General features: G+C 54.2%; 50 protein-coding genes (1 of these 50 only partly in view). 16 read left to right on the top strand and 34 right to left on the bottom strand.

What is annotated here, in order from left to right:
• Positions 1 to 420 carry the 3' portion of an NADPH-dependent FMN reductase gene (locus tag N6G83_RS47015; protein WP_024483320.1) on the top strand. The gene continues 147 nt to the left of window position 1, outside the view, so the window shows 420 of its 567 coding nt (coding positions 148–567); the start codon falls outside the window, past its left edge; it ends in the stop codon at positions 418 to 420.
• Positions 421 to 512: 92 nt separating this feature from the next.
• Positions 513 to 1,565, top strand: a complete 1,053-nt coding sequence (locus N6G83_RS47020; RefSeq protein ID WP_211134723.1) for a hypothetical protein — start codon at positions 513 to 515, stop codon at positions 1,563 to 1,565.
• Between the two features lie 80 nt (positions 1,566 to 1,645).
• Here the strand turns inward: N6G83_RS47020 and N6G83_RS47025 are convergent, their stop codons facing one another.
• Positions 1,646 to 2,983: an NCS2 family permease gene (locus N6G83_RS47025; RefSeq protein ID WP_211134722.1), complete on the bottom strand. Its 1,338-nt coding sequence runs from the start codon at positions 2,981 to 2,983 to the stop codon at positions 1,646 to 1,648.
• Between the two features lie 212 nt (positions 2,984 to 3,195).
• On the opposite strand from N6G83_RS47025, the gene yieH reads away from it, so the two are divergent.
• Positions 3,196 to 3,861, top strand: a complete 666-nt coding sequence (yieH, locus tag N6G83_RS47030; protein ID WP_024527362.1) for a 6-phosphogluconate phosphatase — start codon at positions 3,196 to 3,198, stop codon at positions 3,859 to 3,861.
• On the opposite strand, the gene N6G83_RS47035 is transcribed toward yieH, so the two are convergent.
• Positions 3,851 to 4,738: a LysR substrate-binding domain-containing protein gene (locus tag N6G83_RS47035; RefSeq protein ID WP_162304300.1), complete on the bottom strand. Its 888-nt coding sequence runs from the start codon at positions 4,736 to 4,738 to the stop codon at positions 3,851 to 3,853. The two genes, yieH and N6G83_RS47035, sit on opposite strands and share 11 nt — an antisense overlap.
• Positions 4,739 to 4,982: 244 nt before the next feature.
• Between N6G83_RS47035 and N6G83_RS47040 the strand changes: the two genes are divergently transcribed.
• From N6G83_RS47040 to N6G83_RS47055, 4 genes are read left to right on the top strand one after another with little or no spacing between them, the layout of a single operon-like run.
• Positions 4,983 to 6,344, top strand: coding sequence for an MFS transporter (locus N6G83_RS47040; protein ID WP_074030819.1), 1,362 nt, complete (start codon positions 4,983 to 4,985; stop codon positions 6,342 to 6,344).
• 29 nt (positions 6,345 to 6,373) lie between these two features.
• On the top strand, positions 6,374 to 6,877 hold the full coding sequence (gene fae / locus N6G83_RS47045) for a formaldehyde-activating enzyme (RefSeq protein ID WP_081375806.1): 504 nt from the start codon (positions 6,374 to 6,376) through the stop codon (positions 6,875 to 6,877).
• Between the two features lie 10 nt (positions 6,878 to 6,887).
• The gene (locus N6G83_RS47050; RefSeq protein WP_024527366.1) at positions 6,888 to 7,934 is read left to right on the top strand and encodes an aldo/keto reductase; all 1,047 of its coding nucleotides are present in this window, start codon (positions 6,888 to 6,890) and stop codon (positions 7,932 to 7,934) included.
• Positions 7,931 to 9,376, top strand: a complete 1,446-nt coding sequence (locus tag N6G83_RS47055; protein WP_199062986.1) for an NAD-dependent succinate-semialdehyde dehydrogenase — start codon at positions 7,931 to 7,933, stop codon at positions 9,374 to 9,376. Before N6G83_RS47050 ends, N6G83_RS47055 begins: the two co-directional genes overlap by 4 nt.
• 92 nt (positions 9,377 to 9,468) lie before the next feature.
• Here N6G83_RS47055 and N6G83_RS47060 read toward each other — a convergent pair whose 3' ends face one another.
• From N6G83_RS47060 to glmU, 13 genes are all read right to left on the bottom strand, one after another.
• A complete protein-coding gene (locus tag N6G83_RS47060) occupies positions 9,469 to 10,029 on the bottom strand; it encodes a YagU family protein (protein WP_024527368.1) in 561 nt (186 codons plus the stop codon).
• A 204-nt stretch (positions 10,030 to 10,233) separates the two neighbouring features.
• A complete protein-coding gene (locus N6G83_RS47065) occupies positions 10,234 to 10,974 on the bottom strand; it encodes an amino acid ABC transporter permease (protein ID WP_024527369.1) in 741 nt (246 codons plus the stop codon).
• Between the two features lies 1 nt (position 10,975).
• A complete protein-coding gene (locus N6G83_RS47070) occupies positions 10,976 to 11,701 on the bottom strand; it encodes an amino acid ABC transporter permease (protein WP_074030813.1) in 726 nt (241 codons plus the stop codon).
• 69 nt (positions 11,702 to 11,770) lie between these two features.
• Positions 11,771 to 12,610 carry an ABC transporter substrate-binding protein gene (locus N6G83_RS47075; protein WP_211134721.1) on the bottom strand — a complete coding sequence of 280 codons (840 nt, stop codon included), beginning with the start codon at positions 12,608 to 12,610 and terminating at the stop codon, positions 11,771 to 11,773.
• A 167-nt stretch (positions 12,611 to 12,777) separates the two neighbouring features.
• A complete protein-coding gene (phoU, locus tag N6G83_RS47080; protein WP_024484696.1) occupies positions 12,778 to 13,509 on the bottom strand; it encodes a phosphate signaling complex protein PhoU in 732 nt (243 codons plus the stop codon).
• 12 nt (positions 13,510 to 13,521) lie between these two features.
• Positions 13,522 to 14,292, bottom strand: a complete 771-nt coding sequence (gene pstB, locus N6G83_RS47085) for a phosphate ABC transporter ATP-binding protein PstB (RefSeq protein ID WP_370454353.1) — start codon at positions 14,290 to 14,292, stop codon at positions 13,522 to 13,524.
• A 53-nt stretch (positions 14,293 to 14,345) separates the two neighbouring features.
• Positions 14,346 to 15,236: a phosphate ABC transporter permease PstA gene (gene pstA / locus N6G83_RS47090; protein ID WP_024527372.1), complete on the bottom strand. Its 891-nt coding sequence runs from the start codon at positions 15,234 to 15,236 to the stop codon at positions 14,346 to 14,348.
• 1 nt (position 15,237) lies between these two features.
• Positions 15,238 to 16,194 carry a phosphate ABC transporter permease PstC gene (pstC, locus tag N6G83_RS47095; RefSeq protein ID WP_024527373.1) on the bottom strand — a complete coding sequence of 319 codons (957 nt, stop codon included), beginning with the start codon at positions 16,192 to 16,194 and terminating at the stop codon, positions 15,238 to 15,240.
• Between the two features lie 90 nt (positions 16,195 to 16,284).
• Positions 16,285 to 17,325 carry a phosphate ABC transporter substrate-binding protein PstS gene (gene pstS, locus N6G83_RS47100; protein WP_024527374.1) on the bottom strand — a complete coding sequence of 347 codons (1,041 nt, stop codon included), beginning with the start codon at positions 17,323 to 17,325 and terminating at the stop codon, positions 16,285 to 16,287.
• Positions 17,326 to 17,652: 327 nt separating this feature from the next.
• Complete coding sequence (locus N6G83_RS47105) at positions 17,653 to 18,732, bottom strand: GNAT family N-acetyltransferase (protein WP_211134661.1); 1,080 nt, start codon at positions 18,730 to 18,732, stop codon at positions 17,653 to 17,655.
• Position 18,733: 1 nt separating this feature from the next.
• Complete coding sequence (locus tag N6G83_RS47110) at positions 18,734 to 19,849, bottom strand: hypothetical protein (RefSeq protein ID WP_211134662.1); 1,116 nt, start codon at positions 19,847 to 19,849, stop codon at positions 18,734 to 18,736.
• A gap of 122 nt (positions 19,850 to 19,971) precedes the next feature.
• A complete protein-coding gene (glmS, locus tag N6G83_RS47115; RefSeq protein WP_024527377.1) occupies positions 19,972 to 21,801 on the bottom strand; it encodes a glutamine--fructose-6-phosphate transaminase (isomerizing) in 1,830 nt (609 codons plus the stop codon).
• A gap of 349 nt (positions 21,802 to 22,150) precedes the next feature.
• Entirely contained in the window at positions 22,151 to 23,521 is a 1,371-nt protein-coding gene (gene glmU / locus N6G83_RS47120) for a bifunctional UDP-N-acetylglucosamine diphosphorylase/glucosamine-1-phosphate N-acetyltransferase GlmU (protein ID WP_211134663.1), read from the bottom strand.
• A gap of 47 nt (positions 23,522 to 23,568) precedes the next feature.
• Between glmU and N6G83_RS47125 the strand changes: the two genes are divergently transcribed.
• Positions 23,569 to 23,835 carry a hypothetical protein gene (locus N6G83_RS47125; RefSeq protein ID WP_152529888.1) on the top strand — a complete coding sequence of 89 codons (267 nt, stop codon included), beginning with the start codon at positions 23,569 to 23,571 and terminating at the stop codon, positions 23,833 to 23,835.
• Here the strand turns inward: N6G83_RS47125 and N6G83_RS47130 are convergent.
• The 14 genes from N6G83_RS47130 to asnC form a co-directional block, all read right to left on the bottom strand.
• Positions 23,816 to 24,235, bottom strand: a complete 420-nt coding sequence (locus N6G83_RS47130; protein ID WP_004933814.1) for a F0F1 ATP synthase subunit epsilon — start codon at positions 24,233 to 24,235, stop codon at positions 23,816 to 23,818. The two genes, N6G83_RS47125 and N6G83_RS47130, sit on opposite strands and share 20 nt — an antisense overlap.
• Positions 24,236 to 24,255: 20 nt before the next feature.
• Positions 24,256 to 25,638, bottom strand: a complete 1,383-nt coding sequence (gene atpD / locus N6G83_RS47135) for a F0F1 ATP synthase subunit beta (protein WP_024484688.1) — start codon at positions 25,636 to 25,638, stop codon at positions 24,256 to 24,258.
• 32 nt (positions 25,639 to 25,670) lie between these two features.
• On the bottom strand, positions 25,671 to 26,534 hold the full coding sequence (gene atpG, locus N6G83_RS47140) for a F0F1 ATP synthase subunit gamma (RefSeq protein WP_021181426.1): 864 nt from the start codon (positions 26,532 to 26,534) through the stop codon (positions 25,671 to 25,673).
• A gap of 57 nt (positions 26,535 to 26,591) precedes the next feature.
• Entirely contained in the window at positions 26,592 to 28,133 is a 1,542-nt protein-coding gene (gene atpA, locus N6G83_RS47145) for a F0F1 ATP synthase subunit alpha (RefSeq protein ID WP_024527379.1), read from the bottom strand.
• Positions 28,134 to 28,145: 12 nt separating this feature from the next.
• Entirely contained in the window at positions 28,146 to 28,679 is a 534-nt protein-coding gene (atpH, locus tag N6G83_RS47150; RefSeq protein WP_024527380.1) for a F0F1 ATP synthase subunit delta, read from the bottom strand.
• 14 nt (positions 28,680 to 28,693) lie between these two features.
• Positions 28,694 to 29,164, bottom strand: coding sequence for a F0F1 ATP synthase subunit B (gene atpF, locus N6G83_RS47155; RefSeq protein ID WP_021181429.1), 471 nt, complete (start codon positions 29,162 to 29,164; stop codon positions 28,694 to 28,696).
• Positions 29,165 to 29,222: 58 nt separating this feature from the next.
• The gene (gene atpE, locus N6G83_RS47160) at positions 29,223 to 29,462 is read right to left on the bottom strand and encodes a F0F1 ATP synthase subunit C (protein WP_004393045.1); all 240 of its coding nucleotides are present in this window, start codon (positions 29,460 to 29,462) and stop codon (positions 29,223 to 29,225) included.
• A gap of 49 nt (positions 29,463 to 29,511) precedes the next feature.
• Positions 29,512 to 30,291 carry a F0F1 ATP synthase subunit A gene (gene atpB, locus N6G83_RS47165; protein ID WP_037434395.1) on the bottom strand — a complete coding sequence of 260 codons (780 nt, stop codon included), beginning with the start codon at positions 30,289 to 30,291 and terminating at the stop codon, positions 29,512 to 29,514.
• Positions 30,292 to 30,313: 22 nt separating this feature from the next.
• A complete protein-coding gene (atpI, locus tag N6G83_RS47170) occupies positions 30,314 to 30,697 on the bottom strand; it encodes a F0F1 ATP synthase subunit I (protein WP_024484684.1) in 384 nt (127 codons plus the stop codon).
• A gap of 636 nt (positions 30,698 to 31,333) precedes the next feature.
• Positions 31,334 to 31,954: a 16S rRNA (guanine(527)-N(7))-methyltransferase RsmG gene (gene rsmG, locus N6G83_RS47175; RefSeq protein ID WP_260524212.1), complete on the bottom strand. Its 621-nt coding sequence runs from the start codon at positions 31,952 to 31,954 to the stop codon at positions 31,334 to 31,336.
• A gap of 140 nt (positions 31,955 to 32,094) precedes the next feature.
• Positions 32,095 to 33,984 carry a tRNA uridine-5-carboxymethylaminomethyl(34) synthesis enzyme MnmG gene (gene mnmG, locus N6G83_RS47180; RefSeq protein ID WP_021181433.1) on the bottom strand — a complete coding sequence of 630 codons (1,890 nt, stop codon included), beginning with the start codon at positions 33,982 to 33,984 and terminating at the stop codon, positions 32,095 to 32,097.
• 381 nt (positions 33,985 to 34,365) lie between these two features.
• Positions 34,366 to 34,806, bottom strand: a complete 441-nt coding sequence (gene mioC / locus N6G83_RS47185) for an FMN-binding protein MioC (protein WP_024484681.1) — start codon at positions 34,804 to 34,806, stop codon at positions 34,366 to 34,368.
• A 254-nt stretch (positions 34,807 to 35,060) separates the two neighbouring features.
• Positions 35,061 to 36,182, bottom strand: a complete 1,122-nt coding sequence (locus tag N6G83_RS47190) for a DUF1266 domain-containing protein (protein WP_211134665.1) — start codon at positions 36,180 to 36,182, stop codon at positions 35,061 to 35,063.
• A 52-nt stretch (positions 36,183 to 36,234) separates the two neighbouring features.
• The gene (asnC, locus tag N6G83_RS47195) at positions 36,235 to 36,696 is read right to left on the bottom strand and encodes a transcriptional regulator AsnC (protein WP_021181440.1); all 462 of its coding nucleotides are present in this window, start codon (positions 36,694 to 36,696) and stop codon (positions 36,235 to 36,237) included.
• A gap of 155 nt (positions 36,697 to 36,851) precedes the next feature.
• Between asnC and asnA the strand changes: the two genes are divergently transcribed.
• A complete protein-coding gene (gene asnA, locus N6G83_RS47200; RefSeq protein WP_211134666.1) occupies positions 36,852 to 37,844 on the top strand; it encodes an aspartate--ammonia ligase in 993 nt (330 codons plus the stop codon).
• A gap of 3 nt (positions 37,845 to 37,847) precedes the next feature.
• On the opposite strand, the gene viaA is transcribed toward asnA, so the two are convergent.
• Positions 37,848 to 39,311: an ATPase RavA stimulator ViaA gene (gene viaA / locus N6G83_RS47205; protein WP_211134667.1), complete on the bottom strand. Its 1,464-nt coding sequence runs from the start codon at positions 39,309 to 39,311 to the stop codon at positions 37,848 to 37,850.
• 2 nt (positions 39,312 to 39,313) lie between these two features.
• Positions 39,314 to 40,822 (bottom strand): ATPase RavA, encoded by a 1,509-nt coding sequence (gene ravA, locus N6G83_RS47210; RefSeq protein ID WP_074030804.1) that lies wholly within the window; start codon positions 40,820 to 40,822, stop codon positions 39,314 to 39,316.
• A gap of 309 nt (positions 40,823 to 41,131) precedes the next feature.
• Here ravA and kup point away from each other — a divergent pair, with 309 nt between their 5' ends.
• The 7 genes from kup to rbsR all read left to right on the top strand — a co-directional run bounded on the left by kup (position 41,132) and on the right by rbsR (position 48,981).
• Positions 41,132 to 43,000: a low affinity potassium transporter Kup gene (gene kup / locus N6G83_RS47215; protein WP_024527387.1), complete on the top strand. Its 1,869-nt coding sequence runs from the start codon at positions 41,132 to 41,134 to the stop codon at positions 42,998 to 43,000.
• A gap of 167 nt (positions 43,001 to 43,167) precedes the next feature.
• A complete protein-coding gene (gene rbsD / locus N6G83_RS47220) occupies positions 43,168 to 43,587 on the top strand; it encodes a D-ribose pyranase (protein ID WP_074030802.1) in 420 nt (139 codons plus the stop codon).
• 7 nt (positions 43,588 to 43,594) lie between these two features.
• Positions 43,595 to 45,100, top strand: a complete 1,506-nt coding sequence (rbsA, locus tag N6G83_RS47225) for a ribose ABC transporter ATP-binding protein RbsA (protein WP_211134668.1) — start codon at positions 43,595 to 43,597, stop codon at positions 45,098 to 45,100.
• A 4-nt stretch (positions 45,101 to 45,104) separates the two neighbouring features.
• Positions 45,105 to 46,073, top strand: coding sequence for a ribose ABC transporter permease (rbsC, locus tag N6G83_RS47230; RefSeq protein ID WP_024484670.1), 969 nt, complete (start codon positions 45,105 to 45,107; stop codon positions 46,071 to 46,073).
• Between the two features lie 25 nt (positions 46,074 to 46,098).
• Positions 46,099 to 46,986 (top strand): ribose ABC transporter substrate-binding protein RbsB, encoded by an 888-nt coding sequence (gene rbsB / locus N6G83_RS47235; RefSeq protein WP_211134669.1) that lies wholly within the window; start codon positions 46,099 to 46,101, stop codon positions 46,984 to 46,986.
• 62 nt (positions 46,987 to 47,048) lie between these two features.
• Entirely contained in the window at positions 47,049 to 47,975 is a 927-nt protein-coding gene (rbsK, locus tag N6G83_RS47240) for a ribokinase (RefSeq protein WP_024527391.1), read from the top strand.
• 4 nt (positions 47,976 to 47,979) lie between these two features.
• Positions 47,980 to 48,981 (top strand): ribose operon transcriptional repressor RbsR, encoded by a 1,002-nt coding sequence (gene rbsR, locus N6G83_RS47245; RefSeq protein WP_024527392.1) that lies wholly within the window; start codon positions 47,980 to 47,982, stop codon positions 48,979 to 48,981.
• On the opposite strand, the gene mdtD is transcribed toward rbsR, so the two are convergent.
• The 3 genes from mdtD to N6G83_RS47260 all read right to left on the bottom strand — a co-directional run.
• Positions 48,978 to 50,396 (bottom strand): multidrug transporter subunit MdtD, encoded by a 1,419-nt coding sequence (mdtD, locus tag N6G83_RS47250; protein ID WP_211134670.1) that lies wholly within the window; start codon positions 50,394 to 50,396, stop codon positions 48,978 to 48,980. The two genes, rbsR and mdtD, sit on opposite strands and share 4 nt — an antisense overlap.
• A gap of 37 nt (positions 50,397 to 50,433) precedes the next feature.
• Positions 50,434 to 51,123, bottom strand: a complete 690-nt coding sequence (locus N6G83_RS47255; RefSeq protein WP_211134671.1) for a FadR/GntR family transcriptional regulator — start codon at positions 51,121 to 51,123, stop codon at positions 50,434 to 50,436.
• A 59-nt stretch (positions 51,124 to 51,182) separates the two neighbouring features.
• Positions 51,183 to 51,431: hypothetical protein (locus N6G83_RS47260; protein WP_235163242.1), on the bottom strand; the 249-nt coding region annotated here is incomplete at its 5' end.

The following is a 51,431-nucleotide window of genomic DNA, read 5'->3' on the forward strand; positions in this document are numbered from 1 at the left end:
TACGATGCAGACCACCAGCAAGAAGAGGGTTTCCCGGCCACGGTAGAAGCCATTGCCGAACAAATCCGCCAGGCTGACGGCGTGATCATCGTAACGCCAGAATATAACTACTCTGTGCCAGGTGGCCTGAAAAACGCCATCGACTGGCTGTCCCGTTTGCCTAACCAACCGTTGGCCGGCAAACCGGTGGCGATCCAGACCAGCTCAATGGGGCCGATTGGCGGCGCACGTTGCCAATATCACCTACGCCAGATCCTGGTGTTCCTGGATGCCATGGTAATCAACAAACCTGAGTTTATGGGGGGAGTGATACAGAATAAGGTTGATGAGCAGGCGGGTGAACTGGTTGACCAAGGCACACGGGATTTCCTGACCGGCCAGTTGTCCGCATTCAGCGACTATATCCGCCGCGTAAAATAAGCTGCCAGGCGGCGCCCGGAGATAACACTATCGAAGGCGCCGTTTTTAATCGTTTTCTCATTAATATTATTGAAAAACAAAGTTATAAAATCATGCCTTTTTTTATTTTAGCCATCTTTTTGGCTTTTGCCACCAGTCCATTGTTTGCTGCACCCATGCTCTATCCTGAGGGAGAAGAGCCGCTAGAACTGCCTATCCATAGCCCGCTGAGTAAACCGTTGCCCCGCTCAGCCTACAATCAGGAGGATAAAAAAGCCGGCGCCACGTCGTTATATCTGACGCTGATGCGTGAAGATGGCCGTAATATCTGGGCCCCCTTTCAACTGGCTGCCTCCTCGGCCGAACAGGGCCAGACCGAGCTAGCCGAACGTTATCTGCAACTTAGCGCCAAGCGAGGATTGTGGTATTACTACAATCTGCTGGAAGACGACTCGTTCAGCAGCATTCAGCAAAGTGACACCTACCGTTCAATTCTGGCGACCACCAAAGCGCGCTATCAACAACACGCCGCAAAATTTGAAGGTAAACCTCACTATGCCGTGCCGAATGGCGAGCCACCGGCAGGAGGCTGGCCAACCATCGTCTACCTCCACCCCTACGGGAAAGCCGCCACCATCATCCCAGAAGATCGGTTGCTGTTTGCCGAGGCAGGGGTGGCCTATATTGAGATAAACGGCACGCAGATGCTGGCGGAAGGGAGCTTTCGCTGGTCTAACTACAGTTCTACCAGCACCCAGAGCGCCATTCAACGCACCCTGGAAAGCCTGGGCCCCAAGCTGAAGCTCAATCTCCAACAGGTTTACCTGACCGCCCGTGGTCAGGGGGCGCTACATGCGGCTAACCTAATGGCCAATTACCCGCAGTTTTATTCCGGAGCGCTGCTGATTGCCCCGAAGGGCCGCCTTCTCCCGGCGAAGCATTCACTGGCAGAAAACAAACGCATCATGATTGCCTATTACGATCGGCAGAATTTCAACGATCGAGCGCTGGCTCTTAATTTTGCTGACTTGTTCAGAGACAAAAATCAGGTCGAGATCGCCAATTTTGCCGAGGGGGAAGATAATATCGGTGGCTGGCAGACGCGGTATAACCGGCCTTTACGCTGGGTAATGGGTAGAGAAGAGGATGCCTCACCGGGCGCTTGAGAGTTACAGGGGCAGAATGCCCCTCAATGTTGCTGAATTTATCAGGGCCTAACGCATGTTAGGCCCCTATGTCGCGGGTATTAATGCCCGTCAACAAACGCAATTTTCAGCACGAACAACAGCGCCACCACGATCACGCAGGGGCTGATTTCACGCCAGCGGCCGGTGCCCAGCTTCATGATGCAGTAAGAGATAAAGCCCAGGGCAATCCCTTCGGTGATCGAGAAGCTGAAAGGCATCATGGCGGCGGTCACAAAGGCCGGAACCGCTTCGGTCATATCTTCCCACTTCACCCGCGCCAGGCTGGAGGTCATCAGCACCCCCACATAAATCAGCGCGCCCGCAGCAGCATAGGTTGGCACCATTTCCGCCAGCGGTGACAGGAAAATCACCAGCAGGAAGAGAATGCCTACTACCACGGCGGTCAGGCCAGTGCGCCCACCAACGGCCACCCCAGAGGAGCTTTCAATATAGGCGGTGACCGAAGACGTACCCGCAAAAGCACCCGCTACCGAGGTGATACTGTCCACGTACAGCGCCTGCTTCATACGCGGGAACTTGCCGTTTTCATCCGTCAGGCCAGCCTTGTCAGTCACTCCGATCAGCGTACCCGAGGAGTCAAACAGGTTGACCAGCATAAAGGAGAAAATCACACCTGCCAGGCCAATATTCAGCGCCCCGGCGATATCCACCTGGCCGACCACGGAGGTGACGTCCGGCGGTAGGGAAAATACGCCGCCATACTTCACGTCGCCCAATGCCCAGCCGATCAGCGTGGTTACCACGATAGAAACCAGTACCGCAGCATGGATATTACGCGAAGCCAGCACCGCGATAATAAAGAAGCCCAAGGCTCCCAGCAGCACGCTGTGGGAGGTCAGATTGCCTACGGCTACCAGCGTATCCGGGTTGGCGACCACGATACCGGCGTTTTTCAGCCCCATCATGGCGATAAACAGGCCGATACCGCTGGTGATGCCCACGCGCAGGCTCAGCGGGATATTGGCAATCATCCAGTAGCGAATACGGAAAATGGTCAGCAACAGGAAACCGATTGCGCCCCAGAAAATAGCGCCCATGCCGACCTGCCATGAAATCCCCATCGCGCCGACCACCACAAACGCGAAGAACGCGTTGAGGCCCATCGCTGGAGCCAGCGCCACCGGCAGGTTAGCCAGCAAGCCCATCAGGATACTGCCCAATGCGGCAACCAGGCAGGTGGTGACAAACACCGCCTGGGTATCCATGCCCGCCGCACCCAGGATCTGCGGGTTAACGAACACGATATACACCATGGTTAAAAAGGTGGTGAGGCCGGCAATCGTTTCCGTACGTACCGTGGTGCCATGCTGCTTGAGTTTAAACACGCGCTCAAGCAAGCCCTGATTGGCATCAAGGCTGAGGTCTTGTTTGCTCATTATAGAATTCCGAAGAGGGATTAGGACTGTCGCTGGCTATCCTATAACAAAAAGTCCGGGTTTTGACCTCGCTCACAGGTTTTTTTCGCCATCTTTACGGCTATAACGGCCAACAAGTTGTATTTATTGAGATTGATTGCCAAAGGGGGACAACCCGCTGCGATCCGGTTAAAGTAACAGCAGTCATGACTTAACCGAGGGCGCTTACCCCAATGAATCAGGTTGAATGTGTTTTATTTGATTGCGATGGCACACTGGTAGATAGCGAAGTGCTGTGCAGCAAGGCCTATGTGCATATGTTTGCCCACTACGGCATCGAGCTGGCACTGGAAGAGGTATTTAAAAAGTACAAAGGGATCAAACTCTACGAGATTATTGAGCGGGTTAACGCTGAGCAAGGGGTAAATTTACCCACCAGCGATCTGGAGCCGATTTTTCGCCAGGAAGTGGCCCGTCTGTTTGATGCCGAGCTCCAGCCGATTGCCGGTGCGCGTGAGCTGCTGGCACAAATGAATGCCCCGATGTGCACCGTTTCTAACGGCCCGGTGAGCAAAATGCAGCATTCCCTGGGGTTAACCGACATGCTGTCCTATTTTGATGACCGGTTGTTCAGCGGTTACGATATTCAACGCTGGAAACCCGATCCGGCCATCGTTTTCCATGCCGCCGAACAGATGCAGGTGCCCGTAGAGCGCTGTATTTTGGTGGATGATTCCGTTGCCGGTGCCCAGGCGGGGATCGCGGCTGGCATTCCGGTGTTCTACTTCTGCGCCGATCCTCATAATCAACCGATCGATCACCCGTTGGTGACGACGTTTGACGATCTGGCACAACTGCCTACGCTGTGGCAACAGCGGGGTTGGCAACTTACCCGTTAACCGCGTCTACCCGGCCAATCTCGGCCCGCAACCAATCATGAAAATACTGTACGCGGGGTAATTCCCGCTTACCTGGCGGGATCTCCAACCAGTAGCCGTTGGTACTTTTCAGCTCCAGCGGCGAGAGTAGTATCAACAATCCACTGTTCAATTCATTGCGGATCATCATCTTATCCAGCACCGCATAGCCCGCGCCGGTAATACAAGCGTTGATCACCTGATCCTGGGTGCTGAACTCCAATCCGCCAAGTTCTTGCACCTCACTGCGCCCTGCCGCTGCCAACCAGCGTTGCCAGGTGTCCATCCGGCTATCACCATCAAGAATATGCAGCTGCGGCTGGGTATTGAGCGGAGGAAACACGCCATTGATCATCAACAATGGGCTGCCCACCAGCACCAGTTGCTCATGACACAGCCATTCGCCATCAACACCTTCCGAAGCCTGGCCAAAACGAACCGCACAGTCAAAATCACAGTATTTCTGCCGGGTTTCGCTGATCAGGGCAATCTGCAACTGGCTATTACGCTGGCGCAGCGTGACCAGACGCGGGGCAAGCCAACGGGTGGCGAAGGTCGGTGCAATCTGCAAGCGCAGGTGCTGCAAGGGATTATGCAGTTGCACGTGGCGCACGCCCTCCTCCAGAATATCCAACGATTGCCGCACCACCGGCAGCAGCAGCATGGCATCTTGCGTCAATGCCAGACCGCTGTGGCTGCGCACAAACAGCAGCTTGCCAAGAAACTCCTCCAACTGCTTCATCTGACGGCTAGCCGCGCTCTGAGTGATAAACAGAGCGTCGGCGGCCTTGCTGAAACTCAGCGTCCGGCAGGTTTCCTCGAAGACTCGTAACATACTGAGAGATGGAAGTTTTCTCACCGTCCATTTACCTCGGCATCAAACACTCGCAATGTTAATAACATGTTGTCAATTTGCTGCATTACCTCAGGGTGCGCAGCGTTTATTTGCCTAAAACCAGAGGCAGATCACATGCATTTTCTGCTGAGGGGTATGACTAAAACGCACTCGCCTAGCGCCTCGCTCGCTGCCACATTGTTAACGTCATAAAAACAAAAAACCAACAACATCCCTACAAGCACCGCTCCAACAGGAGGACAGGTAGATGCAGCATTTAACACAACAACAGATCCGCATGGATGACGTCCCGTTAAATCGGTTCCATATCAAAATCGCCGGGCTGACCTTCGGCGCTCACTTCACCGACGGCTATGTGCTGGGCGTGATCGGCTTCGCACTGGCCCAGATCAAACCGCAAATGGGCCTTACTCCATTCTGGGAGGGCATGCTCGGCAGCTCGGCGCTGATCGGGCTGTTTATGGGTAGCCTGGTTCTAGGGTGGATCTCCGACTACATCGGCCGCCAGAAAATCTTCAGTTTCAGCTTTGTGATTATTACCCTCGCCTCGGCACTGCAATTCTTCGCCACCACGCCAGAACAGCTGTTCCTGCTACGGGTAATGGTAGGGATCGGGCTTGGGGGAGATTTCTCGGTAGGGCACACCATGCTGGCCGAGTTTTCTCCCCGTAAACACCGGGGTGTGTTACTCGGTTCATTCAGCGTGATCTGGACTTTCGGCTACGTGGCTGCCGGTTTCGCAGGCCACTTCCTGACGGCATTAGGGCCGGATGCCTGGCGCTGGCTGCTGTCTTCTTCAGCCATCCCCGCTTTGGCCATTCTGTTGATGCGCATCGGCACGCCGGAATCCCCACGCTGGTTGATGGGTAAGGGGCGGCGCGAACAGGCCATGGCGATCGTGCATAAATACTTCGGCCCGAATGTCTTGCTGATCGATGAGGCCCCGGTGATGTCCAAACAGCGTTTTCTGTCGCTCTTTGGCCCTAAATACCGCCGCCGCACCGCCTTTAACAGCCTGTTCTTCGTCTGTCTGGTGATCCCCTATTTCGCCATCTATACCTTCCTGCCCTCCATTCTCCAGGTGATGGGGTTGGATAACAGCTTCTCTACCGACCTGTTGCTGAACGGCCTGCTGATCGTCGGGGCGTTGTTGGGGATTGTGCTGACGGTGGTTTGCTCACGCCGTGGCTTCCTGATTGGCTCTTTTATCTTCCTCGCCGCCTGTCTGGTGATGCTGAGCATTATTCCTGCCAGCCAAACGGCCTGGCTGATCGCCTGCTTTGCCGCCTTTACGCTAGTGATGTCCGCGGTAAGCAACCTGGTGGGCGTTTTCCCCGCCGAAAGCTTCCCTACAGAAGTACGTTCAATGGGTGTCGGCTTCGCCACCTCGATGAGTCGTCTGGGTTCGGCTATCGGTACTGGCCTGCTGCCCCTGGCCATCGTGCATTACGGCATGCCAACCACTACCGCCATCCTGGCGTTGATATTGATTATTGGCGCCATCGTTTCCATCGCCTGGGCACCAGAAACCAAAGGCCTGACGCTGGTTGATGCTGCGCAAGGCCCGGTATCACAGGCAGACAACGCTTTCGCCGTTCCGGCTAAATAACACCACCTTGATGAGAACAGGAGATTTTTGTGGAAATGTATATCGGTGAAGGGTTTGAAGGTAACGGCGTCAATGCCTCGCATATCAATATCATGATCGGCCCTCGTAATGGCGTAGTCGGCCAGGCATTCGCCTCAAGCCTGGCCTCCCCCAGCCAAGGGCATTGTCCTTTTATGGTGGTGATCAAACCCAATGTGCCTGCCAAGCCGATGACGCTGTACGTCAATAAAGCGGAGATCGGCGGTGAGTTGCATGGCAATGCCACCTGGGGAGCCTCGCAGGCCGCCATTGCCAAAGCGGTGACCGAGGCGCTGCTGGAGGGCATTTTGCCTGCACAGGCGGAAGATGAGTGGTGCATCGTCACCGCCAACTGGGTGAACCCAGGCTGTAACGATATCGACGAGGTTTATCGCAATAACTATCGTGCCTGTACCCAGGCAATTCGTGCAGCGATGGAAAAATTGCCAACGCGCAGCCAACTGACCCAAGCCCTGCCGCAGTTAGGCAACCCTTTCTACACCCCTAAGGCATGAGGAGAGCGCCATGGAATACATCAATCTGGGCCAGTGTGGCCTGAAAGTCTCTCGCCTGTGCCTCGGCACCATGAATATGGGTAGCAAACAGTGGAAACCGTGGATTTTCGATGAAGCGCAAAGCGAGCCGTTGATCCGCCACGCGTTGGAAAGCGGCATCAACTTTATCGATCTGGCTGACTTCTACTCCAGCGGTGCCGGGGAAGAGGTGGTAGGACGGGTGATCAGGCGCATTGCCAACCGCGACGAACTGGTGCTGACCACCAAAGTGGGCTATCCGATTGGCGCTGGTTTCAACAATCAGGGGCATTCCCGCAAACATATCATGGAGAGCATCGACGCCAGCCTGCGTCGCCTGGGCACCGACTATGTGGATATCTACATGCTGCACTACTTCGACGTGACAACGCCGATCGAAGAAACCTGGGCGGCAATGAACGATATCGTGCGTTCCGGCAAGGCGCGTTATGTCGGCGTATCGACCATGTATACCTGGCAGTTGGCCAAAATCCTGTGGTGCTGCGAACGCAACGGCTACGCCAAACCGATCAATATGCAATTGCAACTCAACTGCGCTTACCGCGAGGAAGAGCGTGAAATGATCCCATTCTGCCGCGATCAGGGGCTGGGGGTATCGGTCTTCAGCCCATTAGCCAGGGGGTTATTGAGCTGCGACTTCAACTCCGTGCGCAACAAAACCGACTTCTTCACCCAGGAAATGTATGCCGATGCCACCTCGTTTAACGTGGCACAGTCGGTAAGCCAGGTTGCCCAGCAGCGCGGAGTCCCAGCCGCCCAGATTGCCCAGGCCTGGGTCATCAACCATCCCGGGGTCGACTGTATGCTGGTTGGAGCGGACTCAACACAACAGATCGACAGCGCCGTGGCGGCACTGGATACCCATCTCAGTGAAGATGAACGCTACGAGCTGGAGCGCAACTATACCCCTTGCGATGTGATTAACGACTACACCGCAGGCAAGCGTATTACGCGTGAAAGCCGTGCGGCGCGCGGTTTTTTTGCAGTAGATAACCTAGAGACAAGGAATATCGCATGACGGCTTATGCTTCATTGCTTCGTACCGGCTGGTACTGCAACGGCAGTTGGCAAACGGCTGCCAGCACTTACCCGGTCAATAATCCGGCCACCGGCGAAAAGGTTACCGATGTTGCGCTGGCAGGCCGCACTGAAACGCAGGCCGCCATTGCAGCCGCCGCCGCTGCACTCCCGGCATGGCGCGCTCAAACGGCCAAGGCGCGGGCAGAAATCCTGCAACGCTGGTTTCAGCTGATCGTGCAGCATAAAGATCAACTGGCGGAATTGATGGTCACCGAGCAAGGTAAGGTGTTGAGCGAGGCCACCGGCGAAGTGGTCTACGCCGCCAGCTTTATCGAATGGTTCGCCGAAGAAGGTAAACGCGCCTACGGCAAGACAATTCAGGCAACCAAGAGTGGCAATCAAATTCTCACGTTTAAGGAGCCGGTTGGGGTGATCGCGGCGATCACTCCGTGGAATTTCCCTCTGGCGATGCTGACACGCAAGCTTGGCCCTGCATTGGCTGCGGGTTGTACTGCGGTGGTCAAACCTGCCAACGAAACCCCGCTTTCCGCTTTCGCCCTGATTGTACTGGCTGAACAGGCAGGGGTTCCTGCCGGGGTGATTAACGCGGTCACCGGAGATACCGCCGCCATTGGTGAAACGCTGATGACCAGCCCATTGGTGCGCAAAGTCTCCTTCACCGGCTCAACCCCGGTCGGCAAGCTGTTGATGCGCCAGGCGGCAGATACGGTGAAAAAGCTGTCGCTGGAACTGGGCGGCAACGCGCCGTTCCTCGTATTTGACGATGCCGATCTCGATGCGGCAGTCGCCGGGGCCATGGCGGCCAAATTCCGCAACAGCGGGCAAACCTGCGTCTGCGTCAATCGCTTCTACGTGCAAGACGGCATTTACGATCGCTTTGTCGAGAAATTGGCCGATGCCGCACGGTCACTAAAAGTGGCTCCGGGCATGACGCCTGGCGCGCAGCAGGGACCGCTGATCCATCTGAAAGCGGTTGAGAAAGTGCAGGCACACGTGCAGGACGCCCTGAAGCTGGGTGCAAAACTGGTGTGCGGTGGTGAACGCCATGCGCTCGGCGGCTCCTTCTTCCAGCCTACCGTGCTGGCCAACGCCACCGAGCGGATGCGTCTGGCGCAGGAAGAAACCTTTGGCCCGCTGGCCGCCTGCTTCCGCTTTAGCGACGAGGATGACGCCATCAGCCGTGCCAATGCTACGCCGTTTGGGCTGGCAGCCTATCTGTATACGCGTGATCTGGCGCGAGCCTTCCGCGTGACCAAGGCGCTGGAAAGCGGCATGGTTGGCGTGAATGAAGGGATTATTTCTACCGAGGTTGCGCCTTTTGGCGGAGTGAAAGAATCTGGGCTAGGCCGCGAAGGGGCGGATATTGGTCTGGATGAGTATCTGGAAACCAAATACGTTAATCTGGGGCAATTGTTGTAAATGCCCCTAACTCTCCCCCTCTCCCAAGGGAGAGGGAATTGATCGAGTTCGTTGATATTCAGCGGGGAGAATACCCCGCTGAACGTTATCGATTAACGATAGGATCCCAGCGGAACTTCGGCATCAGGCTCATGGGTAATTCTGTTACGTAAATCCCGACGTACTATCTCAATCACCCAAAACCAAAATATATGCCCCAAAATTTCAGAAAGGTACTCATCAAATGGCAGCATTGAAAGCGGAGGAGTCAAACCAAGCAAAGGGAAACTAATGCCATGCACGGCAACGGTGGCAATGATACCCGCCAGCACCCCCTGCCAAAGTTTGACCTTTGGAAAAACTTCGGCAACCAAGCAGTAACCAATCGCAAAGACCAACGAAAATATGACGTGCGTAACCATAACCGGATTAATAATATGCTCAGAAAAGGTATATACCGTACCGGTTGGATCTATCCCAAGATAATCTCTTAAAAAAAGATAGGGCGGGTTAAATTCAGCCCGGCCATCACTCAGGGTTCTTGGCGGTAGCGGAACCTCTGCCCCCCACTTGACAAAAGCAGAGAGGATCCCGCCAATAATGCCAACAAACAAGGCAACGCCATACCGCCGCCGACCTGGATCCGTTTTTATAAATAACGCACTAATTTTCATAATGATAACCATCCAATGGAAATATATAAATCACTCTTATTTATACTCTAAATAACTCAAGCTGCATGATAAAAACGCAATGCATTGATCATCATCATAAATTTAACGCAATGCGATAAGAAATCATAATAATTCAAGCCCCAATATCATGCCAATTAATTAGCCATGGTATAGATAGGGGCAACCATTGCTACTGTAGCCTGATTAACTAGCCGGTAACGGCGGGCGATTGCGCCACCAGCGCCAGCTGCGTTTTAGCGCTTTAGTCTGCGGGCTAAGGCGTTTGTTCAACCCGTTCGCCAGCACGTCCAGCGTCAGGCAGAAGATGAAATAGACCAGCGCCACAAACAGGAACACCTCCATCGGGTAAACCATGCTGCGGTTGTTGACCTGGGTAGCCAGGAAGGTCAACTCACCCACGCCGACGATGTACGCCAGCGAAGTGTCTTTAATCAGCGAGATCCACTGGTTGATAAACGAAGGCACCATCATGCGCAGCGCCTGCGGCAAGACGATCATCCGCAGCACCTGCCAGCGGTTTAAACCGAGCGATAGCCCCGCCTGCCACTGCCCGGCACCGATAGCCACGATCCCCGCTTTTACCGCATGGGCCAGATAGGCCGAGGCGATCAACGCCAACGCGCACACCACGGTGGTAATTTCCGGGATGTCGACGCCAAACACGATTGGCAGCAGGAAGTAAGTCCAAAAAATCAGCATGATCACTGGGATGGCGCGGAAGAATCCGAGCACCATCGCCAATAACCCAGCCAGCACCCCACGCGACATCGCCAGCGCGACACCCAGCAGCGTCCCCAGAATTGCCGACGCCAGCCCGGCCATCAGGCTGATCGCCAACGTCAACGCAGCACCGCCCAAAGGCCCGTCCGGGAAGGTGCCCCACAGCAGGTAGCCCAGGTTTTCCTGGATAACGGTAAAGTCCATCTTAGTGTCCCCCCAGCGGTTTACGCTGTTGACGCCACATGCCCCAACCTTCCAACAGGGCAATAATGGCGATATACAACACCGTTGCCACGCCAAACGCCTGGAAGGTCCGCAAGGTTTCGGTTTCCACCTGGCGCGAAGCGTAAGACAGCTCAGCCAGGCCGATCGCCATAGTCAGCGACGAGTTCTTAATCACGTTCATGTACTGCCCCAGCAACGGCGGGAAAGCGATTTTCAGCGCCTGCGGCAGCACCACATAGCGCATCGATTGCCAGCCGGTCAGCCCTAACGCGTAGGCCGCGTGCTTTTGCCCTCTGGCGACGCCACGGATGCCGGAGCGGATCTCTTCGGCAATAAACGCGGTGGAATAAAGCGTCAAGCCGAAGAAGCCCGCCAGGAATTCAAACGAGGGCCAGTCGAACAGGCCTAACTGATGGGGGGTATTCAGCCATTGCATGGCGAAGGAGGGCAGGATTTGCCCGGCGGCAAAATACCAGAAGAACAGTTGCACCAGCAGAGGAGTATTGCGAAATAGTGCGCTGTAGGCCACCGCCAGCCAGCTTAACGGGCGCAGGCTGCTGTCCCGCATCGCCGCCAGGCCAAAACCCAGCAGCGTTGCCGCCAGCCCGGCACAGGCCGACAGCCATAAGGTCATCAAGAAGCCATTCCATAGCCAGCTCAGATACTGCGGCGCCAACAGCCAGTCTGAGAGTTGTTGCAGATTCATGCGAGGTACTTCCCCTCACCCCAACCCTCTCCGCCACTATACAAAACCGGGGGAGAGGGAGAAGGGAGATTAGGCTTTAGGTTGCTGATCCAACGGGCCGATCTTGAAATCGCCACGCGGTTGGGCGGATTTGGTTTCCGGGCCGAACCAGCGATCGTAAATCTTCACCGCATCGCCATCTTTTTCCAGTTTGATCAAGGTGTCGTTGATGGTGGCCGTCAGACGTTCTTCGCCTTTTGGAATGCCAACGCCTTGATACTCTTTGGTGATGCTGAACGGAGAGATTTCAAAGTCGGCTTTTTGCGCGGCTGGCAGGTTGCCCAGCAGGCCAACCAGCTTGGCATCGTCCTGAGTAATAGCCTGCACGTTGCCGTTACGCAAGGCGACAAACGCCAGTGGGGTATCGTCGTAAGAGATCACTTTGGCCGTTGGATAGTGCTCACGCAGGGTAATTTCCTGCACGGTGCCTTTATCTGCACCGATGCGTAGCTTCTTGATGTCTTCCGGGGTTTTCAGCACGCCCTTATGGGCAATGAATTTCTGGCCGGTAGCAAAATACGGCACGCTGAAATTCACTTCTTTGGCACGCTCGTCGGTGATGGTGAAGTTGGCCGCGATCAGATCAACCTTTTTTGACACCAGCAGAGGAATCCGGTTAGCCGGGTTGGTGGCGCGCAGTTCAACCTTGACGCCCAGCGCCTTACCGATAGCCTCGGCCACGTCCACGTCATAACCCACCAGCTTTTTGCTTTGCGGATCGACATAACCAAACGGTGGGTTACTGTCGAATACCGCAATACGCACCACGCCAGCTTTTTGAATATCATCGAGTTTATCGGCATGTGCCACACCGGTGGCAAGGCTGGTCAGGCTGGCTAACAGAGATAAGGCTAAGACGCGCTGTTTCATGAAAAGCTCCCAAGTGATTGATGTCCCGCTGGCTGATAAGCTAGCAAGCCTCACTTAGGTCAGGAAATAATATTAAACGCTATAGTTATAACCTTTTTAACTTTACGGTTTTTAAATGGCATAAAGGCGCCATTTTCAGCGCCTTGTGGAATAACTCACTGGTTGAATTACGCTTTTTTCTCGTCTTTACCGTCTGACAACAGCTTGTCCAGCGCATCGCCACCGATATGGCGGAAATCCTGGCCTTTGACGAAGTAGAAGATGAATTCGCAAATATTCTGGCAGCGATCGCCGATACGCTCGATAGAGCGGGCACAGAACAGCGCCGTCAGCACGCTCGGAATGGTGCGCGTATCTTCCATCATGTAGGTCATCAACTGGCGCACGATGCCTTCATATTCCTGATCGACCTTCTTGTCTTCGCGGTAAATCCGGATGGCTTCATCCAGATCCATACGCGCAAAGGCATCCAGCACGTCGTGCAGCATCTGCACGGTATGGCGGCCCAGTGACTCCAGGCTGACCAGCAACGGCTGATGCTGGTGCGAGAATTTCTCCAGTGCGGTGCGACAGATTTTGTCCGCTACGTCGCCGATGCGTTCCAGCTCGGAAATGGTCTTGATGATCGCCATCACCAGGCGCAGATCGCTGGCGGTCGGCTGGCGTTTGGCAATGATACGCACACAGGCTTCATCAATCGCCACTTCCATCATATTGACCTTGGCATCACCCTCGATCACCCGTTTGGCCAGTTCACCGTCCTGGTTATGCATCGCGGTAATGGCGTCGGTCAGCTGTTGCTCCACCAGCCCGCCCATGGTCAGCACCTGGGTGCGGATGTGCTCGAGTTCAGCGTTGAACTGGCCGGAAATGTGTTTGTTTAAATTCAGGTTATCCATGATGCATCCTAATCAACCATAGCGGCCAGTAATGTAGTCTTCGGTCTGCTTCTTCTGTGGCGCGGTAAACAGAGTGTCAGTATCGCTGAACTCGATCAACTCACCCAGATACATAAATGCGGTGGAGTCGGAACAACGCGCCGCCTGCTGCATATTGTGGGTCACGATCACCACGGTGTAGTCAGATTTCAGCTCGCTGATCAGCTCTTCAATCTTGCCGGTGGAAATTGGATCCAGCGCTGAGCAAGGCTCATCCAGCAACAGCACTTCCGGGCGAATGGCAATGCCGCGCGCAATGCACAGGCGTTGCTGCTGGCCGCCGGACAGGCTGTAACCGCTCTGGTGCAGCTTGTCCTTGGTCTCGTTCCACAGTGCCGCCTTGGTCAGCGCCCATTGGACACGCTCGTCCATATCCGCACGGGACAACTTCTCGAACAGGCGCACGCCAAAGGCGATGTTGTCATAAATCGACATCGGGAACGGCGTTGGCTTTTGGAACACCATACCCACCTTGGCACGCAGCAGCGCGATATCCTGGTTATCCGTCAGGATGTTTTGCCCATCCAGCAGGATATCGCCTTCGGCACGCTGCTCGGGGTAGAGTTGGTACATCTTGTTGAAGGTCCGCAGCAGCGTCGATTTGCCGCAGCCAGACGGGCCAATAAACGCGGTCACCTTGTTCTTGGCGATATCCAGCGTGATGTTTTTCAGCGCATGGAATTTGCCGTAGTAAAAGTTCAGATCGCGTACCTGAATTTTGCTGCTGGAAGTGGAGTCAACCATACTCATCAAGACTTCTCTCTTTTCACGGTGTCGCCTGAGCGGCACCTAAATTTTTATGAATGCTTTTTCTTGGCGAAAATCACACGCGCCAGGATATTCAGTAACAGTACGCACAGAGTGATCAACAGCACCCCGGCCCAGGCCAGCTGTTGCCATTCGGCAAACGGGCTCATGGCAAACTTGAAAATGGTGACCGGCAGGTTGGCGATCGGCTGCATCAGGTTGGTGCTCCAGAACTGATTCGACAGCGAGGTAAACAGCAACGGGGCGGTTTCCCCGGCGATACGCGCAATCGCCAGCAGTACGCCGGTGATAATGCCGGAGACCGACGCCTTCAGCGTAATGGCGGAAATCATGCGCCATTTTGGTGTCCCCAACGCATAGGCCGCTTCACGCAGCGTGTCCGGTACCAGCTTGAGCATGTTCTCGGTGGTGCGGATCACGATCGGGATCTGCAACAGGGCCAGCGCAATGATCCCGGCCCAACCGGAGAAGTGCTCCATCTTCGCCACCACCACGGTGTAAACGAACAGGCCCACGACGATCGACGGCGCGGATAACAGAATATCGTTGATAAAGCGGATCACTTCTGCCAACCAGGATTTACGGCCATATTCCGCCAGATAGATCCCCGCCATGATGCCCAGCGGAGTACCGAAGATGGTCGCCCACAGGATCAGCAAGCCGCTACCGGCGATGGCGTTAGCCAGACCACCGCCCGCAGTATTCGGCGGCGGCGTCATTTCGGTAAACAGCGCCAGCGACATACCGTCGATGCCCTTGGTGACGGTCGAGAACAGGATCCACACCAGCCAGAACAAGCCAAAGGCCATAGTCGCCATCGACAGGAACAGCGCCAGACGGTTTTTCTGCCGACGCCAGGCCTGCATTTTACGGCGGCTTTCCGCCAGTGCTACCGGGTTTTGCATATCCATCGTTGCCATGTTAGCGACCCTCACGCTTGGCCAGACGCATCACCATCAACTTCGATAGCGCCAGGACGATAAAGGTGATCACAAACAGGATCAGCCCAAGCTGCATCAATGCAGAGGTGTGTAGCCCGGATTCCGCTTCAGCGAATTCGTTGGCCAACGCCGAGGTGATGCTGTTGCCCGGCATATACAGCGAGAAGCTGTCGAGCTGGTAGGTGTTACCGATGATAAAGGTCACCGCCATGGTTTCCCCCAGGGCGCGCCCCAGGCCAAGCATCACGCCGCCAATCACGCCGTTTTTGGTGAACGGCAGCACAATGCGCCAGATCACTTCCCAGGTGGTGCAGCCGATGCCATAGGCCGACTCTTTCATCATCACCGGGGTCTGTTCGAACACATCGCGCATTACCGCCGCAATGTAAGGAATAATCATAATGGCCAGGATCACCCCGGCAGCCAGAATACCGATACCAAATGCCGGGCCGGAGAACAGCTCGCCTACGATCGGGATACCGGACAACACTTCCCCCACCGGGGTCTGGAAATATTTGGCGAACAGCGGAGCAAACACGAACAGGCCCCACATGCCGTAAACGATGCTTGGGATCGCCGCTAACAGTTCTATCGCAATCCCCAACGGGCGCTTGAGCCAGTTAGGGGCCAACTCGGTCAGGAACAGGGCAATACCAAAACTGACCGGCACAGCGATAATCAGCGCAATCACCGAGGTGACGACCGTGCCGTAGATCGGCACCAGCGCACCAAACTGCTCGGCTGGCGCATCCCACTCTTTGGTCCACAGGAAGGCAAAACCGAACTTCTGCATGCTTGGCCAGGAGGCGATAATCAGCGAAACGATAATGCCGCCCAGCAACAATAGGGTAATCAGCGCCGCCAGTCTGACCAGCGCGCTGAAGATGATGTCACCGTTTTTACCCGGTGCTTTAATGGTCGGCTTGTACTCAGCCATAGATTACTCTTCTGTTTAAAGCTTGAAGGGCCCGGCACGCCAGGCCCCGACAGTCAGGTTGAGGCACGGTCTTCCGCACCCCCTGCGTTGTTAGAACAAGGCCTTACCGGAGCTGTCTTTGATGTTGGTTTTCCAGGCAGCACGGATTTGCTCAACCACTTCGGCAGGCAAGGCGGCGTAATCCAGTTCGCTAGCCTGTTTGGCACCGGTCTTGTAAGCCCAGTCAAAGAACTTCAGCACTTCTGCGCCCTGCTCAGGCTTCTTCTGCTCTTTGTGCACCAGGATGAAGGTGGTGGAGGTGATTGGCCAGACGTTGTCGCCTTTCTGGTTGGTCAGATCCTGCGCGAAAGTTTTACTCCAATCCGCGCCTTTGGCTGCGGCGCTGAAGCTCTCTTCGGTTGGGCTGACCGGTTTGCCATCGGCAGACACTAATTTAGTGTAGGCCAGGTTGTTCTGCTTGGCGTAAGCGTATTCAACATAGCCGATAGAGCCAGGCAGACGCTGAACGAACGCGGCGATGCCGTCATTACCCTTGCCACCCAGGCCGGTTGGCCAGTTAACGGTTGAGCCTGCACCAATTTTCTCTTTCCACTGCGCGTTAGCCTTGGCCAGATAGCTGGTGAAGACGAAAGAAGTCCCGGAACCATCAGCACGACGCACCACGGCGATAGCCTGATCCGGCAGCTTGACGCCCGGGTTCAGTTTAACGATCGCCGGGTCATTCCATTTTTTGATGTTGCCCAGGTAGATATCACCCAGGGTTTGACCATCCAGGGTCAGCTCACCGGATTTGATGCCCGGAATATTCACCGCCAGTACCACGCCACCGATCACGGTAGGGAACTGGAACAGGCCGTCCGCAGCCAGTTTTTCATCGGACAGCGGGGCATCAGAAGCACCAAAGTCAACGGTGTTGGCGATGATTTGCTTCACACCACCAGAAGAACCAATCCCCTGATAGTTAACCTTGTTGCCGGTTTCTTTCTGATAAGAATCTGCCCACTTGGCATACACCGGAGCGGGGAATGTCGCACCTGCACCGGTCAGGCTAGCAGCAGCGAAGGCGGACACAGAGGCCAAAGAGAAAGTCGCTGCCACAATACTGGCGACGGTGGTACGCATCAGTTTCATAATCCCTCCTAATGGGATATTTCAAAAATCGACTTTGAGTCGTTTTCATCAGAGTAAGTATTGCTGCAGAAGGGAAAATAGGACAGTTTGGTGACAGTAAAATGTACGAAATATGACAGTTATATTACAGCGGAGAGTAATTGATATTAATTTGATTAAAATCAGTGAGATGATGTCATTTTCAGACATAAAACAATCTGCAAAAATCTGCCTATTGCTGCACTATCTCTCTGAATATGAGCGGTTTTCGCTCTTTTTTACACGTTTGTCATATTGCCAATCGCTGGCGCACTATCCCCAAGTTGCAGGGCGATATCTGAGTAATATTCATAACTGATAGCGTTTCAATAACGGCTGATAGACCTTGCGGGAAAGCCAGGAAATCACCGCCCAAACGCTACGCTGATAAACGTTCAGGTGCCGGACATAGACCATGCTGTATTCAATCTCCGGTTGGCAACCGCGAACCCGCTTAAAATCTGGTGCGCCGGAACTCAAATTGAGAAACAGCTTGTGCTCCATGGCGTAACGTAACGCAAAGGCGAGCAGACGACGATATAGCGCCAATGATGTGGGTAATTCTGTCCGATAGCCGACGATCGGCACCGTTACCGTCTGTTCCAACTGAACCATTCCCAACACCCCCACCATTTGCTGCTGGTGGAACAAGCCGTACAGTTGCAACACACCAAGCTGCGAGGCCTGGGATAAATAACCGGCGGTGAACTGCACATTCTGGCGGCTGTATTTTTCCAGGTAGAGCTGGTTATAGAGGCGTTCGGCACACTGCATTTGTTCGGGATCCTTGGCAGACAGCCGTTTGAACTCCCATCCCATCTGATGCAGTAATTTGTCATCCCGGCGCGCGTTGATTTTACCCCACCAGCGTAAAGGATCGTCCAGGCAATAGACCTGACGGCTGACGATAGGCAGCCAACCTTGCTGGGAGAGTCGTGCCAACAGCTCAGGAGTCTGCTGCCCATTAAGTGAACGGATCATCAACGTATGCTGGGGATAGCGCTGCAATGCCTGTTGCCGCAACGCGTCGGTATCCAGGGATTGCCAGTGGCTGCTGGTCAAATTGGTGGAAAGGCACTGATTATTCAGCACCTGGAGCCGATCGACGTGTGCCAGCAATAAGGGCCATTTCAGCAACAGCGTCAACCCGTTGCACAGCGCCCGCAACGCGCCGTTATCGATTTTGATAATTTCATCCCGCGCGTAATCGACGATCAGCGCCAGCGGGGAAACCACATAGCAATTACCGGGTACGTAATCATTGACCGTCGCCGGTATCCAGAAGCCATCCTGTTGATACTCGGTCATCGACGTCTGGAGGTTGGCAATCATGCCTGGCTGTTGCAACAGAGTCAGTTGCAGGCGCTGCCAATGATTAACCTGTTCCATGCTAACCGTCCCACTCGATATCAAAGGTGCTGGCATCGGTGAGAGGCCGCCGATAGCGTAAGCTGCGGTATCCCATTTCCAACAACGCACACCACTGCGCTCCGGCACTTATCGGCCAACGGTGATCGTTGAGCAGATTAGGCGCTTGGCGAAAGTCCCGCCATAGCGTCACCAACTGCTTATCGCGCCAAGCCTGCCAGGCAAAGAATAACAGTATGATCACGCCCACATGTCCTGCCTTGGGCGGCGCTGGCTGGTATTGCAATTGCCCATCGGCAGCGATGGACATCTGAGCCCCCAGCAAATGCAGGCCGCTGGTGGCCCTGGGATTACACTCAATAACAAAAATCACCCCGTCCTGTTCGATAAAATCGAACGCCACCTGGCCATGAAAGCCGGTTTTCTCCCCAAACTGACGGACAAAATCGTCCAGCCTCCAGTCCTGATGAGGGACAAAGTAACTACCTGCAGCCTGATTGAAGCAGTATTTGGGTTGATAAGCCTGATGCGCGATCAGCCTGCCGTGTTCGAACACGGCATAGTTGCACAAAGCCACACCCTCTAATTTCTGCTGCTGCACCCATGGGATATGCTCGTTGAGCTGCCGATCGTTCAACACACCCGGGTTTGGGGTACGGATCACTCGGCGACCAAAGCGTGAATAAACCGGTTTCAAAATGGTCTGAGGATCGTCGGTAATTTGCGAGCAAGAGGTCAGCATTCGGGTTGCGGGAGTCCGTACCTCACCCAATCCCGTTAACAGGCTCAGGCTTTGGTACTTATGGTGCAGTTCAAATAGCAACCGCCGTTCAGGTATCAGCCACTCGGTAGGCCCGATATACGTAGCAAACGCCTGGGAGAGGTAGAAGATCTCTTCGCAGGTGGGGATCAGCAGCCCAATAGCATGTAGGTCGAGATAGCCTTGCAGTTGCTGTTGATAACCGGCAAGGTCCTGGCGCGGGGAGGGAAGCCGTAGATAACCTTCAATCCCTAGTAAAAAGCGGCCCAGCGGCCACCTCAGGCTATCCGCTAACCAGACGCGGTGCCCGCTACGCAACGCAATACGCGCCCACTCAATCGCAACAGGTGCGCGTGCTCCTGTAATCAAAATATTCATTATCTACGTATTCCCTTCCCTGTAGCATCACCCGCCAATCATAGCGTTAATGGTAAAACTGGGGCTAAAAAAATACCGTGTTGAGTAACCCAACACGGTATTCATAGCAGGAGGGTTAGCGATTATTCCACAGTAACGGATTTCGCCAGGTTACGTGGCTGATCCACATCGGTGCCTTTGATCAGAGCGACGTAGTAAGACAGCAACTGTAACGGCACGGTGTAGAAGATCGGTGCAACTATTTCTTCAACATGCGGCAGTGGGATGATGGTCATCCCTTCGCTGCTGACGAAACCGGCATCCTGATCGGCGAACACATACAGCTGGCCACCACGAGCACGCACCTCTTCGATATTGGATTTAAGCTTCTCCAACAGCTCGTTGTTAGGTGCAACCACGATCACCGGCATATCGGCATCGATCAACGCCAGCGGGCCGTGCTTAAGCTCACCGGCTGCGTACGCCTCTGCGTGGATATAGGAGATCTCTTTGAGCTTCAGCGCTCCTTCCATAGCGATCGGGTATTGATCGCCACGGCCAAGGAACAGTGCGTGATGCTTGTCAGAGAAACCTTCCGCCAACGCTTCGATGCTCTTATCCAGTGACAGCATCTGCTCAATACGCGCAGGCAACGCTTGCAGACCGTGCACAATGTCATGCTCTACGCTTTCCGCCATCCCTTTCAGACGGCCCAGACGCGCCACCAGCATCAACAACACAGCAAGCTGGGTGGTAAAGGCTTTGGTCGAGGCAACGCCGATTTCGGTACCGGCCTTGGTCATCAGCGCCAGGTCAGACTCACGCACCAGGGAAGAACCTGCCACGTTGCACACGGCCAGGGAACCCAAATAGCCCAGCTCTTTGGACAAGCGCAGCGCTGCCAACGTATCGGCGGTCTCACCGGATTGAGACAGGGTGATGATCAGGCTGCCTGGGCGCACCGCTGACTTGCGATAACGGAATTCAGAGGCGATCTCGACGTCACAAGGCACACCGGCCAGCGACTCGAACCAGTAACGTGCCACCATCCCGGAGTGGTAAGAAGTCCCACAGGCGATGATCTGTACGTGCTGCACTTTTGACAGCAGTTCGTCGGCGTGCGGACCAAGCTCACTCAGGTCGATCTTGCCATGGCTGAAACGCCCCTCAAGGGTGTTTTTCAGCGCCATTGGCTGCTCAAAAATCTCTTTTTGCATGTAATGACGGTACGCGCCTTTGTCACCGGCGTCGTATTGCACCTGAGATTCGATCTCTGGGCGCTCAATCGCATTACCTTGCTTGTCAAAAATGCTGACGGTGCGGCGGGTCACTTCTACTACGTCACCTTCTTCCAGGAAGATAAAGCGACGGGTTACCGGCAGCAGGGCCAGTTGGTCAGAGGCAATGAAATTTTCGCCCACGCCACGGCCAATCACCAGCGGGCTACCTGAACGGGCAGCTACCAATACGCTAGGATCGCGGCTGTCCATCACCACGGTGCCATAAGCGCCACGCAGCTGTGGGATCACACGCTGTACCACTTCCAGCAGTGTACCGCCCTGCTTCTGTTCCCAATGCACCAGGTGAGCAATCACCTCGGTATCGGTTTCAGAACTGAAGTGATAACCACGCTCAATCAGCTGTTCGCGCAGCGGTTCGTAGTTTTCGATAATGCCGTTATGCACCACCGCGATGTAATCTGAAACATGAGGATGCGCGTTCGCCTCCGAAGGCTCACCGTGCGTCGCCCAGCGGGTATGGGCAATCCCGGTACCGCCGTGCAAATCCTGTTGCTCTGCCGCTTCAGCCAGTTTTTGTACCTTGCCGACACGACGCAAACGGCTGACGTTACCCTCGCTATCCACCACGGCCAGACCCGCTGAGTCATAGCCCCGGTATTCCAGGCGGCGTAAACCTTCCAGCAGGATCTCGGCGATATCACGTTGCGCTACTGCACCTACAATTCCACACATTAGTCGTATTCCTAATTAAGTGCCTTTCAGGGCACTTGCGATGCCTTGACCTGATTTTTGCCGGTTTTACCGTGCTTCCCCGAGCCTGTAGAGAATGGGGATTATTATGTTTTGCTCTGTGCTCTTTAGCGAAAGTACAGAGCAAAACAGTGATGCCCTCACCCTAACCCTCTCCCACAGGGAGAGGGGATCGATCGAGAGTGTCTGAAATTACGTCTTCTACATTAGCACCGGCTGATTCACCTTGATTGAAGGGGCGATCGCGGTTGCTATGATTACCCCTGCTATCCCAACAGAGCAGGGGCTAACAGCTCTCTCTCCCTGTGGGAGAGGGTTGGGGTGAGGGGGCCTACTTCTTCTTGGTTGGACGCTGCCAGCCTTGAATGTGCACCTGCTTGACCCGGCTCAACACCAGCTCATTATCCGCAATATCACGGGTCACCGTGGTACCGGCAGCGATCGTCACCCCTTTGCCTACGGTGACCGGAGCCACCAGCTGAGTGTCCGAGCCGACAAACACGCCGTCGCCGATAATGGTTTTATGCTTGTTGGCACCGTCGTAGTTGCAGGTGATAGTACCGGCACCGATATTCACATCATCGCCAATTTCGGCGTCGCCCAGATAGCTCAGGTGACCAGCTTTGGAACCTTTGCCCAGGCGGGCCTTTTTGATTTCCACGAAGTTGCCGACGTGGGCACCTTCTGCCAGTTCGGCACCAGGGCGCAGACGGGCAAATGGGCCAACAGTACAGGCAGCTTCCAGCTGCGCATCTTCCAGCACGCTGTAAGGGCTGATCTCGCAGTCGTCGCCAATCACGCAGTTTTTCAGCACGCAGCCGGCACCGATCTTCACGCGGTTACCCAGCTTGACCTTGCCTTCGATAATCACGTTGGCATCGATGGAGATATCGCGGCCATGTTCCAGCGCGCCACGCAGATCGAAGCGCGCCGGATCCAGCAGCATCACGCCAGCCAGCAATAGCTTCTCTGCCTGCTCGGCCTGATACACGCGTTCAAGCTGCGACAGTTGCAGGCGGTTATTCACGCCTTCAACTTCGCTCAGGCGCGCCGGGTGTACGGCCTCAATCCTGTTACCCTCAGCATGCGCCAGGGCAATGATGTCGGTGATATAGAATTCACCCTGGGCATTATTATTGTTCAGCTTGCCCAGCCAGCGCTTCAGATCGCGGCCGTTGGCCACCAGAATGCCGGTATTGATCTCATTAATCTGGCGCTGCTCATCATTGGCATCTTTATGTTCGACAATGCCCACCACGGTGCCGTTTTCACGTACGATGCGGCCATAACCGCTCGGGTCTTGCAGCTTCACCGTCAGCAGGCCAATGCCACCCTGAGGTTTGGCTGCCAGCAGGCGCGTCAGCGTCTCGACGGCGATCAGTGGCACATCGCCATACAGCATCAGCACGTCTTCATCATCGGCAAAATGCGGAGCCGCCTGCTGCATCGCATGGCCGGTTCCCAACTGCTCAGCCTGTAACACCCAGTTTAGTGCATCATTGCGCAGGGTGCTTTTCAGCAACTCGCCGCCATGGCCGTAAACCAGATGGACATTTTGGGCACCCAGCTTCATGGCAGCATCAATGACGTGCTGCACCATTGGCTTACCCGCCAGCGGATGTAACACCTTGGGAAGGTCGGAATACATGCGTGTTCCCTTGCCCGCGGCGAGGATAACCACGCTCATTGCGCTGTTAGACATAAGCAACCTGATAACTCCATTTTGATGGACGAAAGTAAACCCGTTTGATGACGGAATTACTACATATTTCTCTACACGAATCCGGCGCAGGCCGCATGGCTCCTAGCCTGCCGCCAATGGCTGCAATCCAACCGTACAGCGAAAAAACTGTCGGTGATCGGCGACGCTTAATTCCACTGGCAGCGCTAATACAGCACAATGCCTGGCCGGTTGAAACGCTTATTTTAAAACAAAAAAAAAGCGACCCACAGGGGCCGCTTTCTTATTTCCACACGCTGCAGGCAACGTGGGAGTTTACATCGCTTTTCTGGTGAGCTCGATAACGCGCAGTTTCGCGATCGCTTTCGCCAGTTCAGCAGATGCCTGAGCATAGTCGACATCGCCATGAGAGCTACGGATGTGCTCTTCAGCTTTACGCTTAGCTTCCAGCGCTCTCGCTTCGTCGAGGTCCGTTCCACGGATGGCAGTGTCCGCCAGCACGGTTACCACGCTCGGCTGTACCTCAAGGATACCGCCGGACAGGTAGATGAACTCTTCTTCACCGTGCTGTTTAACAATACGCACCATGCCAGGCTTGATGGCAGTCAGCAGCGGCGCATGGCCAGGGAAGATCCCCAGTTCGCCTTCGCTGCCTGTCACCTGGATCTTCTGCACCAGGCCGGAAAACATCTGTTTTTCCGCGCTGACGACATCCAGATGGTAAGTCATAGCCATATCACCCTCCTCTCAAGGCGTTACAGTTTCTTGGCTTTTTCCACTGCTTCTTCAATGGTGCCAACCATGTAGAACGCCTGCTCCGGCAGGTGGTCGTAGTCGCCGTCCATAATGCCTTTGAAACCACGAATGGTGTCTTTCAGCGATACGAACTTGCCCGGAGAACCGGTAAAGACTTCTGCCACGAAGAACGGCTGAGACAGGAAACGTTGGATTTTACGCGCACGGGATACAACCAGCTTGTCGTCTTCTGACAGCTCGTCCATACCCAGGATGGCGATGATATCTTTCAGTTCCTGGTAGCGTTGCAGAATAGACTGCACGCCACGCGCTACGTCGTAGTGCTCCTGGCCAACTACCAGCGGATCCAACTGACGGCTTGTGGAATCCAGCGGGTCAACGGCCGGGTAGATACCCAGAGAAGCGATGTTACGGCTCAGTACCACGGTTGCATCCAAGTGAGCAAAGGTGGTGGCTGGTGATGGGTCAGTCAAGTCATCCGCAGGAACGTAAACAGCCTGCACAGAGGTGATTGAACCGGTCTTGGTAGAGGTGATACGTTCTTGCAGAACACCCATCTCTTCCGCCAGCGTTGGCTGATAACCTACTGCCGATGGCATACGGCCCAAAAGTGCGGACACTTCGGTACCGGCCAGGGTATAACGGTAGATGTTATCGACGAACAGCAGTACGTCACGACCTTCGTCACGGAACTTCTCAGCCATGGTCAGGCCGGTCAGCGCAACGCGCAGACGGTTACCTGGTGGCTCGTTCATCTGGCCGTAAACCAGGGAAACTTTGTCCAGTACGTTGGAGTCGGTCATTTCGTGGTAGAAGTCGTTACCCTCACGAGTACGTTCACCCACGCCCGCAAACACAGAATAACCGGAGTGCTCGATCGCGATGTTACGGATCAGCTCCATCATGTTTACGGTTTTACCTACACCAGCACCACCGAACAGACCGACTTTACCCCCCTTGGCGAACGGGCAGATCAGGTCCATTACCTTGATACCGGTTTCCAGCAGATCCTGGGAGCTGGACAACTCTTCGTAGCTTGGCGCCGGGCGGTGAATAGCCCAACGTTCTTCTTCGCCGATGTCGCCCTTCATGTCGATTGGTTCACCCAATACGTTCATGATACGGCCCAGGGTAGCTTTACCTACCGGTACTTCAATTGGGTGCTGCAGGTCGGTTACGGCCAGACCACGACGCAGACCGTCTGAGGTCCCCATTGCGATACAGCGAACCACGCCGCCACCCAGCTGTTGCTGAACTTCCAGCACCAATTTCTCGGTGCCGTTTGCAACCTCAAGAGCGTTGTACACTTTCGGTACGGCATCCTGAGGGAACTCGACGTCCACCACGGCGCCGATTACCTGGATAATCTTTCCAGTAGCCATCTTGAATCCTCTACGTAATTCGTAAACCTAGCTTAAACCGCGGAGGCTCCCGAAACGATCTCGGTGAGTTCCTGAGTGATGCTGGCCTGACGCGCCTTGTTGTATACCAACTGCAGCTCTTTGATCAGGCTACCGCCGTTATCGGTTGCGGCTTTCATCGCTACCATTCGTGCGGCCTGCTCGCTGGCCAGGTTTTCCACGACGCCCTGATAAACTTGCGATTCCACATAACGGCGCAGCAAGGTATCAAGCAGCACTTTTGGATCGGGTTCATACAGGTAATCCCAGGATTTTTTCTTCAGTTCACTGTCATCAGAAGGTGGCAATGGCAGAAGTTGCAGTAACTGCGGTTCCTGGGACATCGTATTAACAAATTTGTTGCTGACAACGTACAGCTTGTCTAAACGACCTTCGTCGTAGGCTTGCAGCATCACTTTCACTGGACCGATCAGATCCGACAGGGAAGGGTTATCCCCCATGCCGGTCACCTGGGCAACCACGTTGCCGCCCACGGAACCAAAGAAAGAGGCTGCTTTTGAGCCAATCAGCGCTAAATCAGCTTCAACGCCTTTTTCAGACCAGCCTTTCATCTCTGCCAACAGCTTCTTGAACAGGTTGATGTTCAAGCCGCCGCAGAGACCACGGTCAGTAGACACCACCAGATACCCGACGCGCTTAACGTCACGCTCATCCAGGTACGGGTGCTTATATTCCAGATTCCCTAAAGCTAGGTGACCAATCACCTCGCGCATGGTCTCTGCATAAGGACGGCTGGCCGCCATGCGTTCCTGCGATTTACGCATTTTGGAGGCGGCGACCATTTCCATCGCTTTAGTGATCTTCTGCGTGTTTTGCACGCTGGCGATCTTACTACGTATCTCTTTTGCGCCGGCCATCTCTGCTTCTCCTCATTGCCAGCGGCCTGCCGTCTTGCAACGGCAGGCCGCTATGCGTTACCAGGACTGGGTTGCCTTGAAGGTATCGAGGATGCCTTTCAGCTTGCCTTCGATCTCATCGTTATAAGCACCAGTTTGGTTGATGTGGTTCAGCAGTTCGGCATGCTCGCGATCCGCAAAAGCAACCAGAGCGGCTTCGAAGCTGACGACTTTCGCCACTTCTACGTCGTTCAGGTAGCCACGCTCGGCGGCAAACAGCACCAGAGACTGTTGTGCGACGGACATCGGCGCATACTGTTTCTGTTTCAGCAGCTCGGTCACTTTCTGACCGTGGCTCAGCTGTTTACGCGTTGCATCGTCCAGATCGGAAGCGAACTGAGAGAACGCAGCCAGTTCACGATACTGCGCCAGAGCGGTACGAATACCACCGGACAGTTTTTTCATGATCTTGGTCTGTGCTGCACCACCCACACGGGATACGGAAATACCCGGGTTAACCGCCGGACGAATACCAGAGTTAAACAGGTTGGATTCCAGGAAGATCTGACCATCGGTAATCGAGATTACGTTGGTCGGAACGAACGCGGAAACGTCACCCGCCTGGGTTTCAATGATCGGCAGAGCGGTCAGTGAACCGGTTTTGCCTTTGACTTCACCTTTGGTGAAGGCTTCAACGTAGTCGGCGTTAACACGCGCAGCACGCTCCAGCAAACGGGAGTGGAGGTAGAATACGTCGCCTGGGTAAGCTTCACGACCTGGTGGACGGCGAAGCAGCAGGGAGATCTGACGGTAAGCAACAGCCTGTTTGGACAGGTCATCGTATACGATCAGCGCATCTTCACCGCGGTCACGGAAGTATTCGCCCATTGCGCAACCGGCATATGGCGCCAGGTATTGCAGTGCAGCGGATTCTGACGCGGTAGCCACAACCACGATGGTGTTGGCCAGTGCGCCGTGCTCTTCCAGCTTGCGTACCACGTTAGCGATGGTAGACGCTTTCTGGCCGATAGCTACGTAAACGCATTTGATGCCGGAATCGCGCTGGTTGATGATCGCATCGATCGCCAGGGCAGTTTTACCGGTTTGACGGTCGCCGATCACCAGCTCACGCTGGCCACGACCGATTGGGATCATGGCGTCGACCGATTTGTAGCCGGTCTGTACAGGTTGATCAACAGACTGACGCTCGATAACGCCAGGTGCGATAGTTTCAACCGGAGAGAAACCGTCATGTTCAACCGGGCCTTTACCGTCGATAGGTGCACCCAGGGTGTTGACCACACGGCCCAGCAGACCACGGCCAACTGGAACTTCCAGAATACGGCCGGTACATTTTACCTTCATGCCTTCGGCCAGATCCGAATACGGACCCATTACCACGGCACCTACAGAGTCACGCTCCAGGTTCAATGCAATTGCGTAACGGTTGCCTGGCAGTGCGATCATTTCGCCCTGCATAACCTCGGCCAAACCGTGTACGCGGATGATCCCGTCGCTGACGGAAACGATGGTACCTTCATTGTGAGCTTCGCTCACTACATTGAACTGAGCAATGCGCTGCTTGATCAGTTCGCTGATTTCGGTGGAATTCAGTTGCATGCTCCAGTCCCCTTAAGACTGCAAGACGTCTGCCAGGCGCTCGAGACGGCCACGTACGCTGCCATCGATCACCAGATCACCGGCACGGATAATGACACCGGCCAGTACAGACTTGTCAATTTTGCAATTCAGCTTAACTTTGCGTGACAGACGTTTTTCCATCGCAGCGATAATCTTGGCTTGCTGTGTGTCGTTCAGTGCGCTCGATGAGAGCACCTCGACTTCGACGGTGGATTCCAGCGCGGCGCGCAGTTCGATGAACTGTTGCAGCACCGCAGGAAGGACCAGTAAACGCCCATTTTCGGCCATTACACGGATAAAGTTCTGGCCATGTTCGTCGAGCTCATCGCCACAAACCGCAATAAACGTGTTGGACAAGGTTTCAGGTGCAACAGCACCGGAAAGCAGTTCCGCCATCTGTTCATTACGCGTGACAACAGCAGTAAACGCCAGCATTTGCTGCCAGCGTTCTACGCTTTGGTTCTCAACGGCAAAGTCAAAAGCTGCTTTGGCGTAGGGGCGAGCTACGGTGATAAATTCAGACATCAGCCCCTCCCTCCTTACAGTTCAGCGACCAGTTTATCAACGATGTCGCTGTTAGCAGCTTCATCCACGGAACGTTCGATGATCTTCTCGGCACCGGCAATTGCCAGCATCGCGACTTGCTTACGCAACTCTTCACGAGCGCGCTTACGTTCGGCTTCGATCTCAGCCTGAGCCTGCGCCACGATTTTGTTACGTTCCTGCTCGGCTTCTGCTTTCGCTTCGTCCACGATCTGAGCTTTGCGTTTGTTTGCTTGCTCAATAATCGCCTGGGCTTCCGCTTTGGCAGTTTTCAGCTGGTCGGTCGCATGGGCTTGCGCTAAGTCCAAATCTTTTTTGCCACGTTCTGCGGAAGCGAGGCCATCAGCAATTTCTTTCTGACGCTTCTCGATGGCAGCCATAATTGGCGGCCATACATACTTCATGCAGAACCAGACAAACAGGATGAACGCGATAGCCTGGCCGAGGATTGTTGCGTTAAGATTCACAGCACAATGCCTCTTTAAAAGTTAATAATGTGGTTTCTTTGTAGAGTGTGAACCCTACTTACGCGACAGCAAACATCACGTACAAACCCAGACCAACAGCGATCATCGGGATGGCGTCAACCAGGCCCATAACGATAAAGAACTGTGTACGCAACAGAGGGATCAGATCAGGTTGACGTGCAGCGCCTTCCAAGAATTTACCACCCAGGATGCCGATACCGATCGCAGCACCGATTGCCGCTAACCCCATCATAATAGCGGCAGCCATGTACAGCAGATCCATATTCAGGTTTTCCATGACAGTCTCCAGTTTGTTTCAGTTTAATAGTGCAAGTGTTTTAAGAAAATCAGTGCTCTTCAGATGCCATCGACAGATAGACAATCGTCAGAACCATGAAAATAAAGGCTTGAAGCGTAATGATCAGGATGTGGAAGATTGCCCAAGGCAAACTCAGCATCCACTGTGACCACCACGGCAACAGACCAGCAATCAGGATGAAGATCAACTCACCCGCATACATGTTGCCGAACAGTCGCAGACCCAGTGAAACAGGTTTGGACAGCAGGCTGACACCTTCAAGGATCAGGTTAATGGGAATAAATACCGGGTGGTTGAACGGCTGCATGGTTAACTCTTTGACGAACCCACCAATGCCTTTCATTTTAATGCTATAGAACAGGATCAGGACAAATACGGCCAACGCCATCGACAACGTGATGTTCACGTCGGCGGTAGGCACCACACGCAGTGCTGGCAGGCCAAGGTAATGCTCACCGATGAACGGCAGAAGGTCGACCGGGATCAGGTCCATCAGGTTCATCAGGAATACCCAGACGAACACCGTCAGCGCCAGCGGAGCAATGACCTTGCTCTTGCCGTGGTACATATCTTTTACGCTGTTGTCGACAAAGCCAACGATCAGCTCAACGGCGGTTTGCAACTTTCCGGGCACGCCGCTGGTGGCGTTTTTGGCTACCTTGCGGAATACCGCCAGAAAGACCACCCCGAGGACAATGGAGAAAAACATCGAGTCGACGTTAATCGACCAGAACCCCGTCCCGACCTGAAGCTGCGTCAGGTGGTGACCGATATACTCCTGTGGAGTCAAGACTTCTCCTGCAGACATGATGCCTCTTACCCTTATTTAGTTAAGTTCGGTAACTGTTAATCACGGCTGGTGCCACTATCTGCACAATCAACACCGCTAAATAGGTCAGGCCAAGCGGTACAAACGCCGCTTTGAACACCCCAAGCGCCACGATCAGCAAAACGATGGTGATCACGACCTTTAGCCCTTCACCAATGGCGAACGACCAGGCAACCCGTCCGGGTGCCGGCGTCTGTGCCTGATGACGCAAGGCAAACAGCATAAACATGGCATTGGGTAACCAGGCAGCCAGGCCACCTGCCAGTGCCGAACCGCTCCACTCCAGACTTTTCAGGCCGAAAGCAGCGCTGATCAAAACAAAAGTCATTAACTGCAGCAACAGCAACTTGCGTGCAACTTTTCCGCTGTACAGGGACACAGACATGACGTTTGTTCTCTCCGTACCCCTGAGGGGGTATGCCGACGTATAAAACTGCCTTTGCGGTTCTGAGTCAAGCAGCAAAAAACGTGCAAATTATACGGGCCACTCCAACGAATTCAATCGATAAGTAGCGAAAAGGTGAACAATTATTTAAATTTCCCCTTTTAGGGCTATTTTCACAAGAAAATGGCCGGAATAATCGCTCGCATTTATTTGTCTGACTATTCCACGGTTGCGGTAAGAAACGTGCAACCGATCACAATACTGACTATTAATGAGTTATAGCCCAGGTTCACGACCTAGGTCTTTAGCTTTTTGGGCGATCAAAAAATATTATAAATCAAATCATTACAACGTAACCGTTCAAAAACAATCCTTATACCCCGCAAAAACCTTTTATTGACATTCACAGGAATAATAAAGCAACACTCAATTAACACTGACAGCAAATCGGAATCTTTCACACATTGTTGCTAACGTGACTATCACCTACTGAAATGATGCATTTTTGACATAACAATGTTAATTAAAAGTAAATAAACGAAAGAAAGGGCCTGTCTGATTAGACTGCTTGCTATTTACCTTCTGTACCCTACACCAATCACTGATTATTTGATGCTAAGCAATTCTGATCTGGCTTTAGTGGGCTTTCAGGACGATCAAATGGCGCTCGCCATCCAGCTCCGGCACCTGCAAACGCACCACCGACTCCAGAGAAATCCCTTCTGGCAACTGGGCCAACTCGTCTTGCGGGCAAACCCCTTTCAGCGCATAAAAACGCCCCTGCCCTTTGGCTGGCAGGTGGTGACACCAAGCCAACATGTCTTGCAGTGAAGCAAAAGCCCGGCTGATCACACCGTCAAACGGCGGTTCTACCACAAACTCTTCCACACGGCTCTGTACCGGCTCGATATTATTCAGCCCCAACTCATGCTGCACCTGTCGCAGAAAGCGTACACGCTTGCCCAGGCTGTCTAACAGGGTGAAATGGGCATCGGGCCGCACGATTGCCAACGGAATGCCTGGCAAACCCGGGCCGGTGCCAACGTCGATAAAGCGTGAACCTGTCAGATGGGCATTCACCACAATGCTGTCCATGATATGACGCACCAGCATTTGCTGCGGATCGCGTACAGAAGTGAGGTTGTAAGCCTTGTTCCACTTGTCGAGCATAGCGACATAGCCCAACAATTGCTGCTTTTGTTGATCGGGAAGCGAAATTCCAGCCGCTGAAAGCAACGAATCCAATTTTTTTTGCACAACAGAGTCCTCTGACAGGCGTGGAACATGCAGGCCAATCTGCAACTGCTCTCTTAGGCAGTCTATGATAATTCAGGCTTGATATGATGTCAGCGGCCGTTTGCTCAGCAGATAGGCAAACGGCCACTCGGTGAGCGGATTTATGCGCTGCGGCGCAGTAAGCCCTGTTTTTTCAGCCAGATCAGCAAAATAGAGATCGCTGCTGGGGTGATGCCGGAAATGCGCGAAGCCTGACCGATCGAGTTAGGCTTGTGATCGTTCAGTTTGGCGATCACCTCGTTGGACAATCCGGAGACCTGGCGATAATCGAGATCCAGCGGCAGCACGGTATTCTCGTTGCGCTGTTGTTTGTCGATCTCATCTTGCTGGCGAGCGATGTAGCCTTCGTATTTCACCTGAATTTCCACTTGCTCAGCGGCTTCGGTGTCTGCCAGTGCAGGAGCAAAAGCTGCCACCGCGGTCAGTTGGCCATAATCCATTTCCGGGCGGCGCAGCAGTTCTTCGCCATTGGCTTCACGTGACAGAGGAGCTTTCAGCAGGACGTTAACCTGTTCGACGTTCTCTGAATGCGGGTGCACCCAGATATCACGCAGACGCTGGCGTTCCTGTTCGATGTGCTCAAGTTTTTCGCAGTAGCGCTGCCAACGTTCATCATCAACCAGCCCCAGTTCACGGCCTTTTTCCGTCAGGCGCAGATCGGCGTTGTCTTCACGCAGCATCAGACGGTATTCGGCACGTGAGGTAAACATGCGGTACGGCTCTTTGGTTCCCAGCGTACTGAGATCGTCCACCAGCACCCCCAGGTAAGCCTGATCGCGGCGTGGTGACCAGCCTTCGTCTTCAACGGCATAACGCCCGGCGTTCAACCCGGCCAACAAGCCCTGCGCAGCAGCTTCTTCGTAACCGGTGGTGCCGTTGATCTGGCCTGCGAAGAACAGACCTTGAATAAATTTGCTTTCCAATGTGGGCTTCAAATCGCGTGGATCGAAGAAATCGTACTCGATGGCATAGCCAGGGCGAACGATACGGGCATTTTGCATCCCTTCCATCGAACGCACGATCTGCATCTGTACGTCAAACGGCAAACTGGTGGAAATCCCGTTCGGGTAGATCTCGTTACTGGTTAACCCTTCAGGCTCCAGGAAGATCTGGTGCGCATTACGATCGGCAAAGCGCATCACTTTATCTTCGATCGACGGGCAATAGCGTGGGCCGATCCCTTCGATGATCCCGGCATACATCGGGCTACGATCGAGGTTGTTGCGGATCACGTCATGGGTTTTTTCATTGGTGTGCGTGATGTAGCACGGCACCTGTTGTGGATGCTGGCTGGCGTTGCCCAGGAAAGAAAACACTGGAATTGGCGTATCGCCATGCTGCTCAGCCAGAACGCTGAAATCTATGGTGCGTGCATCGATACGGGGAGGTGTACCCGTTTTCAGGCGATTGACACGCAGAGGCAGTTCACGCAGACGCTGTGACAAAGAGATCGACGGAGGATCCCCAGCACGGCCACCGCTGTAGTTTTCCAGGCCGATGTGGATCTTGCCATCCAGGAAGGTGCCTACGGTCAGTACTACCGCTTTGGCACGGAATTTCAGCCCCATCTGGGTCACCGCACCCACCACTCGATCGTTTTCGACGATCAGATCCTCAACCGGTTGTTGGAAGATCATCAGGTTTGGCTGGTTCTCCAATGCGGTACGAACGGCTTGGCGATACAGGACGCGATCTGCCTGAGCCCGAGTGGCTCGCACTGCCGGGCCTTTGCTGGCGTTTAGTATCCTAAACTGGATACCTGCATGGTCGATCGCCTTGGCCATCAGCCCGCCGAGTGCATCGATTTCCTTGACCAGATGCCCTTTCCCAATACCACCGATCGCCGGATTACAGGACATTTGTCCCAGCGTGTCGATATTGTGGGTCAGTAATAAAGTCTGACGTCCCATACGTGCCGCAGCCATGGCGGCTTCGGTTCCGGCATGGCCACCACCGATGATAATGACGTCAAATTGCTCTGGATAAAACATGGAACAGCACCTCGGAGTACTTGCGAACGATCGTTGTTTGCCCTGGGGGGAGGATTCTACTCAAGTTTAGTCGATCGACCAAGCGGTCAGGATCTTAGGTAATTAAAAGAAGATCTTTTTTATTTAAAGATCTCTTTATTAGATCTCTTATTAGGATCGCGATCCTCTGTGGATAAGTGATTATTCCACAGAAAGATCAGCCGATTAAGCAGGATCGTTTGCTGTGAATGATCGGTGATCCTGGCCAGTATAAGCTGGGATCTAAATGGCATGTTATCCACAGGACAGAAAGCGTACGACGGTTGTTATTGGGATAACTACCGCTTATACCCTGCTTTCGAGCCTAGTTATACACAATCGTTCGCGCGATCTTTAACCGAATTAGAGTAAAATAATCCAATTCTTCAGCCATTCTTCGGCAGGATCCTCGGGAATTTCATGTTGGGTCACGTCGATCTCGAGACGATCGCCGATCCTTTTCGCTCCACGAGCCTGGAAAAGATCGTCGATCTGTTTGATCGCACCACAGAAGGTATCGTACTCAGAACTGCCCAAACCGACGGCGCCGAACTGCACCTGCGATAAATCAGGTTGCTGCTCTGCCAGTTGTTCCAGCAGTGGCTGCAGATTATCCGGTAAATCACCGGCACCGTGAGTGGAGGAAACCACCAGCCACCGGCCCGACAGCGTCAATTCATCCAATTCAGGGCCATGCAGCATTTCCGTTGAGAAACCTGCTTCTTCGAGTTTCTCGGCCAAATGTTCAGCCACGTATTCTGCGCTGCCAAGCGTGCTGCCACTGATCAGAGTAATGTCTGCCATGAATGAATGATCCCAACCTTAAACTCAAGAGGCCGTATTGTACTCTGTGAATCAGCTGGGATCTACCTGTGGATAATATGGGTATAACGATCTTGTCTAGTACAGAGTCTGCGATTAAGGCGTTAATTTCTCACAGAATAACGGCATTCTCTTTGTGTAATGTTTTGATTTGAGGTTATTTAATCGAGAAAGGGGGGCGGGGTAAGGAAGAAAGCGGCCAGCGTGCCATAAGCTCACTGACCAATAAATTTTTATTACGACACGTAATCTTCGGGTTTAATCGATGATATGAACGGCTGCTCAGGCTGTAGATGAGCAAAGCCACTGAGCATATCTTCACTCAGCTCAATACCGGGGCGTGCTGGCCAAGGTAACGATTTGATTGGCCAATGACAGTGTTGCTGATAGTCCTTGAACTGCGCTAATCGGCCCTTTACCAAGTCGAAGTCGTTACTCCAAAAGGCATGACCGAGACGGTAGTTCTTATTGAATTCGTCAAAACTGGCAAAGAGTTCATGCGCTATATCGGCTGTTTTCAATATGTTGTCCCAGGCTTCTTGTTCTGCGATCAAACCGGCACAAAAACATGAGCGGCTCAGTGTGATCACCCGCCATAGATCGAAGGCCCAAATCAGCGCTGGCGAGCGTTGCTCCGGGCTTGGGGTTATGCAGCTATGAATATAACCGACAGGCTCTTCAATCAGTGCGGCCAGATTCCTCACCCAGGTATCATCTTCTACCGAATGGCGCATGTCGAAGGCAAAATGCTGGGAGTGCATACCGGCCAAAAGTTTATTCACAGCTTCGCGATAGTGCTTGGCGTCGGCGATGTTCCAGTCATCGTACAACCCTTTAAGGTGATCTTTGGGCTGTGATGGATCCAGCAATGGAAATGTCTTAACGGGATCTTGCAGGCGTGCGGCGATCGGGTAGTGCTCAAGTGTTTCACTCCAAAAGCCATGTGAATAAGTTTGGACTATGTCCAGGCGCAATGCTTGACGCTTGTTGTCTTCTAACTGGCCTAAATTCCCCTGCTGATAGTATCGCTGTTGCTCGCGCATAGGGGTTTTGACCAACCATGAGCACCCTATGGCCACCAGCCCGATGGCTAGCGCAGTACAGCCCCAAATCCAGTAAACTAGCGGGGGTAGTGAAGTACTAATGAAGCTATCCTGATAAGCAATTACCAGTAAGAATGACAGGCCTATGCCCAAGAGAGTCGGTATAACGAGTAACACGGAAATCACAGCGGCCAACGGACTTAATACCTTTAGCATGCCCTGGTTACCCGCTTCGCGATATTTATCCCGGAAAACCTTAACGTTTTTAACCGGAAAATCCTTGAATAGCGGGTGGTTTTGCATCAGTTCCTTCATTGGATTGCATTGCTCCTTTTTTATCTATATAGCTATCCTAACAAACACCAGCCTAAGGCGTAATGGTACGCATGATAGGATTCTGCAGCGAGATCAGCGTCTCCGTTGACTGGATCTCGTCGATGGTCTGGATCTTGTTGATCAGTACCTGTTGCAACGCATCGATCGAGCGGCACATCACCTTGATAAACACGCTGTAGTGACCGGTGGTGTAATAGGCTTCCACGACTTCCTCCAGGCTTTCGAGTTTTTTCAGCGCCGAAGGGTAGTCCTTGGCACTCTTCAATATGATGCCGATAAAGCAGCAGACGTCGTAGCCCAGCTGTTTTGGGTTCACATCAACCCGCGTTCCGGTGATGATCCCGGCCTGCTTCATCTTCTCCACCCGCACATGAATGGTGCCGGGGCTGACGGCAAAATTCTTCGCCAGTTCAGCGTAAGGCATGCGGGCATTTTCCATTAATGCGTTGAGGATGCCGCGATCGAGATTATCGATCTGATAAATTTCTGCCATTAAATGCCCCTTTAATTGCTGATTATTGAATTATCACCGTTTAAAAATGACCGATTAAAAGCGAAAAGGCAATATTGATTGATGGATATTGAATTTAGGTGCCATTCTGTTGCTTAATCATTGGCAACTAGACAGGTTATTCAAGAGATACGGCAATGAAAAAGCAGTTTATCCAAAAACAACAACAAATCAGCTTCGTGAAATCCTTCTTCTCTCGCCAGTTGGAACAGCAGCTTGGCCTGATTGAAGTGCAGGCTCCGATCCTCAGCCGACTGGGTGACGGTACTCAAGATAACCTTTCTGGCAGCGAAAAAGCCGTTCAGGTGAAAGTCAAAAGCCTGCCGGACTCGACGTTTGAAGTAGTGCACTCGCTGGCTAAATGGAAGCGTAAAACCCTGGGCGAGCACGATTTCAGCGCGGGTGAAGGTGTGTATACCCATATGAAAGCGCTGCGCCCGGATGAAGATCGCCTGACGCCGATCCACTCGGTGTATGTCGATCAGTGGGATTGGGAACGTGTTATGGGAGATGGCGAACGTAGCCCGGCTTACCTGCAAGATACCGTCAAGCGGATCTATGCCTCTATAAAAGAAACGGAAGCCGCGGTGAGCCGTGAATTTGGTCTGGCACCGTTCCTGCCAGAAAAGATCCACTTTGTTCACAGCGAAACGCTGCTGCAACGTTACCCTGAGCTGGATGCCAAAGGCCGTGAACGTGCGATCGCCAAAGAATTGGGAGCGGTATTCCTGATTGGTATTGGTGGCAAACTCTCACATGGCAAATCCCATGACGTGCGTGCACCGGATTATGATGACTGGACCACGCCAGGTATTGAAGGGCTGAAAGGGTTGAACGGTGACATCGTGGTGTGGAACCCGGTATTGCAGGATGCGTTTGAACTCTCCTCGATGGGCATCCGTGTCGATGCGGCGGCGCTGCAACATCAGTTGGCGTTAACCGACGATCTGGATCGCCTGAAGTTGGAATGGCACCAGTCCCTGCTGCGTGGTGAAATGCCTCAGACGATTGGTGGCGGGATTGGTCAATCACGCCTGGTGATGCTGTTGCTGCAACTGTCGCATATTGGGCAAGTACAGTGTGGCGTGTGGGGACCAGAAGTACGCGAGAGCGTTGAAGGGCTGCTGTAAAAGCTAGCGACTCCAGCGCCGTAGTAAACGGCTTTTTAACCCGGTATCAAAGCGCCAGATATGATCGAAGATGCGCATGATGCCGGGTTTACCATAGGCTGACATGGCCACCGCATGAAAGCGTTGCTGGTGGCTTTGCTGCTGTGACTTCACTTTCTTGAACACCTCTTCCGGCAGCCGCTGGGCAATAAAATCGGAAATAATCACCGCATCGGCGTCAAACCAGTCGCTTTCCGCCATTTTGCTGACGGTGGCATTCAGGCAGGCGGCCAAATCCGTCCCGCCACGAAAATGTTGACCCAGGAACCGCACCGCCTGTTCGATACCGCTGGCGGCCGTCAGTTCATAGTGCACAATCTGGCTGGCAAACAGCATGATGTAGCAGCGGCGGTTGTCTGCCAGTGCGATGCGCAACAGTGCCAGACAAAAGGCCTTGGCGCATTGTTCATTAAAGCCGCCCATTGAGCCGGAGGTATCTACGCAGACAATAAACGGCCCGCGTGGCTGCCGGTCCTGCTGCTGATGAGTGACCTGGCGCATCATGATCTGTTCCTGCCAGGCATCCCCTTGCAGGCGATAGGTCAGCAAGCGTTTTTCCAGCAGCCGACGGTAAAACTCAAACTCCAACTCTTCAATGCCCAACGCTGCCAGTTCGGGTGGCAGTAACCGCAGGATGTCGTCACTTTGGTGTATACCGCTGACCTCTTCCGGCTGAATGGCGGGTACCTGCACCATCACCCGGTATGGTTCAGGCTGCGCATCTTGTTGCTGCACCGCCTTGGCTTCATAGCTGCGGCCCAGTTGTTGTGCCAGCTTTTGTAGCTCTGGCTGCTGTTGCAGAAAGTCTCCGTACTCCACCAGCCGTTGGTAGTCACCACGTTGTAAATGGCCTTTGCTCATATCCCACAATCGGCCCGCGGCCGTGTCGTTCTCTGCCAGCACCGGTTCCAGTGCGCCGCTCAGAGCCAGCCGTTCTTGCAGCTCGGCCATCAGTTGTTCACGCTCCTGCTCCAGTAACTTATGGTGCAGCATCGTGGCCTGCAGCGTCAGGCTAATGCGCCAGCGTTGCAGAAACAGGGTTTGGAAGCTGCCATCGAGCGGATGAGCGGGGAGATCTGCGGCATCCACCATACTCCGTGCCTGGGCGTAAAACGGCGACGCGCATTGGCGTAATAGATCGAGCGTATCGTTAAGGTTTTGCGAGAACTGGCCGTGGCTTTCCAACTGGCATTGCTGATAGCGGTAAAACTCTTGCGCCAGCACCGGCGGCACCACGGCTTGCTGAATGCGATCTTTCAGTTGCCGCTTCCAATGAGGCAGATCGCGGTTGATCGCCCGACGTATCGCCGGGAATTTATTGAAAAATACCACCAACTGCGGCGTGGCCAACATGCCAATGATCAGCTCTTCGATCAGCTCGCCTTCGGAGATCGACAGCAGCATATCGAGCGTTTCGAGGCTCAGCATGGTTACTGGCCGCGCATTTGCTGGGACAGCTGTTTGATCTGCTCGGCCACCTGCAACAGGCTGGCTTCAATTTTCGCCAACCCGGCGGCAGGGGTGAACAGGCAAGGCTGATGCTGGCTGAATAACCGCCGCTGTTCCGCCTGGCGCTGGCTTAGTGTTTCTATTTCGTCCAGGAATTCTGGTGGGGTTCCCCCGGTCGGCTTACCCGGCAGGGCCAGCAGGGAGGGCTGGCGGCTGACGTCCAGCACGGTCAGGTGCAATTGCTCATCGACGTCCAGATCGATCTGCTGGGCAAAACCAATGCCGTTGAGCTTGGCGCGCACGTCACCGCCTTTTTGCAGCCAGTTTTCCAGCATGCTGCTTTCGATACTCAGGTGGTTAACCTGGATGTCGTGCAACTGTAACGGTTTTTGCAGCAGCAGCGTCAAAGTGGTGCCAGTGAGCGGATGCTCCAGCACATATTGTGGCTTACGGCTGAACATGCCGCCTTTTTTCACCAGTTGGATGGCCTGGCGATGGCTCTGCTGCTGTTGATGCTGCATCCAGCGGGTGTGGATCTGCTGTAGCTGGATCAACAAGGTTTGTTGCTGATAGGCCTGTTCGGTCAGCAACTGATCGACTTGTTGCTGTAACAATTTTAATGATGTCCGATCGTGCCACAGGCAATCCTTCAACAGCATTAAATCCAACGGCACAATGGTGTCGCGGCCGCTGAAAAAGGCACAGGCCTGCAGCAAGCGCAGGGATTTCTTCCAACGCCGGTCAGAAACATAAGGTGCCTGTTCCAAAGCGTCTAACCGTTGGCGCAGCAGGAAAATCAGCTCAAAGCAGTTTTCCGGCAGTTTGACCTTATCTATTTGCGGTTGCCATTGGTGGAACTCTTCATCGCTGATGCTCAGCGCCTCGGGTACCGGGTTGTCGCTTTCGTTCTGCCGGGCCACCAATAGAGAGCGGAAATTCTGCTTATCCTGCACCTTATCAAGCCACAGCCGGATCAACATACGGTCATACAACGCTTCAAGGCTGCTATCGGCCTCGGGTAATTCATTGGAGGCGGTGACCAGCAGGCGCAGCGGAATGGGCTCTTCACTATTGCCGTTACGGAAACGGCGCTCGTTGATGGCGGTCAGCAGGGTATTGAGGATAGCCGGGCCAGCCTTCCAGATTTCATCAAGAAACACGATCTCGGCTTCGGGCAGATAACCCGCAGTCAGGCGCTGATAGCGGCCTTCATCTTTCAGTGCCTGGATCGACAGTGGGCCAAACACCTCTTCGGGCGTGGAAAAGCGCGTCATCAGGTATTCAAATGAGCGAGCGCTGCGGAAGGCAAATTTCAGCCGGCGGGCGATCAGACTCTTGGCGATCCCCGGTGGGCCGAGCAAGAACACGCTTTCCCCGCACAAGGCCGCCAGCAAGCACAGCCTGATAGCCTCTTGCCGTTCATAAAGGCCGCTCTCCAGCGCACTGCTGAGGCGGGAGATCCGTTCTGCCAGAAGTGTTGATGACGCCATAAAATAGCTCGCGTTGTCCGGAGGTTAGAGCCTGCCACCCAGGCCGACAGCCAATCTTGCTAGAGAATCCGATGATAAACCATCATTATTTTTAGCCTTATAGCTGGTTGATTAGTAAAATTTTTCTATGCTCAACAAGGGGGTTGATTCACATTTTGTTTATTTTTGGGGTCAGATAGTAGAGTAGGCAAGTGCTATAAATGATGCATACTGTGCGCCTTTTACCGGGTGTGACGGATCTTAGAGCCCGTATCTTTAGCCTGATGCTGATGCATCGGTTGACGGATGATCTAGCAAAAGAAGCAAACTATGAGCACAGAACATAAACAGTCTTTATCGGCGGTTACCCTGGCGGCTATTGGGGTCGTTTACGGTGATATCGGCACCAGCCCGCTCTATACCTTGCGAGAATGTTTCTCCGGCCATTACGGTTTTGACGTCCGTCCCGACGTGGTGTTTGGTTTTCTTTCCTTAATCTTCTGGATGTTGATTGTCATCGTTTCCCTGAAGTATCTCACCTACGTCATGCGTGCGGATAACGCCGGTGAAGGCGGGATATTGACGTTGATGTCTTTGGCAGGGCGCCATACCTCGGCACGTACCACCTCCTTGCTGGTGATCCTGGGCCTGATTGGTGGCAGCTTCTTCTATGGCGAGGTGGTGATCACCCCGGCGATCTCGGTGATGTCGGCCATAGAGGGGTTGGAGATTGCCGCACCGTCGCTAGATCCCTACATCGTCCCGCTCTCCATTCTGGTACTGACCTTACTGTTTGCAATCCAAAAACATGGCACCGGCAGCGTAGGCAAACTGTTTGCCCCGGTGATGCTGCTGTGGTTTATCGTGTTAGCGGTGCTGGGGGCGCGCAGCATTATCGCCAACCCGGAAGTGTTGCAGGCGCTGAACCCGAAATGGGCCTTCAACTTCTTTGTTGAATATAAGAAGGTGTCGTTCTTCGCGCTCGGTGCGGTGGTGCTGTCGATTACCGGTGTGGAAGCGCTGTATGCCGATATGGGCCACTTTGGCAAATTCCCGATCCGCCTGGCCTGGTTCACCGTAGTGCTGCCTTCGCTGGTGCTCAACTACTTCGGCCAAGGGGCATTGCTGCTGAAAAACCCAGAAGCGATCAAGAACCCGTTCTTCCTGTTGGCCCCAGACTGGGCGCTGATCCCACTGCTGATATTGGCCACGCTGGCCACGGTTATCGCCTCGCAGGCGGTGATTTCCGGCGTCTTCTCGTTGACCCGCCAGGCCGTTCGTCTGGGCTATCTGTCACCGATGCGCATCATTCATACCTCGGAAATGGAGTCCGGCCAGATTTATATCCCGGTGATCAACTGGACCCTGTATATCGCCGTGGTGTTGGTGATTGTGGGCTTCGAGCACTCCAGCAACCTGGCCGCGGCTTATGGTATTGCGGTGACCGGCACCATGGTATTGACCAGCATCCTGATCACCTCCGTTGCCATCAAGAACTGGCATTGGAATCGCTTCCTGGTGGGGGGTATTCTGGCGATCCTGCTGATTATTGATGTGCCTATGTTCTCGGCTAACGCCCTGAAGTTGTTCTCCGGCGGTTGGTTGCCGCTGACGTTGGCTCTGGTCATGTTCCTGATCATGATCACCTGGAAGAGCGAACGCTTCCGTCTGCTGCGTCGGATGCATGAGCACGGCAACTCCCTTGAAGCGCTGATTGCCTCACTGGAAAAATCACCGCCGGTTCGCGTGCCTGGCACCGCTGTGTTTATGTCGCGGGCGATTAACGTGATCCCGTTTGCCCTGCTGCATAACCTCAAGCACAACAAAGTGCTGCATGAGCGGGTGGTGCTGCTGACCTTGCGTACCGAAGATGCCCCTTATGTGCATAACGTCCGGCGGGTAACGATTGAACAACTGTCCCCGACCTTCTGGCGGGTGGTGGCCAGCTATGGCTGGCGTGAAACGCCGAACGTTGAGGAAGTCTTCCATCGCTGTGGGTTGGAAGGGCTGCCATGCCGGATGATGGAGACGTCGTTCTTTATGTCCCATGAATCGCTGATCCTCACCAAACGGCCGTGGTATCTGTTCCTACGCGGCAAGCTGTTTATCGCCCTGAGCCGCAACGCATTGCGGGCTGCCGACCAGTTTGAGATCCCGCCCAACCGGGTCATCGAACTGGGAACCCAGGTCGAAATCTAAATCAGGGGCTCAGCATTTGCTGGGCCCTTCTTTTTTATCTGCGCTTTTATCGAACGCGAGCGAAACGTTTCGATGGCGATCACATTTCCGCTATTACAAGGTTGTCTTCCCCTGCTGATTTTCTAAACTGACTCAATAGCGAAACGTTTCGCTGCTGGAGTTTACTCATGAAAAAAGGCGTACTACTGAATTCTGATGTTTCTGCGGTGGTCTCTCGTCTCGGCCACACCGATCAGATCGCGATTTGTGATGCGGGCTTGCCGATCCCGGCCGTGACGCCGCGTATCGATCTGGCGCTGACCCAAGGGGTGCCGACATTTTTGCAGGTTGTCGGTGTCGTGACGCAGGAAATGCAGGTAGAGAGCGCTATCCTGGCGGAAGAGATCGTCAAGCATAACCCATCGCTCCACCAAGCGTTGCTGGCTCAACTGACGCAGCTTGGCCAAAGCCAGGGCAATACCATCAGCATTAGCTATATCAGTCACAGCGCGTTTAAAGCGCAAACCGAACATAGCCGAGCCGTGATCCGCAGCGGAGAATGTTCGCCCTACGCGAACGTGATCCTGTGCTCCGGCGTAACTTTCTGAGGCGCCTATGCAACCTTTACTGCAACTGAAAGGGATCGATAAGGCCTTTCCCGGTGTGAAGGCGCTTTCTGGGGCTGCCCTGAGCGTTTATCCCGGCAGGGTAATGGCGCTGGTGGGGGAAAACGGTGCCGGCAAATCCACCATGATGAAAGTGCTGACCGGTATCTACAATAAAGATGCGGGCAGCCAATATTTCCTCGGCAAAGAAGTGGCCTTCAATGGGCCGAAGGATTCGCAGGAAGCGGGTATCGGCATCATCCACCAGGAACTGAACCTGATCCCGCAGCTGACCATTGCCGAGAACATCTTTCTTGGCCGCGAGTTCGTTAACCGCTTTGGCCGCATCGACTGGAAACGCATGTATGCCGAAGCGGACAAACTGCTGGCACGTTTGAACCTGCGCTACAGCAGCCATCGGCTGGTGGGGGAATTGTCGATTGGCGATCAGCAAATGGTGGAAATTGCCAAGGTGCTGAGCTTTGAATCCAAAGTGATCATCATGGATGAGCCGACCGATGCCCTGACCGATACCGAAACTGCCTCGCTGTTTAAAGTGATCAACGAGCTGAAAGCCGAAGGCCGCGGTATTGTTTATATCTCACACCGCCTGAAAGAGATCTTCGAAATCTGCGACGATGTGACCGTATTCCGTGACGGGCAATTTATTGCCGAGCGGCCGGTTGCCGAACTGAATGAAGATTCGCTGATTGAAATGATGGTTGGCCGCAAGCTGGAAGAGCAGTATCCACGGCTGAATCTGCCGCGCGGTGAAAAACGCCTGCAGGTGAGCCACGTTTCCGGCCCTGGCGTGCATGACGTCAGCTTTACTTTATACCGCGGTGAGATTCTGGGTGTGGCTGGCCTGATGGGGGCTGGGCGTACCGAGCTGATGAAGATCCTGTACGGTGCGGCACCACGTAAAAGCGGCTCCGTCAACCTGGACGGCCATGAGGTGGTAACTCGTACTCCTCAGGACGGCCTGGCCAACGGTATCGTCTATATCTCCGAAGACCGTAAGCGTGATGGTTTAGTACTGGGGATGTCGGTGAAGGAAAACATGTCGCTCACCGCGCTACGCTATTTCAGCCGTGCCGGTGGTGGCCTGAAACATGCCGACGAGCAGATCGCCGTCAGCGATTTTATTCGCCTGTTCAATATTAAAACGCCGTCGATGGAGCAACCGATTGGCCTGCTTTCCGGCGGTAATCAGCAAAAAGTGGCAATTGCCCGTGGCTTGATGACCCGGCCAAAGGTACTGATCCTCGACGAACCGACACGCGGCGTCGACGTTGGGGCCAAAAAAGAGATCTACCAGTTAATCAACCAGTTCAAGCAGGAAGGGCTGAGCATCATTCTGGTGTCTTCGGAAATGCCGGAGGTGCTGGGCATGAGTGACCGCATCCTGGTGATGCACGAAGGCCACCTCAGCGGCGAATTCCCGATTGAACAGGCCACCCAGGAAGTGCTGATGGCAGCAGCTGTCGGCAAGCAATACGGCGTAAAGCAGGAGTAAAGATATGAGTTCACAAAGTGTCGCAGCTAAGCGCTGGTTCAGTAAAGAGTGGCTGTTGGAGCAGAAATCGCTGATTGCCCTGCTGGTGCTGATTGCCGTGGTGTCTTCGATGAGCCCGAATTTCTTCACCGTTAATAACCTGTTCAATATTTTGCAGCAAACCTCGGTGAACGCCATTATGGCGGTCGGCATGACGTTGGTGATCCTGACTTCCGGCATCGATTTGTCGGTCGGATCGCTGTTGGCGCTGACCGGAGCGGTAGCCGCTTCGATTGTCGGATTTGAAGTCAATGCGGTGGTGGCTGTTGCCGCTGCGCTGGCGTTGGGGGCTGCCGTAGGTGCCTGCACCGGGATTATCGTTGCCAAAGGCAAGGTTCAGGCCTTTATCGCCACCCTGGTGATGATGCTGTTACTGCGCGGTGTGACCATGGTGTACACCAACGGTAGCCCGGTCAATACCGGCTTTACCGACGTTGCCGACACCTTCGGCTGGTTCGGGATTGGCCGTCCGTTGGGCGTTCCTACCCCGATCTGGATCATGGCCATCGTGTTTATCGCCGCCTGGTATATGCTGCATCATACACGTCTTGGCCGCTATATTTATGCGCTGGGCGGCAACGAAGCGGCTACCCGCCTTTCCGGTATCAGCGTCGATAGGGTTAAAATCATCGTTTACTCCCTGTGCGGCCTGCTGGCGGCACTGGCTGGGGTCATTGAAGTGGCGCGCCTGTCCTCTGCACAACCTACTGCGGGTACCGGCTATGAGCTGGATGCCATCGCTGCGGTGGTGCTGGGTGGTACCAGCCTGGCTGGGGGTAAAGGGCGCATCGTCGGTACCCTGATCGGGGCGCTGATCCTTGGCTTCCTGAATAACGGTTTGAATTTACTGGGTGTTTCTTCCTACTACCAAATGATCGTGAAAGCAGCCGTTATTCTGCTGGCGGTTCTGGTAGACAACAAAAGTAACAAGTAACCTCTCCCCTACAGGAATCACGACCATGAAAATGAAAAAACTGGCAACCTTAGTTTCGGCCATCGCGTTAACCGCCACCCTGAGTGCTAACGCCCTGGCAAAAGACACCATCGCGCTGGTGGTTTCTACACTCAACAACCCGTTCTTTGTTTCGATGAAAGAGGGGGCGCAGTTGGAAGCCAACAAGCTGGGTTATAACCTGGTGGTGCTGGACTCCCAGAACAACCCGGCGAAAGAGTTGGCCAACGTGCAGGATCTGATGGTGCAGAACCCGAAACTGCTGCTGATTAACCCAACCGATTCTGACGCGGTAGGTAACGCCATCAAGATGGCCAACCAGGCCAAGATCCCAGTCATTACGCTCGACCGTATGGCAGCGAAAGGCGAAGTGGTTAGCCATATCGCCTCCGACAACCGCGTGGGCGGTAAAATGGCCGGTGACTTTATTGCCAAGAAAGCCGGTGCTGACGCTAAAGTGATCCAGCTGGAAGGCATTGCCGGGACATCTGCTGCCCGTGAACGTGGTGAAGGCTTCCAACAGTCACTGGAGCAGAACAAGTTTAAACTGCTGGCCAGCCAGCCGGCGGACTTCGATCGTACCAAGGGTCTGAACGTCATGCAGAACCTGCTGACCGCGCATCCAGACGTGCAAGCAGTGTTTGCACAGAACGATGAAATGGCACTGGGCGCTCTGCGTGCATTGCAAACAGCCGGTAAAACGGACGTGATCGTCGTTGGTTTTGACGGTACCGCAGACGGTGTGAAAGCGGTTGAAGGCGGTAAATTGGCTGCCACTGTGGCACAGCGTCCGGATCAGATCGGTGTGATTGGCGTAGAAACGGCAGATAAGATCTTGAAAGGCGAGAAAGTACCGGCGACTATCCCGGTTGATTTGAAACTGGTTACCAAGTAAGTCATCTCCAGCGCCATCGGAACGGGGCGTGACGATGGCGCGCAATTTAAGGGATCCCTGTGATGGAAACAGCAAAGCTGGTGGTTTTGGGCAGCATCAATGCCGACCATATCCTCAATATCAACCAGTTTCCCCAGCCGGGCGAAACGGTGATCGGCCAGCAGTATAAGGTGGCCTTTGGTGGCAAAGGGGCTAACCAGGCGGTAGCTGCCGGGCGCAGCGGTGCGGATATCGCCTTTATTGCCTGTGTAGGCGAAGACGATATTGGTGAACGTATTCGCCAACAGCTGGCAACCGATCGCATCGATACCCAACCGATTGAAGCTATCACTGGCAGCACCACCGGCGTGGCGCTGATTTTCGTCAATGCCGAAGGCGAGAACGTGATTGGTATCGATGCCGGTGCCAACGCGGCGGTCACTCCCGATTATCTCAACCGCTATCGGCAACGGGTTATCGATGCCGATGCGTTACTGATGCAGCTTGAATCACCGTTGGAAACGGTGATTGCCGCCGCCAAACTGGCCAAGCAGCACCAAACCCAGGTGATCCTCAACCCGGCTCCGGCCTGTGAGCTGCCTGACGAACTGTTAGCGATGATCGACATGATCACCCCGAACGAAACCGAAGCCCAGCGGCTGACCGGTATCGCGGTGAATAATGACGCTGACGCCGAGCGTGCCGCCAACATCCTGCATGATAAAGGCATCGGCTGCGTGATTATCACCCTCGGTAGCCGTGGTGTGTGGTTGAGCGAAAACGGTAAAGGCAAATTGGTACCGGGCTTTAAGGTCAAGGCGGTAGATACCATCGCGGCCGGTGATACGTTCAACGGTGCCTTGGTTACTGCTTTGCTCGAAGGCAAAGTGATGAGTGATGCGGTGCGTTTCGCTCATGCGGCGGCGGCCATTGCCGTTACCCGGCCGGGTGCACAACCTTCCGTGCCATGGCGTGAAGAGATTGACGCCTTCTTGCAGCAACAGGGATAACGCTTTGGCTACCATGAAAGATGTCGCCCGCCTGGCGGGTGTTTCAACCTCGACGGTCTCGCACGTGATCAATAACAATCGCTTTGTCAGCGACAGCGTGCGTCACAAAGTCATGGTGGCCGTGGAACAGCTTAACTATGCCCCTTCTGCACTGGCGCGCAGCCTGAAACTCAATACGACGCGCACCATCGGCATGCTGGTGACCTCCAGCAATAACCCGTTTTATGCCGAAGTGGTGCGCGGTGTTGAACGCAGCTGCTATGAGCGCGGCTACAGCCTGATCCTGTGCAACACCGAGGAAGATGTGGCGCGTATGAACAGCAGCATGGAAACGCTGCTGCAAAAGCGAGTGGATGGTCTACTGGTGATGTGTACCGAAAACCACCGCCCCTCTCAGGATGCGCTGAGCCGCTACCCCTCGTTACCGATCGTGATGATGGACTGGTCGCCGTTCGAAGGGGCCAACGATATCATCCAGGATAACTCGTTGCTGGGGGGGGAAATGGCTACCGATCATCTGATCGCTCGCGGCTATCGCCAAATCGCCTGTATCGCCGGGCCGCTGGATAAAACCACCGCGCGCCATCGTTTGGAAGGCTATCGCCGAGCCATGCAGCGTGCCGGTCTTGAAATCCTGCCGGGCTATGAGGTGTATTGCGATTTTGAGTTTGAAGGCGGTGTGCATGCCATGAGGCAGTTGTTGGCGTTGGCCGAGCCTCCCCATGCGGTGTTTGCTGGCAACGATGCCGTCGCCGTCGGCGTTTATCAGGCGCTGTATCAGGCCGGGCTGGTGGTACCACGGGATATGGCCGTGATGGGTTACGACGATATCGAACTGGCCAAATATCTGGCCCCACCGCTCAGCACCATTCATCAGCCCAAAGATTCGCTCGGAGAACTGGCGATCGATGCGCTCATCAACCGCCTGCAAAACCCCGAACGTGATGCCCAGATCCTGGTGCTGACGCCAGAGCTGGTGGAGAGAGACTCTGTCGGTTACCGCTAACGGGTCACCTTCGCTTCTTTGCGTGATTGCTCTTTGCCGGTGATCAGGTTATTGCCGTCTTTTCTTCTTAACAGCATAAAGACGAAGGCCGAAGCGACGGTCACTATCCCCATGGTAATAAAGGTGTAGTGGAACTGATCGATCATGGTGCCGATCTCCATCGAGCCATAGAAGCGCAACACGGCGGCACTGATCGCCACGCCAAAGCTGATAGACAACTGCTGTGTCACTGCCAGTACGCTATTGCCGGAACTGGCGTTGCCATCGTTCAGGTCTGCCAGGCTGATGGTATTCATGGCGGTAAACTGCGTCGACATCGCCATCCCTAGAACAAACAGCGGCAAAATCATCAGCCACAGCGGCATACCTGGGCTTTGCAGTGAGAACTGCGCAATCAACACGCCGATAATGATAGTGATACCCACCAACGTCTTACGATAGCCGAACCAGCGCAACACCTGGGTAACGGTAGACTTGGCCATCAGAGAACCCACCGCCGTCGGGGCCATCATGCAACCGGCGACGATCGCCGAATAGCCAAAGGCTACCTGCAGCATCAACGGCATCAGGAACGGAACGCAGCCGGTCCCCAGCCGCGAGGCCACATTACCGGCAATGCCCACGGAAAAGGTGCGGGTCTTGAACAGATCCAGCCCAATCAGTGGCTGAGTGTGGCGGCGGGCGTGAATGATATAGCCAAACAGCATCACAAAGCCGCTCAGGAACACCCCCAGAGAAATGTAATTGGCCAGCACCTGCTCGCCGAATAGCTCCAGGCCGGTGGAGATAAGAACCAGGCTAAGGCCAAACAGCATAAAACCGATGAAATCAAATGGCCGCTTCGGTGTGGTGAAGTCCGGCATGTATTTGCGGGCGTAGACGATGCCGAGCAAGCCTATCGGGATATTAATCAGGAAGATCCAATGCCAGGTAGCGTAGGTCACCAGCCAGCCGCCAAGCAGCGGCCCCATTATTGGCCCAACCAGGCCAGGCATGGTGACAAAGTTCAGTACCGGCAACAGCTCACTACGCGGATAGGCCCGCAACAGGGCAAGGCGTGCCACCGGCATCATCATCGCGCCGCCAATCCCCTGTAAAATACGTGAGGCAACCAGGAAACTCAGCGTCGGGGACAAGGCACACAATAACGAGCCAAAGGTAAACAGGGATACGGCGATAATAAACACCCGCCGGGTACCGAAGCGATCGGCCAGCCAGCCGCTCACCGGGATTAGCATCGCAACCGTCAGGGTGTAACTGATCACCGCCGATTGCATTGCTAAAGGGGAACGGTCGAGGCTGTGGGCTATCGCCGGCAAGGCGGTATTGAGAATAGTGGCATCCAACGCCTGCATAAAGAACGCCATCGCGGCGATCCAAGGCAACCCTGCCATGCTGCGTGCAGATTTTGTCATCGTGATCTCATTTTCCTTCTATATATAGATGCGGAGTTTACGCATTCCCCTGCAACAATGTTTGGCATGCAGTGAGGGCTGCGATGCTGTCACTGGCGACTATGGCATCCACAATGGCCTGATGGTGTTGCAGCTTGATCACTTCATTACCGGTGATCGCCCGGAAATAGCTTTGATACACCGAGCTGAACAGGTTGGCGAACGAGGTGAGAAACGGATTGGCGCTGGCTTCATAGATCAACTGGTGGTACTGGGTATCGACTTCAATCCAGCGTTCGCGGTCAAAATCCACGTGTAGCGCCTGCATTTCTGCCATCAGCGTGACCAATCGCGCCTTTTGCTCCGGGGTGGCATTGATTGCTGCCAATGAACAGGCTTGAGGCTCGAGCGACGTGCGTAGGATAAGGAAGTGCTGCATTACTTGGCCGAAGTTCTCCCTGGTCATCCACCAGGTCAGCAGATCCTGATCGAGGAAGTTCCATTGGCTTTGCGGCATAACTCTGGTACCGATGCGGGGGCGCGGTAACAGCATGCCTTTGGCCGCCAGCATTTTTACCGCTTCACGTACCGCAGTGCGGCTGACGCCAAACTTTTCTGCCAAATCCATCTCGCCTGGCAGGATGCTGCCGGCTTGATATTCACCGGCCAGGATCTGTTGGCCGAGCTTTTCTGCCAGCAGATAAGAAAGATTACGCTGTGCCGCCTGTTGTTGAGCATCGAATTGCATGGCTGCGGTTCCTTTAACTGCATTGTTATCTTTCATTTTACGCCAGGGAGCGCCAGCTTTTACGGCTGTTTTCGGGAAAAAGTGGCAAAAACGACGAACAAGACAGCGTTTTGCCGAAAAAAGCCGCGCTTGAAAAGTTTTTTGAATTTAGGGGTTGCGCCCTTCTGAGAACTCCCTATAATGCGCCTCCACTGACCGGGAACAACGACTCCTCTAACGAGAACCAAGTCACCCAGCCAGGAAGACCAACCCGGTGAAAACACCGAAATAAAGGTTGACTCTTCAGGGGAATCGCGTAGTATACGCCT

It is taken from the genome of Serratia sp. PL7 (genome assembly GCF_945957435.1).

What these genes read in the sequence shown, in the direction of transcription:
- N6G83_RS47020 (WP_211134723.1), top strand. Translation starts at nt 513, where the DNA reads ATGCCTTTTTTTATTTTAGCCATCTTTTTGGCTTTTGCCACCAGTCCA.
- N6G83_RS47025 (WP_211134722.1), bottom strand. Translation starts at nt 2,983, where the DNA reads ATGAGCAAACAAGACCTCAGCCTTGATGCCAATCAGGGCTTGCTTGAG.
- yieH (WP_024527362.1), top strand. Translation starts at nt 3,196, where the DNA reads ATGAATCAGGTTGAATGTGTTTTATTTGATTGCGATGGCACACTGGTA.
- N6G83_RS47040 (WP_074030819.1), top strand. Translation starts at nt 4,983, where the DNA reads ATGCAGCATTTAACACAACAACAGATCCGCATGGATGACGTCCCGTTA.
- N6G83_RS47050 (WP_024527366.1), top strand. Translation starts at nt 6,888, where the DNA reads ATGGAATACATCAATCTGGGCCAGTGTGGCCTGAAAGTCTCTCGCCTG.
- N6G83_RS47055 (WP_199062986.1), top strand. Translation starts at nt 7,931, where the DNA reads ATGACGGCTTATGCTTCATTGCTTCGTACCGGCTGGTACTGCAACGGC.
- N6G83_RS47060 (WP_024527368.1), bottom strand. Translation starts at nt 10,029, where the DNA reads ATGAAAATTAGTGCGTTATTTATAAAAACGGATCCAGGTCGGCGGCGG.
- N6G83_RS47065 (WP_024527369.1), bottom strand. Translation starts at nt 10,974, where the DNA reads ATGGACTTTACCGTTATCCAGGAAAACCTGGGCTACCTGCTGTGGGGC.
- N6G83_RS47070 (WP_074030813.1), bottom strand. Translation starts at nt 11,701, where the DNA reads ATGAATCTGCAACAACTCTCAGACTGGCTGTTGGCGCCGCAGTATCTG.
- N6G83_RS47075 (WP_211134721.1), bottom strand. Translation starts at nt 12,610, where the DNA reads ATGAAACAGCGCGTCTTAGCCTTATCTCTGTTAGCCAGCCTGACCAGC.
- phoU (WP_024484696.1), bottom strand. Translation starts at nt 13,509, where the DNA reads ATGGATAACCTGAATTTAAACAAACACATTTCCGGCCAGTTCAACGCT.
- pstB (WP_370454353.1), bottom strand. Translation starts at nt 14,292, where the DNA reads ATGGTTGACTCCACTTCCAGCAGCAAAATTCAGGTACGCGATCTGAAC.
- pstA (WP_024527372.1), bottom strand. Translation starts at nt 15,236, where the DNA reads ATGGCAACGATGGATATGCAAAACCCGGTAGCACTGGCGGAAAGCCGC.
- pstC (WP_024527373.1), bottom strand. Translation starts at nt 16,194, where the DNA reads ATGGCTGAGTACAAGCCGACCATTAAAGCACCGGGTAAAAACGGTGAC.
- pstS (WP_024527374.1), bottom strand. Translation starts at nt 17,325, where the DNA reads ATGAAACTGATGCGTACCACCGTCGCCAGTATTGTGGCAGCGACTTTC.
- N6G83_RS47105 (WP_211134661.1), bottom strand. Translation starts at nt 18,732, where the DNA reads ATGGAACAGGTTAATCATTGGCAGCGCCTGCAACTGACTCTGTTGCAA.
- N6G83_RS47110 (WP_211134662.1), bottom strand. Translation starts at nt 19,849, where the DNA reads ATGAATATTTTGATTACAGGAGCACGCGCACCTGTTGCGATTGAGTGG.
- glmS (WP_024527377.1), bottom strand. Translation starts at nt 21,801, where the DNA reads ATGTGTGGAATTGTAGGTGCAGTAGCGCAACGTGATATCGCCGAGATC.
- glmU (WP_211134663.1), bottom strand. Translation starts at nt 23,521, where the DNA reads ATGTCTAACAGCGCAATGAGCGTGGTTATCCTCGCCGCGGGCAAGGGA.
- N6G83_RS47125 (WP_152529888.1), top strand. Translation starts at nt 23,569, where the DNA reads ATGACGGAATTACTACATATTTCTCTACACGAATCCGGCGCAGGCCGC.
- N6G83_RS47130 (WP_004933814.1), bottom strand. Translation starts at nt 24,235, where the DNA reads ATGGCTATGACTTACCATCTGGATGTCGTCAGCGCGGAAAAACAGATG.
- atpD (WP_024484688.1), bottom strand. Translation starts at nt 25,638, where the DNA reads ATGGCTACTGGAAAGATTATCCAGGTAATCGGCGCCGTGGTGGACGTC.
- atpG (WP_021181426.1), bottom strand. Translation starts at nt 26,534, where the DNA reads ATGGCCGGCGCAAAAGAGATACGTAGTAAGATCGCCAGCGTGCAAAAC.
- atpA (WP_024527379.1), bottom strand. Translation starts at nt 28,133, where the DNA reads ATGCAACTGAATTCCACCGAAATCAGCGAACTGATCAAGCAGCGCATT.
- atpH (WP_024527380.1), bottom strand. Translation starts at nt 28,679, where the DNA reads ATGTCTGAATTTATCACCGTAGCTCGCCCCTACGCCAAAGCAGCTTTT.
- atpE (WP_004393045.1), bottom strand. Translation starts at nt 29,462, where the DNA reads ATGGAAAACCTGAATATGGATCTGCTGTACATGGCTGCCGCTATTATG.
- atpB (WP_037434395.1), bottom strand. Translation starts at nt 30,291, where the DNA reads ATGTCTGCAGGAGAAGTCTTGACTCCACAGGAGTATATCGGTCACCAC.
- atpI (WP_024484684.1), bottom strand. Translation starts at nt 30,697, where the DNA reads ATGTCTGTGTCCCTGTACAGCGGAAAAGTTGCACGCAAGTTGCTGTTG.
- mnmG (WP_021181433.1), bottom strand. Translation starts at nt 33,984, where the DNA reads ATGTTTTATCCAGAGCAATTTGACGTCATTATCATCGGTGGTGGCCAT.
- mioC (WP_024484681.1), bottom strand. Translation starts at nt 34,806, where the DNA reads ATGGCAGACATTACTCTGATCAGTGGCAGCACGCTTGGCAGCGCAGAA.
- N6G83_RS47190 (WP_211134665.1), bottom strand. Translation starts at nt 36,182, where the DNA reads ATGAAGGAACTGATGCAAAACCACCCGCTATTCAAGGATTTTCCGGTT.
- asnC (WP_021181440.1), bottom strand. Translation starts at nt 36,696, where the DNA reads ATGGCAGAAATTTATCAGATCGATAATCTCGATCGCGGCATCCTCAAC.
- asnA (WP_211134666.1), top strand. Translation starts at nt 36,852, where the DNA reads ATGAAAAAGCAGTTTATCCAAAAACAACAACAAATCAGCTTCGTGAAA.
- viaA (WP_211134667.1), bottom strand. Translation starts at nt 39,311, where the DNA reads ATGCTGAGCCTCGAAACGCTCGATATGCTGCTGTCGATCTCCGAAGGC.
- ravA (WP_074030804.1), bottom strand. Translation starts at nt 40,822, where the DNA reads ATGGCGTCATCAACACTTCTGGCAGAACGGATCTCCCGCCTCAGCAGT.
- kup (WP_024527387.1), top strand. Translation starts at nt 41,132, where the DNA reads ATGAGCACAGAACATAAACAGTCTTTATCGGCGGTTACCCTGGCGGCT.
- rbsD (WP_074030802.1), top strand. Translation starts at nt 43,168, where the DNA reads ATGAAAAAAGGCGTACTACTGAATTCTGATGTTTCTGCGGTGGTCTCT.
- rbsA (WP_211134668.1), top strand. Translation starts at nt 43,595, where the DNA reads ATGCAACCTTTACTGCAACTGAAAGGGATCGATAAGGCCTTTCCCGGT.
- rbsC (WP_024484670.1), top strand. Translation starts at nt 45,105, where the DNA reads ATGAGTTCACAAAGTGTCGCAGCTAAGCGCTGGTTCAGTAAAGAGTGG.
- rbsB (WP_211134669.1), top strand. Translation starts at nt 46,099, where the DNA reads ATGAAAATGAAAAAACTGGCAACCTTAGTTTCGGCCATCGCGTTAACC.
- rbsK (WP_024527391.1), top strand. Translation starts at nt 47,049, where the DNA reads ATGGAAACAGCAAAGCTGGTGGTTTTGGGCAGCATCAATGCCGACCAT.
- mdtD (WP_211134670.1), bottom strand. Translation starts at nt 50,396, where the DNA reads ATGACAAAATCTGCACGCAGCATGGCAGGGTTGCCTTGGATCGCCGCG.
- N6G83_RS47255 (WP_211134671.1), bottom strand. Translation starts at nt 51,123, where the DNA reads ATGCAATTCGATGCTCAACAACAGGCGGCACAGCGTAATCTTTCTTAT.